Genomic DNA, 56,255 nt, shown 5'->3' with positions numbered 1-56,255 from the left:
AGCGCGTGGCCCTGGCCCGCTCGCTGGTGATGCAGCCGCGAGTGCTGCTCTTCGACGAACCGCTCTCCAACCTCGATGCCAAGCTACGCAAACGGGTGCGCGAGGAAATCCGCGACCTGCAACAAGAGCTGGGCATCACCTCGCTCTACGTGACCCACGACCAGGAAGAGGCCATGGCCATCTCCGACCTGGTGGTACTGATGAACAAGGGCGTCATTGAGCAGCAGGGCGACCCCCGCACCCTCTATACCCGGCCCATTAGCCGCTTTGCCGCCGACTTCATCGGGCGGGCTAACTTCTTCGAGGGGCAGTACCACGGGGGCTATGTGGAGGTGGCCGGCTACCGCCAACCCTACCAGCAACAGGGCATCTCGGGCAAAGTGACCGTCATGGTACGCCCCGAGGCCCTGCGGGTATACCCCAGTGGCGACGGCCTAGACGGCACCATGCACCTGGTCTCCTTTCTGGGTTCCTCCACCGAATTTAGCGTGGATACCCCGGTGGGGCGGCTCGAGGGGGTAGTGGCCGGCGACGCCCCAGAGCTCCCCGGTCGCGGCGAGAGGGTCAAGGTTCAGTTCGCGCCACAGGGAATGTTCTTGCTGCCTGCCTGAAGACATACTCAGAACGGTGACGCGAACGGCACAAAAACCCAGTCAAAAGGGTCATTCCGAGCGCAGCGAGGAATCCGATGCGCTATCATCCCCAGGCATTCACTAGCCTTACACGGTATCAGATTCCTCGTCGGCTAACGCCTCCTCAGAATGACACGGGTATTCGTTGTTGGATTCAATGATTCTTGTGCTGTTGAAGCTGCCGTTCTCATTAGTCCTAATGACGCCCACACATCTCCAGGGTTCACGTCTGTGGTTGCCCCTGGCCTCCGCCCTACAGCCTGGGAAGGGTTGGGGAGGGTATTGAGCAAGCCCGAGATGATGTCCTGTACAGAGGTGCTGCTCAGCGACTCCCGCGCCCCTGGCCTTTGACCTGCGACTTGAGACCTGCGACGGGCGATTGGCCTGTGGAGCAGACGCTTGTGCTCGAGGGTTTCGGGTGCCGGCGAGCCCAACCTTAAGCAACGCTCAACCCCAATCCCAAGATTTCTTTAGATTACCCTCAATCAGGGCCACAGGCCGCCGCCTAGCCTGTAGCCATGATGCTCCGCTTTCTACTCGCCCTGTTATGGCTCATCCCGCTGGCGCCTGTTTCCCTGGCCCAATCGCGCACGGTGGAAGTTATTGTGGAGCTCGAGGGCCCACAGCTACCCCCTGGGCAGGCCCGGGCCGAACTGATGCGATTGCTCAAAGCCCACCTCGGCCAGATGCAGGGACGCCTCAAAATCAAGGCTGCCGGAGGGTTCTGGGCCAGCCAGAGCTTTTTGGTGCGTGTGCCCGAGTCGCAGGTAGAGCGCCTGATGCAGGTGCCGGGGGTGCGGCGGGTCTATGCGAATCGGGCGGTTCGGATGACCCAGCCGGTTGCCTCGGCCCTTTCGGTTCCGGTGAACAGCGGCAGCAACTGGGCTTTGCAGCATATCGGGGCTCCCGGCCTGTGGGCCAGTGGCCTGCGCGGTCAGGGGATTCGCATTGGGCATCTGGATACCGGCGTAGATGCCTCTCACCCCGACCTGCGCGGCAAAATTGCAGCCTTTGCGGTAATCAACCCCGACGGCACGCCCCGCCTCAGCGAGCCTTATGACTCCTCACTGCACGGAACCCATACCGCCGGGCTCCTGGTAGGCAACAATGTCGGGGTAGCCCCCGAGGCCCGCCTGGTATCGGCGCTGGTGCTGCCCGATGGCTATGGCACCCTTGCGCAGGTGTTAGGCGGGCTGGACTGGGTGCTCGAGCAAAACGTGCAGGTGGTCTCGATGTCGCTGGGGATGGAAGGCACCTGGACAGAGTTTGCTGCCGCCATCGAACGCATGAAACAGATGGGGGTGCTGCCGGTTTTTGCCATTGGCAACTCGGGTAGCGGCACTGCCTCACCAGGCAATATGCCTGATGTGCTCGGCATTGGGGCAACCAATGCCTCTAACCAGGTCGCGGGTTTCAGCAGCCGGGGCGAGGTGCGCTGGGGTGCACCTTACAACGTGGTGCTGAGCAAGCCAGACCTGGTAGCCCCAGGAGTGGATGTACTCTCGACCATTCCCGGTGGGCGCTATATGGCGATGAGCGGCACTTCGGTAAGTACCGCCATTGCCGCCGGTAGTGCGGCGCTGCTCATGTCGGGAGGCTTTAAGGCCGAGCAGGTGCGGCAGGCGCTTTTTAGCTCGGCGCAAAGCCTTCAGGTGGCTGGCAGTGGCCGGGGGCTCATTCGCCTGGGAGAAGCCCTGGCCGTACTGCGCCCCAAACAACCCGACAACGCGCAAGGCACTCAACCCAGCCCACCTCCCACCCCACCAGCCCCACAACCCCCCCAGACCAGCCCACCCCAGCCTGGGCAGCCCTCTGGCAACAACCCACTGCCAGGGGAAAAAACCGCCCTTCTGATCATCGAGACCACCGGCGCAGATGGGGCCAAGCGGGCCCTGGATGGCCTGGGCTTTCGCACCGAGGTGATGCAGATCAAACCCGAACAGCGTCCTGGAGCCGACAAGGTAGACGATTTCGCACTGGTTGTCTGGGTTTTGCCCGCTAACTGGAGCGACAACTGGCCCGAGCCCCACCGCAAAATGCTTCGGGCGTATGTAGAGCAGGGTGGGCGGCTGATGCTCATTAGCAACAACCAGGGCCAGCGCCCGGTAGCCGAGTCCAGTGCTTATGGCAAGGGCAAGGCCACCTTTGTAAGTGGTGACCTGGGCAGCCTGAGCGTGGAGCGACAGGCGCAGGTTTTCCAGGGAGTCATCCACCAGTTGATGCGCTAGATTACCTCACAGTGAGCTTGTCAAAGGGCGGTGCTTGTACCATCATTGCCTGAAAGCTTTGCAAAATAGGGCTGCTAAGCAGAGGAGGTTGGTTAGGGGGCAGGTGGTAGAAACCCACTACCTGCCTCCTACCACCCACTTTCACCTTGTGTATCGTTGAAAGTGGGTTGGACGCCTAAAGTTGGTATTGGAGGCGTGAGGGTGGAACTGCTCCGAAATACCCAGGGCCAAGGTCGAACGGGCCTGGCCTTTGGGAGTTTTCTCTGGCCTGAAGAGGTTCGTCCCTGACCCTGGAGATTCCTGATGGACGTACAGCCCTGCTTGAAGGTACAGAGTAGGCTAGCCTCCCAGAATTTCCTGCTCTTTCTTGTGCAGGACTTCGTCTATCTTGTGCACGAACTCGTCGGTAATCTTCTGGATTTCGGCCTCGGCGCGTTTGATGGCGTCCTCGGAGAGGTGCTTTTCCTTCTCCATCTTTTTGGCTTTGTCGAGGGCCTCGCGCCGGGCGTTCCGAACGGCAATTTTGGCTTCCTCGGCGTAATGCTTAACCGACTTGACCAGATCCTTGCGGCGCTCCTCGGTGAGGGGCGGGATGTTGATGTAGAGGGCATCGCCCTTGTTGGTCGGGTTGAGGCCCAGATCGGAGTCGCGGATGGCCTTCTCGATTTCCTTCAGCATACCCGGATCCCACGACTGCACCACCAGGGTTCGGGGGTCGGGTGAAGAGACGGTGCCCACCTGGTTTAGGGGCATGGCAGAGCCGTAGTATTCGACTTTGATGTTGCTTAGAATGGCGGGATTGGCCCTGCCGGTGCGCAAGGTGGCGAGGTGGTGCTCGAGGGCTTCCAACGATTTTTGCATGTGACTCTTGGCTTCGGTGTAGAGGTCTTTGAGCATGATTGCCTCCTTAATCCTGGATAGCTTACCTCTAAATCGCTCAAAGGTTGCAGGGCAACGGGCCTGTTGGCTTTGAACTTGACCTTCATGTAGCCCTAGCTATGCACCAGGGTGCCCACCCGCTCCCCTTTGATAATTTTTTCCAGATTGCCCTCTCTGAACATATCGAACACCACGATGGGCATATTTTGCTCCTGGCACAGGGCCATGGCGGTGGCATCCATCACCTGTAAGCCTTCTACCAGGGCCTGGTGGTAGGTCAGGTCGTCGTACTTGATTGCAGCGGGGTTTTTGCGAGGGTCGTCGCTGTACACCCCGTCTACCTTGTTTTTGGCCATCAAAACTGCATCCACGTTCATTTCCAGGCCGCGCAGCGCCGCAGCGGTGTCGGTGGTCACGTAAGGGTTGCCGGTGCCGCCGCCAAATATCACCACCCGGCCTTTTTCCAGGTGCCGGATGGCCCGGCGGCGAATGTAGGGCTCAGCAACCTGCTGGATGGTCAGGGCCGTCTGGACGCGGGTGGGTACGCCGATGAACTCGAGAGCATCCTGCAGGGCCAGGGCATTCATAATAGTGGCCAGCATACCGATGTAGTCCGCACTAGCCCGATCCATGCCCACGCCCTGGCGGGCCCCCCGCCAGAAGTTGCCGCCGCCCACCACAATGGCCACCTGGACACCGAGCTGATGGGCCTTGGCAACCTCCTGGGCCAGGGCCTTGGTAGCCTCGGGCTGGATCCCGAAGCCATTACCGCTCATGAATTCGCCTGAAAGTTTCAGCAGCACGCGTTTATATTTCATATCGCCCCCACGATTTTGAATGCAGGCCACCCTCTTCCTGATGGGTATCGAGCGGCTGGTTCACTTGCTGGAGCCTCTGGCTAAGGCAGAAGAAAAGGGTCGAAAGCCTTGCGACTCTCGACCCCCGGCAAACATGGCCTATGCCCCCACTTCAAAACGGCTAAAGCGTTTGACCTGAATGTTCTCGCCAATCTTGGCGATGGCGGCCTGGATAAGGTCGCGCACCTTGATCTTTTCATCCTTGACGAAGGGCTGCTCCAGCAGCACCATCTCTTCGTAGAACTTTTTCATGCGGCCTTCGGCGGCTTTCTCGGCGATGTTTTGCGGCTTTCCTTCGTTGAGGAGCTGCTGGATGTAGATGGCTTTTTCCTTCTCGAGGTCTTCTTGCGAGACCTCCTCGATGCTCACGTAGCGGGGGTTGGCCATGGCGATGTGCATGGCAATATCCTTGGCCAGACGCTGGAACTCCTCGTTGCGGGCCACAAAGTCGGTCTCGGAGTTGAGTTCGACCATCACCCCCACCCGCTGGTTGTGGTGGATGTAAGCACCAATAATGCCCTCGCGGGCTTCGCGGTCGGCCTTCTTGGCGGCCTTGAGGGCGCCCCGCTCGCGCAGCAGGGTGGTGGCCTTTTCCATATCCCAGCCTGCGTCTTCCAGGGCCTTCTTGACGTCGGACATGCCAGCGCCGGTCTGTTCACGTAGTTTTTTGATTAGCTCTAGTTGAGACATCGGTTTCACCTCTGGAGGGGATTTAGGGGATGGGGGTTAGGGGTTAGATTCCAAAAATCCCGTTTAGTACTGACCCCTTTTCCCTCACCCCTGGCCCCGCTTATGCTTCTGCTGCTTCGGTTGTGGCGGCTACCTCGGTACTGGCGGGGGGAATTTCGCGCCCACCACCACGGGCCTCGACGATCAGGTCGGTCATGCGGCTCACGATGAGCTGAATCGAGCGAATGGCGTCGTCGTTGCCGGGTATGATGTAGTCGCACACGTCGGGGTCGGAGTCGGTGTCGGCCAGGGCAATCACCGGGATACCCAGCTTACGGGCTTCCTTGACCGCAATGGCCTCCTTGGTGGGGTCTACCACAAAGATGGCATCGGGCAGGCGGCGCAGCTTGCGGAAGCCGCCCAGGTTCTTTTGCAGGCGCTCGAGTTCGTGCTGAAGACGTACTTGCTCGGTTTTGACCCGCTCTTTGATCTCTTCCGAGGCGAAAAGGGCCTCGAGTTCGGCCAGGCGGTTGACCTGCGCGGTGATGGTGCGGAAGTTGGTGAGCATACCGCCCAGCCAGCGCTGGTTGACATAGGGCATTCCGGCGCGGTCGGCTTCCTGCTGCACGATTTCCTGGGCCTGCTTCTTGGTGCCCACATACAGGATGGTGGCCCCCCGCATGGCCAGGTCTTGCACGTACTTGAAAGTACGCTCGAGCTCAACCATACTTTTTTGCAGGTCAATGATAAAAATGCCGTTGCGCTCGGCGTAGATGTAGCGCTTCATCTTGGGATTCCAGCGCTTGGTCTCGTGACCGAAGTGTACGCCGGCCTCGAGCAGTTCCTTGATGCTTACGTTTGCAGCCATGTTTTCTCCTGACGGGACGGTTGGAGCGGGCGTTGATTTGTGCTGGTTGCGCTTTTGCCCTGGGTACCGTTCCCTAACCCCAGGTAGCGCTTGGCACACCCAAAAAAAGAGTATACCCGAGAGACACCCTTTACGGAAGTCCGCACGGTTGCTATACTCCTTGGTGCTGTTTGGCCCCTGGGGGCGTAGCTCAGCGGGAGAGCAGGTCCTTTGCAAGGACAAGGTCGGGGGTTCAAATCCCTTCGCCTCCACCAGGAAAGCTGATAGCCAATAGCGGATAGACGATAGCGAAATAGTTTCGCGATTGTTCGTGCTTTGCATCTTGCGTACTGCCTCGGTAGAGCGCCGGGTCTTTGCAGACTCGAAAGTTCCTATCTGCGCTTGCAATCAGCTATGGGCTATCGGCCATCAGCGCCTTATGCTGGAGGAATGAACACACCCGTTTGGGACGATGGAAGTTGGCCGGGTTTGCCCAGCCTGCAGGGTAAACTCGAGGCCGAAGTATGTGTGATCGGGCTGGGGGGGTCGGGGCTTTCGGCCATCCTCGAGCTGCTGCGGCTGGGTCGAACCGTGGTCGGGCTCGACGCCGGTTCGGTAGCGGGGGGAGCCGCGGGTCGCAATGGGGGGTTCTTGCTGGCCGGCATTGCTAAGTTTTACCACCAGACCGTGTCCGATCACGGGCGCGATCTTGCCAGGCGTCTGTACCAGGCTACCCTCGAGCAGATCGAACACATGAAAACCGAGACCCCCCAGGCCATCCGGCAGGTGGGTTCGCTGAGAATTGCGGCTTCGGCGGAGGAGCTCGAGGATTGTGAGCAGCATCTGCAAGCCCTGCGTGCCGATGGCTTTGCGGCTCTACCCTACGAAGGCCCGGAGGGACAGGGGCTCCTGATTCCAGGCGACGCCGCCTTCAACCCCTTACAGCGTTGCAGGGCGCTGGCGCGGCAGGCGCTGGACAGGGGGGCCCGGCTTTTTGAACACAGCCCGGCTTTGCTCATCAGCGGCCAGGAGGTACAAACCCCCCAGGGGCGGATCCTTTGTGAGCGGGTTCTGGTGGCGGTAGATGGTCGGCTCGAGCAGCTATTACCCGAACTGAAAGGCCGGGTGCGCACGGCCCGCTTGCAGATGCTGGCCACGGCCCCGGTGGAAATGCGCTATACCCGGCCCGTTTACCGGCGCTGGGGATACGACTACTGGCAGCAGTTGCCCGACGGACGCATCGCCCTGGGAGGGATGCGCGACGCGGGAGGTGAAGCCGAGTGGACCACGGAGGCAGCGCCGAGTGAGCCCGTGCAGGCCCGGCTGGAGCAACTGCTTGAACAACTGGGTGTCCAGGCCCCCATCACCCATCGCTGGGCCGCCTCGGTGGCCTATACCCCCACGGGCCTGCCCATTGCCGAGGAGGCACGGCCCGGCGTTTGGGCCATTGGCGCCTACAGCGGAACCGGAAATGCGGTGGGGGCCTTGCTGGGGCGGGAGGCGGCCTGGGTCTTGCACGGGGGCCGGATGCCCGGGGCCGTCTGGCTAACCTGAGCTTTTGTCGGCGGCCTGCCCTTTGGCCTTGTACATCTCGCGGTCGGCATGGCGGTAGAAGTGTCGGGGTCGCTGCCGTAGCGGTTATTTGATTATGGCAAAGGGTTGAGAGATGCTTTTGCTTAAGGCTTCAAGAGCTGGGGTGCACCGATGCCCTTAATTTGGTTCTCCTGGCCTTCATCTGATATACTCTCACCTTGCGTGACCCGAAAGGGTTGCTAGATTGTGTTGTGCCCCAACCCCACTGAAGCAAAACCAGGCCCTGGGGTGCAACCGAACCAGAAAGGAGGTGAGTATGCCACAATACGAGGTTAATTTGATCCTAAACCCCAACCTCGATGGGGCGCAGGCCGCCCAGGAGAAGGACATCATAAAGTCCGTCCTCGAGCGTCACGGCGCCCAGATCAAAAACATTGATGACTGGGGGAACCGTCGCCTGGCCTATCCCATCCAGAAAGATCCCGAAGGCAACGTGGTCTTCTACACCGTGGAAATGGCCGGGGGCAGCAACGCCGCGCTTCAGCGTGAACTGCGCTTGCGCGACCATGTGCGTCGTGTAACCATCCTCCGCGACCGTCCCGAATGGCGAAACAGCAAAAAGAAGAAATGAGCTGTTTGGCCCAACCTGAGTTCTGAGGCCAGAGACCATAACGGAACTCAAGGGCTGCGAAAAGCAGAAAGCCCCAAGCCGAAAGCTAAAGGCAAAATGCGAAACGCCTGAATTAAGATCTAATGAAAAGACCGAAACGAAAAAGGACTGATTGATATGGCTCGAGGCCTCAACCGCGTAACCCTCGTAGGCACCCTGACCCAAGACCCCGAACTGCGCTACACTGCCGGTGGCCTGGCTGTGATGGAACTTAACCTGGCCGGCAACGATGTCGTTACCGACGAGCAGGGTCAGACCCGCGAACCCGCCTGGTATCACCGGGTCAAACTGCTGGGCAAAAGTGCGGAGTTCTGGGGCGACACCCTGAAGGCGGGCATGGCCCTCTTTGTGGATGGCAAGCTCGAGTACCGTGCCTGGGAACAGGATGGTCAGAAAAAAAGCAGCCTGGAAATCCGCGCCGACCGCATGGAGATTGTGAGCCTGGAAGGCAAGCGGGGCCAGGTGACCATCACCGATGCCCGTGGACAGGAGCGTCTTAAGGACGGCCTCAATCAGGTGATGCTGGTGGGCAACCTGACCCGCGACCCCGAGCTGCGCTATACCCCCCAGGGAACCGCCGTGACCCGCCTTTCGCTGGCTGTGAACGAAAAGTTCACCACCCGCCAGGGCGGCGAGCAGGAAAAGGTGCACTATGTAGAGGCTCAGGCCTGGCGCGAGCTGGCCGAGTTTGCGGCAGAACTCAAAAAAGGAGACGGAGCGTTCCTAATCGGACGCTTGGTGAACGACTCCTGGACCGCTCAGGATGGCACAAGGCGCTACACCACCCGTGTAGAGCTTTCCCGCCTCGAGCGACTTGCCCGTGGAACTGGACAAAGTACAGGTGGAAACAGTTCCCAAAGCGCTGCAGCCGCAGCCAAAGGCCGTACGGGCAAGGTAGATATTGATGAAGGCTTGGTAGACGATTTCCCACCTGAGGAGGATTTACCGTTTTGAGCACCAAGAAGATGTCCAACCGTGGCGGCGCCAAAGGCGACCGCCAAGACCGTGAGCGGGGCGAGCGCGCAATGCGCCGTGGCCGTAAGCCCAAAGTGGCTGCGGCTGTGGGAGCCTTCGACCTCAACGATTTCAAGAATGTGGATATCCTCAAGCGCTTCCTGTCCGAAACCGGCAAGATTCTGCCACGTCGCCGTACCGGACTCAACGCTCAGGAGCAGCGCAAACTGGCCCGCACCATCAAGCGGGCGCGTATGATGGGCCTACTGCCCTTCACCGAGAAGCTGGTTCGGAAATAGGGAGAGTGGAAGATGAAAGTGATTCTGCTTGAACCTATGGAAAACCTGGGTGATGTGGGCGCAGTGGTGAACGTCAAGCCGGGGTATGCCCGCAACTACCTGCTGCCCCGGGGGATCGCTACCCTGGCTACCGAGAGCAACCTCAAAACCCTGGAAGCCAAAATTCGCGCTCAGGCCAAGAAAGCCGCCGAGCGCAAGGCCGAGGCCGAGCGCCTGAGGGAGCTGCTGGAGCCCATTACCCTAGTCCTCAAGGTTAAGGCCGGCGACCAGAAAATTTACGGCTCGGTGACCAGCCGGGAAATTGCCGCCGCCCTCGAGGCCCAGCACCAGATCACCATTGACCCTAAGAAACTAGCCCTGGAAAAGCCCATTAAAGACCTGGGCGACTACGCCCTGGCCTACAAGCCCCACCCTGAGGTGCCCATGACCCTCAAGGTCTCAGTGGTGGCCGACAAGGCCTGAGGATACTCAGCCTTTACCCGCCTGCACAAGGCGGGGTTTTTGTTTGCCTCAGAGCGGTTCCCACGAATACCCAGAACAGCGGGTTTTGCTGTTCTGGGTAAAACAGTCCGCATCGCAGGTGGAGTGTTTGTGGGAAACGCGATCAAGGCATGGCCATAAAAAGCTGGACAGTGTATGGCCCAACCCGGATGGTCTGGTTGAGGAACTCGAGCTGAACTGGCAGCGAGATGGCAAACCCGCTTCTGGGGTCGCGAAGATTCACCACCCAGATTCCATCCGGCAGGCCCGACCATAGCACCACCCCCCTGGCATCGGTGACCTGCAGGGCAGGCCGAACGTTGGTTGCGATGGGGCGACCCTCCGGGCCACGGCGACCCAACGTGGCAATCAGGCCCTCGGCAGGCTTGTTTTGTATCTGCACCTGTATTTCGATGGTGATTCCTGCCCCTTTGGGCTCCTCCGGTTGGCGTGGTGGGGGGATTGGGGCGGGTTGGGCCAGGGCCAGACCCGCAACCAGCAAAACAAGCAACCGGCGCATGAGACCAGCATAACCCCAGAGGCTGAGGAGCCCCTGGGGCGAGATTAAGCTTGGAATTAGTAATTCGCCTTCACGTAGTCTACGGCGGCATTTGCGTCCACCAGACCGTAGCCGAACTGCCCAGGTGTGCTGGCCTGGTAGTCGGGCTTGGCGAGCTGCCCGGTCAGGGTTGCATTGGCGGTTTGTTCCAGCGCAACCCGCACCTGCAACGGGGTCAGGCTGGGCTTGGCGCTAAACATCAGGGCCACCACTCCGGTCACGTGGGGCGCGGCCATGGAGGTACCTTGCAGGAAGCCGTAGGGGTCGCCGGGGTTGCCCTGTTCCTGGGGTATGGTGGAGAGAATGGCGTTGCCGGGGGCAATCACGGTTACGTAGGGGCCGGTGCTCGAGAAGGCCGTGCGCAGGTTATTGGCGCTCATGGCCCCCACCCCAATTACGCCCGCGATGGTGGTGCTGTTGCGTACCGGATCGGAGGGGGGGTTGCCGGCGTCGAAAGAGTTGCCGGCTGCAAACACATAAACGTGCCCCTTGGCAGTGCCGTACTTGAGCACATCCTCGAAGGCCTTGCTTTTTTGCGAGCCACCCCAGGAGTTGTTGGAGACCTTGGCCCCACAGTCGGCTACATACTTAAGAGCTCTGGTGAGCATGTAAACGGTTCCCCCAAAGTACGTCAGACCCTTCACGATGAGTAGTCTGGCCTCGGGGGCCACTCCTACCACACCCATGTTGTTGGCGGCAGCCGCCACGGTGCCGGCGGTGTGGGTGCCGTGGCCGTTGGTATCGGTGGGGTCGGTGTCTTCGTTGGCAAAGTCGTAGCCGTGCAGACCAGGGCAAAGCGGGTTTCTAGGGTTGGGGTTGCGCCACAGGTTGGGGGCCAGGTCGGGGTGGGTTAGGTCGGCGCCGTCGTCAATGACCCCCACCAGCACGCCCCGCCCCGTTACGCCACCGGCCCAGGCTGCCGGCGCGTTGATGCGGTGGATACCCCATAGCCAGGGCACGTTGTTATAGGTAAAGACCCCCCGCAGCACGATGGTAAAAGGCAGCGGCCCGGCCAGGGTCGTTGCCAGGGGGGTGCCCAGGGCTGGCCCTGCGGTCACGGTACCAACAAAGTTGAAATTGCGGGTCTGGGTACCGCTGGCGTCCACCAGGCTGGTGTTCTGGCTGATGCCGGTGAGGCTGGCCGTCCAGGTGCCGGTAGAGCAGGTGGCATCGCAGGGGTTGCTGCCCAGGGCGGTGGGCTTAAGGGTGAAGGGGCCGGTGTAGCTGCCGTTGCTTTGCAGGGTGCCCTGCCCCAGCAGGTTCAGGTCGGGGCTCAGGGCTACCGCTACGCTGATGCTGGCCCCGCTCGAGGAGACCTGAGCCGCGACGGGTATGTCGGTAGTACCAACCCGAATACTGGCCCGCACCACCCCGCTCACCCGCAGGCCGGTGGGGTTGTGGGCGCCGGCTGTGGCAAAAGCATCTCCCGGCGGAATCTGGGTCAGGTAGGGATCGGAGGGGCTAAGCTGGGCCGAGGGGCCCGATGCCCGGTGGAGCTGCACCTTCTGGCGCTCGTGGGGAATCCAGAAGTTGGGTTCGGCGTACTCAACCCCAGCCTGGGAGGCATACTGCTCAATAAACCGTTGCTCCTGCCCTTTGGGTACGCTAACCAGGGCCAGGGTGCCCCAGTCGTCGCTGCCGGTGCTGGCCTTGATCTGACTATTCGACAAGGCTGTTATGGAGCTCATGGAGACGCCCCCGCGGTACTTGACCAGAATTTCACCGGCTACCGCCTGGCTACCGCCAATGCTGGTCAGATCGGGTTGCCCCTGAGGAGGCTGGGCATGGCGTGAACCGCCACAGGCGGCGAGAAGGATTGCAGCGATGCTCAACAAAACCATCTTTTTCATCCTTATCACCCCCTTAGTTGCCCGTCTGGAAGGCAAATGTTTCACTGCCGGAGAAGCGGTACCCTTTCTCGAGCAACTGTACCAGGAAGGTAGAACCGGGTGACCAGCCGGTTTGGGGCACATACCCCACCGCATTCAAGAAAGCCTCTGCCACCTGGCCGCGCCAATCGTTCGCCGGGTTGCTCTGGTAACGGGTGTTGCGATAGGAATTCAGGGTGCCCAGATCCACATAGCGGGCCGCCAAGTGTGCGTCGGGGTCTACCGAGATGAGGTCAATCATCTGGGCGTTCTCGTCGGCGGCCACATCCCAGAAGTAGACCTTGTTGGGCTCGAGCTTGATCTGGTAAATGTTCAGAAAGGTTTCGGGGGTGTAGGTGGTCAGGATGGGCGCGCCGGTATCGCCGTCGTAGAGGGTCACCGTATAGATCGCCGGGCGATCCACCGCTTTCCACGACAGGCGGGGATTGCGACTGACATTGGTGGCGCCATTGGCCGGGGTTTGCAGCACCGGCACCGCCATGAAGTCGGCTTTGTTGGCGGTCAGATTGGTACCGTTAAACCAGCGATACACCACCGAGAACGCTGCCAGGTTGCCTGCTGCATCAAACTTGAGGGCCTGGCTTTCGGTAGCGATGGTCTGGCCTTGCTTGCCGGCGGGAATCCTATAGACCCGCAGGTTGCGGGGCCCGGCAGTGAAGTCGAAGTAGGTGCCCAGGGTGATGCTGCCGCCCGTCACCGAGGGTTCAAAGGAAACCTCGGTCAGTGAAAGAGCATTGCCGGTTGGGCTGAAGTCGAAGCCGCCGGGGGTCAGGGCCGAGGTGTCGTGGCTGAAGGGAATCGTCACCACGTTTGGATTGCTGGCCGGGTCGAAGTTCTGTAAGCGGATGGGGTCGGTCAGGTTGGTGATCTGGCCGTTGTTGATGAAGGTCTTGACCTGGGGGAGGTAAGCAAACTTGCTCCAGAAGAACTCGCTGGCGGTGGCCGGATTGCCGGTATCGGTTCCGGTGAAATTGCCCGCCCAGACGAAGCCCTCGGTGGCAAACGAGTTGACGCTGCTAATCACGGGCATCAAAAAGTTCCCACCTGCGCCGCTGATTACGCCCTGGATTCCCCGATAGGTCAGGAGCCCGGTCTCCCCGGGCCGCAAGGGGACTGCCGCCAGACTCAGGCCGGGAGGCCGAGAGCCATTGCAGGCGGCGGGGGAGGTGCGGTTGGGGGCGCTGCTGCCCGAGAGCGGAGTGCCTACCACTGGGGTGGTTCCGTCCGTATCTACCAGTCGCCCAGTGATGCAACCAAAGCGGGGCGGAGCCACGGGGTTGAGAGCTTGGGGGCCACCGGGCAAATAGATGTTGAGCTCACGCGAAGCACCCAGATTGGACACGTAAGCTGAAAGGGGCACGCTATCGTAGCTGAGGGCGCGCAGACCCATGTTGCCGGGGGGTGGAATCACCAAAATATCGAAGCCCCAGGGCTTGCCCTTGACGGGAATTTTGAAGGAGCCGTCTACCCCACTGATGGCGGTGGCCTTGACCTGACCAAAGTTCAAAATAATGGTGGCGCCGGCCAGGGTACTCCCCCCCGAGCGAGCGGTCTGGTAGACCCGGCCCTTGATGTGCGAGATGTTGACCCGCACATTGGTACTGCTACTCCGTACGCTGCCATTGCTCATGGTGGCGCGGGCGCTGAAAGTCATCTCGCCGTTGTGGTCTACGGTGAGCTGAACCTCCTGGACAAAAGGTGCAACGAGGTCTTCGCCAATTTTGCGGCTGCCTTCAAAAAACTCGACTTTGCTGACCTCGCCGCTCACTTGGGCTGAGAGCTGGATGCTGCCTTCTTCGGTCACCTCAGCAAGGCTGCTGTTGAGCTGGAAGGCATTGGAGGGCTGATTGCTACAACCCACCAACACCACACTCCCCAGCAAGCTCACCCACAAAGCCCTGTTTAGCATGGAACCTCCTGGCTTTTCCTCAAAGAAACTTCAGGTTTACCAGACCGAAATGTTGGCTTTTTTGCGAACCACCCCCTCGAGGCGCATATTTGTTGGACAGTGCAAAATATATAACGTTGTTAACAAATAATTAACACCTTAGGTGCGTGACCTCAAAACGTTACGTTAGGTAACGAACTGATTCGGAATAAATGTGTTTTCCTTGTTGATTACAGGAAACGGTAAGTTATGAAAAGGTGCAGTCGGGTATCAGATAAGGGCGGCATTAGCAATGGATTAAGTTGCTTTAGCTTGCAAAGTCTGGCAGTGTCCGAAAATACGGATTTTGTGGTTTACACCACAATGTATGGATGTTCTGGTAGCCGTTCAGGAAGTCTGTGCAGAACCTCAAGTTGTAAGAGCCAGGTCAAAGCACTTCGAGTGATTTCAGGCGCTCGGCGTAAACAGCCCTGGCCCGTTCCGCCAGAGGGGCGCTCAGAACCCAGCGAAGCCGGGCGGCATCGGGGGTTTTGTCGTACCAGAGATCAAAGACCTCGAGCAGTGTTGCGTGGTGGGTTGGGGCTGCTATTTTTTCGATAGATTGACCGCGCTGAACCCGGCCCTCCTCGAGCACCCGGGCATAAAACCCAGGACGACCTGCCTGCCGAAACTTCTTGACGAAATTGGGGTCGCCCATGCGGGCGGCCAGCGTGGCGCAGGGAATGCGGGGAGCGGATACTTCCAGCAAGACCGGGCCCACCCGAAAACGGTCCCCAATACGCACTGTCCCCTCGCCGAAGCTCGAGAAGGTCAGGTTCTCGCCAAAAGTACCGGGCTCGAGCCCCTCGCCGAGCTGCTCCATCCACCAGTCGTAATCCTCCGCGCTATACACATACACGGCCTGGTCGGGGCCGCCGTGGTGCTCCTGGTCATCTACGTGGTCGCCTGATAGTCCTAAAGTGGATATTTGCGCTCTCTCCACAGGGTTTTTGTAGATGCCGGTGACTGTGGGGCGATCGCCTACTTGTAAGGACTGCGGACGGCCAATGTTAATGGATAGAAGCTGCACGGTGATTTACCTCGGGAAGGCTTCTTTGGAGTGAAGCATACGGTGTGCCGCAAACCGCCATAACAAGAGCAGCAAAAGGGTTGTTGCAAGGCTGACCGTCCAGAAGACCAGGTAGCCAGTATCGAAAGATTTTTGCAAAACCATGAAACGCAGCCAGACCCCGGTGCTGACCGCAATGGCCCAGGTGTAGAGCAGGTTTTGCCAGGTGGGCCGGGTGTAGGTACGCAGAAACGGTGCAATAAGCCACCAGACCAACAGTATGGGCAGTGCGTTGCGGACGATACCGGAAAGGCTTACCGGCTCGCCATGGCTTTGCAGGCCGATGATGGCAAAAAGCACGATACAAATTGCATCGCCCCAGGCCAGCAGGCGAGCGGATTTGCGGGTTTTTACGGCGCTGGACATACCTGGGAAGTCAGGCCCGCCTACTCGGCCTTTACAGCCTCAAAAAACACCTTTTCGGCGCGGTAGGAGCTGCGTACCAGGGGGCCGCTGAAGACCTCCATAAAGCCCTCTTCATAACCCCAGTCGCGGTACTTGGCAAACTCCTCCGGCGTCACGTAGCGCTCGACGGGCAGGTGGTGTTTGGTGGGGCGCAGGTACTGCCCGAAGGTTACGATATCCACCCCCACGGCCCGCAGGTCGCGCATGGCCTGGCGAATCTCGTCGTCGGTTTCTCCCAGGCCCAGCATCAGGCTGGACTTGGTGAGCACCTCGGGGCGCACCTTTTTGGCGTGCTCGAGTACCCGCAGGGTCTGGTCGTAGCCGGCCCGGGGGTCGCGGACCCTGGGGGTCAGGCGGCGGACGGTCTCGAGGTTGTTGGCAAACACGTCCTGGCCGCCCCCCAGCACGGTTTCCACGTCGCGCAGGTTGCCCTGGAAGTCCGGGGTGAGGGTTTCGACCTTGACCGAGGCATCGAGCCGCTTAATTTGCCGCACCACTTCGGCAAAGTGCGAGGCCCCGCCGTCGGGCAGGTCGTCGCGGTCTACCGAGGTCAGCACCACGTACTTCAGGCGCATCTCGGCTACCGCCTGGGCCACGTGCAGGGGCTCCTGGGGATCCACCCAGCCCCTGGGGTTGCCGGTATCCACCGCGCAGAACTTGCAGGCCCGTGTACACACGCTCCCCAGCACCATGATGGTCATGGTGCCGTGACCCCAGCACTCGCCGATGTTGGGGCACATGGCCTCCTGGCAGACGGTGCTGAGGCGCAGGCGCTTGGTCAGCTCCTTGAGGTGCTGGTAGTTGGGGCCGGTGGGGACGGTGGCGCGGAGCCAGGCGGGCTTGTGGCGGTCTACGGGTTCCGGGCGTTCCTGGGCAACCCCGTTGGGGATGACCTTGAGTTCGATCAGGCCGCCGTGCTGGAAATCCTCGAGCTGTATGGTTTTGAGTTTGCTCATGCCAGTTCCTTGGTAGCTGTCTGCTGGGGCTCGAACGATGGGAAATGTTGCTCAAAGGCCTGAATGACCCGCTCCATCACCTCGTTCATGCTAACTTCCCGGCCCAGGATTTTCTGGAGCGAGGTTACACCTTTGTCCTTCAGGCCACAGGGCACAATCAGGTTGAAGTCGTCCAGATGGGTGTTCACATTGAGGGCGAAGCCGTGCAGGGCCACATCCTGCTTGACCGCCACCCCAAAGGCGCAGAGTTTTTCTTCGATATCGGGCCAGCCCGCCACGGGCGCAGGTTTGCGAATCCAGACCCCGGCGTAGCCCGGTGTGGCGTAGGTCTCGATGCCGTAAGTGCTGGCCACCTGCATGATGACCTGCTCGAGCTGCCGCAAAAACCCCCGTACCTGTCGCCCCACGGGGAAGATGGGGTAGCCCACCAGCTGGCCGGGGCCGTGGTAGGTGACGTCGCCCCCGCGCTCGATGCTAAAAAGCTCAATGCCCTGGGCCTGGTACTGCGCCTCGCTCAAAAGCAGGTTCTCCGGCTTGGCAGCCCGTCCCAGGGTGATTGTACGGGGGTGCTCCAGTAGCAGCAGGGTGGGTTTGCGCTTCCCGGCCACCACCTCGGCATGAACCTGTTTCTGATATTCCCAGGCCTGGCGATAGGGCAGCAGGCCCAGCCTCTCCACCTCGAAGGCGGCACTCATACCCCTAAAGCATACTCCTGGCCCGTCCATTGCACAGGAACGAAGTCACAGAGGGTTGAATGAGGCGGTACGTGTCCGGTGATTGATTGTCGCTTGGATCTGTACTCGACAATCCTGCCTGGAGCTGGCTTTTTTACAGGTGAATCACCGAACTTGCAGGGCCTGGAAGGCTTCCTCGTACTCGAACTGGTTCAGGCCCCGGCCAATCACCACCAGACGCGAGGGGGCGGTTGCGGGCTCTTTGGATTGCTCGAGGCTGAAGATTTCCCGCACCGACTGGTAGAGCACCTGTTTATCAAAACCCTTCACGCTGAGGAACCCCTTGGCGCGGAAAACCGCATCGGGCCTGGAGATGAGGTACTGGTCAATAAACTCATTTACTTTCTGGCGCTCGAGCAGACGCTCAGCCGTCAGGGTGAAGGTCTGTACGTTGGGCGTGTGGAGGTGTGCGTGGTGGGGCGGTTTCCAGTCCAGGTCAAAAGCCCGCCTGTGCAGGACGTCCTGTGGGCTCACCCTGGACTGGGCCGTGCTGTAAATCTGGGCCAGGGGGTTGATTTTCCGGATGAGGTTTTCGGCCTCGGCCACCTGTTCGGGGGTGGCCAGGTCGGTTTTGTTGAGCACCACTGTGCTGGCGTAGGCGAGCTGAACGGCGCCCTCGGGGCCGTCGCGCAGGGTTTGCTCGAGGTTGCGGGCATCGGCCACCCCAATGATGCCGTCTAGCTCGAATTTCGTGCGAGTAAACGGATCCATTACGGTCTGGGCTACCGGCACCGGGTCGGCCAGGCCCGAGAGCTCAATCAGGATGTAGTCGGGCTTGTCCTTCCTCGAGATAATTTTGAACAGAGCAGAAACCAGATCTTCGCGCCCCACACAGCACAAACAGCCATTGGACAGCTCGGCGATGCCGTCGGTGTCCACATTCTCAATGAGCGAGCCGTCAATGCCGGTTTCGCCAAACTCGTTGACGATAATTCCAAACCTGTGATGGCCACTGCCGACCAGATGATTGACCAGGGTGGTCTTGCCGGCCCCTAAAAAACCGCCAATCACGCTGACCGGGATGCGCTTTTGAAACTGCGTCATGGCCCCTACCATACCTCAGGCAGTTCAATCTGGCGCGACGAGCTTTACATTTGGCCGGCTCTCCATAATGATAACCTGTTCTCGGCAAGGAGCGAGATGTGAAAATCAAGACGCACTGGGTTATTCGCTTTGAATACGTTTTGCGGATCAACGGCGAGGTCGTGGATCGCAGCCCAGCAGGCCATCCCCTTACCGTCCTGACCGGTTTTGCCCCGAGCCTGCCCCTGGGGCTGGAGGCAGCCCTGGTGGGCAAAGCACCCGGTGCGTACCACTGGGTCGTGCCACCGGAACAGGCCTGTGGCCCCTACGACCCGGCCAGGCGGGTCGTGGTGGAGCGTCGGCAGTTGCCCGAAGAACCCCGGTTGGGCGCTGTATTCACGGCTGAAAGCGAGGATGGACAGACTTTGCTGTACCGGGTGGTAGCTGTGGAGGGCGATGTGGTCACGCTTGACGCCAACCACCGATGGGCGGGCCAAACCCTGGAGTATGACGTGACTATCCATGCAGTTCGGCCCGCCGAGCGGGATGAGGTGGCCCACGGCCACGTGCATGGGGAGGGTGGGGTGATTCACGAGCTGTAGTTGGATTGTGGGCTTGCAGAACGCCACCCAGGGTTACAGGTTCAGACCTCGAATCTTTTTCTGGGGAGAGAAGTCCCCTGGGTGTGTGCATAGGATAGAGCTGTATGACACCGGTTTTGGTCACGGGCGCGCTGGGCCAGGTGGGTTCAGAGCTGGTTCCGGCGCTGCGGTCACGCTACGGAGTGGATCAGGTACTGGCCACCGATTTGCTAAGCGGCGCACCCGACCACCCTTCGCTGGGGGGCCCCTTCGAGCAACTGGACTGTACCGACGGGGTAGCGTTGCGAGGGGTGCTCGAGCGCTACCGTATTAAGGCCATCTACCATCTGGCCGCCATTCTTTCAGCCAGGGCTGAAGCCGAGCCCCAGCTAGCCTGGCGGGTCAACATGGAGGGGCTTTACAACGTGTTGGAGGCAGCGCGGCAAGTGGGAGCACAGGTCTTCGTGCCCAGCTCGATTGCAGCTTTTGGTCCCAGTACCCCCCACGACCCCACGCCCCAGGACACCATCCAGCGCCCTAACACCCTCTATGGCGTGACCAAGGTAGCGGGCGAGTTGCTGTGCGACTACTATGCCCAGCGTTTTGGCCTGGACGTGCGGGGCCTGCGCTATCCTGGCCTGGTCTCCTACACCGCACCCCCGGGTGGGGGTACCACCGACTACGCAGTGGAAATTTTTCATCATGCACTTATAAAGGGCCAGTACACCTGCTTCCTGGGACCCGATACCCGGCTACCCCTGATGTACATGCCCGACGCCATTCGGGCGACTTTGGAACTGATGCAGGCCGACCCCGCGAAGCTCCGCCATCGCAACGCCTTCAACATAGCGGCCTTTAGCAGCACGCCCGCCGAACTTGCCGCCGAGATTCAGAAGCACCGACCTGACTTCAAGGTGTTCTACGCGGTAGACCCGGTTCGCCAGGCCATTGCGGAGTCCTGGCCGCATACCCTGGACGATAGCGCCGCACGCGAAGAGTGGGGCTGGCGGCCCCAGTTCGACCTGAGGGGCATGACCCAGGACATGCTGGAAAAGTTATCCGCACGCATTTTGCAAAGGGAGGCTTGATATGCCGCTAAGTCGCTTGACACCGGTGTTGCGCCAGAGTGTGGAGGCCCTCGAGCGAGAAGGCCGCCGCAAGGGGTATGAAGCGGTGGTGGTGGGGGTCTTGCCTCCAGAGGGTGCTCGAGGGCCGCGCTATCTGCTGGAAGGATATGGGGCCAAGCCTTTCCTGCGCATGAACTCCAACAGTTATCTGGGGCTGTCAGGGCACCCCGCCCTCAAGAAGGCCGAAGAAGAAGCCATCGAGCGCTTTGGGGTGGGGCCGGGGGCGGTGCGCTTTATCAGTGGCACCTATAAGACGCATGTGGAGCTCGAGCGGCATCTGGCCGATTTCCACCACCGCGAGGCCGCCATGATTTTCTCTTCGGCCTACGCCACAGTGCTGAGCGTGGTGGTGCCCCTGACCACCGACCAGACCGTGCTCATCAGCGACGAGCTCAACCACAACTGCATCATCAATGCGGTGCGTCTGGCGAGGCCCCTGGAGAAAATGGTCTACCGGCACCTCGATCTGCACGACCTGGAACAAGCCCTGCAAAAGGCCGCTGCACTTCGGGCCCGGCGGGTGCTGGTTCTGACCGATGGGGTTTTCAGTATGCGCGGCTCCCATGCGCCGCTGGCGGAAATATCCGCACTGGTGCAGCAATACGATAGCCAGTTTGCCGAGAATGCCCTGCTGGTGGTGGACGACTCGCACGGGGTGGGCGCTTTTGGCCCCACAGGCCGGGGAACCGAAGAATACACCGCTACCAGGGCCGACATCCTGATCGGGACGCTGGGCAAGGCCTTTGGGGTGAATGGGGGATATGTGGTCGGCCCCAGCGACCTGATCGCCTATTTGCGGGAAACCTCGCCTATGTACATCTACTCTAACCCCATCACCCCAGGTGAGGCTGCTGCCGCCAGGGCCGCGCTGGAACTGCTACAAGCCCTCGAGGGTCAGGAGCGCTTGCGCCACCTGCAAGCCATGACCCAGCGATTTCGCCAGGGGCTTCTTTCCCTGGGCTACGAGTCTTTTCCGGGGGCGCACCCGGTGGTACCGTTGGTGCTGAGGGATAGAGCCCTGACCAACCGTCTGGTTGGCTATTTGCGAGAACATGGCGTTCTCGCCACTGCCATCGTGTATCCAGTCGTACCAAAAGGCGAAGACTCCATCCGTTTCCAGGTTTCTGCCGAACACACCCAGGCCGATATAGATGAAGTGCTAGGTATTTTGCAGGCGTTCAAGCATGATGTCCTGGGCACCTGATAGTCGGTTGGCTTGATTTTTGAACGGCGCTCTCCCTCGAGGTTGGCGTTGTTGATCCCCGTTCACAGACTGAAGAACAAGCCCGCTGAGATTTGCTTCCGGTCTTCAGCTACCGGCTACTGGCCCTAGGGTCTCACCGACTCGTACTCGTTGACAAGGCAAAAAATAGCGCGCACTGAAACACATTCGAAGCCACGTAAACCTCCCAAAATGGCTGGATAATACGGTGTTGGCTCTTTAGGCCCTCTATCATGTTTGCAACTATGGATCGGGTGGCGGTGTTTATTGATGGCAGCAACCTGTATAAAGGTCTGGTTTCCACGCTGGGAACCGACTATAGGCTGGATTTTGTCGCTTTCGTCTCAGCGCTAGCGGCGGGGCGTTCGTTATTGCGGGCGTACTACTACAATGCACCCTTGCCCAGCGAAGACCCAGCGGCCAAGGCTCATCAGAGCTTTTTGAACTACCTGAAGCGGGTGCCCTATGTGATGGTACGGCTGGGTCGGCTGGAGCGCCGGGGCGAGGGTTTTATTGAAAAGGGTGTGGATATCCAGATTGCCATAGATATGCTCAAACTGGCCTACGCCGATGCCTACGATGTGGCGGTACTGGTTTCGGGCGACGGCGATTTCGCCGAGGTGCTTAAGGTCATTCAGGATATGGGTAAGCAGGCCGAGAACACCACTTTCCAGGTGCTCTCATCGTACCGCCTCGCCCAGCAAGCCGATAAATATTTTCCTCTGGACGAACTTCCCTGGGAGCGTCTGCGGGCCAGGAGCTTTGAAGCCGAGGCTTTTCCGTTCCAGGACTAAAAAAACACTTTATCGAAGTTTCCACACCGCGATCACGCAGGGGTCAATGGGGGAGATGAGGTGGGGCTGCTCGAGGTAGGCGGCTTCCCCCTTGCGCAGGTGCAGGTAGCTTTGGTCGGGCAGATCGATTACCACTTCGCCCTCGAGCAAAACATACAAGCGGGCCTCGCTTACCTGCTCGGGCTGGGTTAGCAGGTAGGCACGAAACCCCTCGAGGCCGGGGAATCGGGCTTCTCCCTGCTTTTTGGCTAGCCGCACAAGATGGAGTTTCATGCTCGGGCTTGCTCAGGCCCCGACGGTTTCCTTGCGGGCTTTGCCATACTCCATGCGCAGCTTGAACATGGCCTGGCGGAAGAGTTTGAGGGCTTCCTCCTCCGATTTGCCCATGGCTTTGGCAACCTCGGCCACGGCTTTTTGCTGCCCCTTGCTGCGGCGGGCGATTTCGCTTTGTTCGGCGGTCAGACCGGCCTGGCCGATGAAACGCTCGAGGTCGGCCCAGGTTGCACTGGGTTGGCTAGGTTTGGGTTTTTGGGCCTTACCTTTGGCTCTGGCCTTCACCTTGGGCCCTTCTCCCTCGCGGGCGGCTTTGCTTTTGCCGTACTCCATGCGCAGCTTGAACATGGCCTGGCGGAAGAGCTTGAGGGCGGTTTCTTCGGGGAGGTTGAGCTCTTTAGCCACCGCAGCAACGGCCTTCTGCTGGCCCTGGGTGCGCCGGGCAACCTCGGCCTGGTCGGACGGGAGGCCGAGTTGGGCGATTAGGGGCTCGAGGTCGGCCCAGGTGGCCGAGGGTCTGGTGGTTTTTTCGCCACGCTTGCGCTTGGCCTTGCCCTTCCCTTCACGCTCGGCCCGACGCTCATTCAGGGCTTTCAGATCGGGGCCGCCATAGCGCTCGCAACTGGGGTTGGAGCAGGCTCGCTTACCCGAGCGGCCTTTGGCCATCTCGTTCCAGCCGCAGATGGGGCACTTTTCGGGCACCAGCGGATCAAAAACCAGGAAGTCGCAGCTCTGATTGTTGCAGCGATAATAGGGTTTGCCCCGCTTGCTGGTTTTTTGCACCACTTCGCCTGCATGGCACTTGGGGCACTCAATACCGGTGGAAGGGGCTTCGTCGCGGGTGTATGTGCATTCGGGGTAGCGGTTACAGCTAATGAAAGCGCCATAGCGCCCGTGGCGTCGAACCAGTTGCCCCTGCTGGCAGGACGGACAGGTCTCACCGATAGGCTCGGGTTCCTTCTTGATTTCCAGTCGTTCGGTGTACTTGCACTCAGGATAGCCGGTGCAGCCCAGGAACTGACCGAACCTCGAGACCCGCAGCTCCAGCGGACGCCCGCACTTCGGACAAAGTTTCTGGGGAACCTTGTTGTAATCCTTCAGGAAGGGCTCGTAAAACTCCCGTACCACTTTGGGCCAGGCAGCTTTGCCGGCCTCAATGTCGTCGAGGCGGTTTTCGAGCTGGGCCGTGAAGTCATAGGCCACCACGTCGGGGAAACTCTGCACCAGGTAGCCCGTCACCTCGCGCCCCAGCGGTGTGGGTTTGAGCGATTTGCCGGAACGCTCGAGGTAGTTGCGGCGCTCGAGGGTTTCAATAGTCGGGGCATAGGTCGAAGGCCGCCCGATGCCCATTTCCTCGAGTACCTTGACCAGGCTGGCGTCGGTGAAGCGGGGAGGTGGCTCGGTAAAGTGCTGTTCCGGCTTGACGCTTAGCAGGCTGGCCGCAGCGTTCTCTCGCAAGGGGGGCAGCAGGTTCTCCGCATCGTCGCCTTCCTCGCGCCCGTAAACCCTCAGATAGCCATCAAACTTCAGCACCGACCCCACCGCTCGGAAGACCAGCTCATTGCCGGTCACGTTTACGGTGGTCTGGTCGAAAATTGCAGGGGTCATCTGCGAGGCCACAAAGCGTTGCCAGATGAGCTGGTAGAGCTTGAACTCCTCGTCTTCCAGGTACTTCCGGATAGAATCGGGGGTTCGGGTAACCGAGGTAGGGCGGATGGCCTCGTGGGCATCCTGGGCATTGGCGGCCTTTTTGCCCGCGTAGATGTTGGGTTTGTCGGGTAAGTAGCTGGATCCGAAGTGACTGGGGATGAACTGCCGCACCTCGGTGAGGGCTTCCTGCGAGACCCGCGTCGAATCGGTACGCATGTACGTGATAAGGCCCACCGTGCCCTCGGGCAGATCCACCCCTTCATAGAGCCTCTGGGCAACCCGCATGGTGCGGCTGGCCGTCCAGCCCAGGCGGCTGCTGGCGGCTTGCTGGAGGGTGGAGGTGATAAAGGGTGGGAGGGCGTTGCGGCGGCGTTCACGACGCTCGATGCTGCTAATCCGGTAGTTCTGGATGGCCTGCGCTTGACGGACGATTGCCTGGGCCTGGGCCTCGTTGGTGATGAGGTACTTTTCGCCGCTTTGAACACGCTCCTGGTTCACGCTGTAAAGCATGGCCTTAAAGGGCTGGCCCTCCGATTTGAACTGCCCCTCAATGGTCCAGTACTCTTGCGGCACAAAGGCTTCAATTTCCTGCTCACGCTCCACCAGTAGCCTGAGTGCCACCGACTGCACCCGGCCCGCCGACAGCGCTCTACGCCGAAACTCCATGCTGAGCACCGGCGAAAGCTGATAGCCTACCAACCGATCCAGCACTCGCCGGGCCTGCTGGGCATCCACCAGCCTCTGATCAATGGGCCGAGGTTGTTGTACCGCCGCCCGCACCACCTTGGGGGTAATTTCGTGGAACTCTACCCGTAAGGGGTTTTGGGGGTTCAGCCCCAGCAGCCGGGCCACATGCCAACCAATGGCTTCGCCTTCGCGGTCGGGGTCGGTGGCGATGAGCACCCGCTTACCCCGGGCGGCTTTTTTGAGGTCATCCACCACCGGCTGCTTATCCTTTTTAATTTCGTACTGCGGTGTGAAGTCGGCTTCAATATCCACACCCAGGTCGCGTTCGGGCAGATCGGCTACGTGGCCCTTGCTGGCCCGTACCTCGTAGCCTGCCCCTAGCATCTTTTGAATGCTCTTGGCCTTGGCAGGCGATTCTACAACAATCAGGGTCGAATCCGGCATACGGCTAAGTATATGGATATGGGGCGGGCAGTTTGTCAAGGGCTTGATGCATGGGTCGTATCCATAAACTAGGTTGAAAATTGCCTGCTAGATAGGTTTATCTGAGATTTACAGACTAAATTTTCTCAGCCGGGTCTGTCGGCCTCCTTTTGTAACTCAAGCAACTTTTGCCTTGGGATTGCCTGATGGTTCATACCCGCTTTGCCACTCCAGATAACGCTCGAGTTTACGCCATCTGTGGCATAAATTCTCTTACCATGAGGTATGTCCATTCAAATACGAATCAAAAATTTGTTGGTGCAAATTGAGGCGGAGAGTTTTCGTTTGTGCCGGGTCGAGTCGCACCCCGCCTTCAAGTCCTGGGTTAGCCGAGAACCTAAACTGAGCGAAGGGCTGGCGAGTGTACGGAAATTTTGGCAGATTTTTTGCGAGTATGTGAGCCACGACGACCCTTTGGTGCCGCAGTATATTGACCAGGTCGAGAAAACTACCAACGATATCTCTCGTAGCATTGACCAGATGTACCAGGCGCTGGGCTTTGAGCAACCCTCGAGCACCCGCAAACCGAACTAAGCCGCCCCAAATCTACCCATACAGAAACGGAAAACAAACCTAATCCTAACAAATTACCTGTGCATCGTCATTGAAAACCGCGACCCTTCGGCTTTGCCGAAGGGTCGAAATGAAGGTATGGTGTGGCTATTTACACGGATTTCTTGTGATTCATCTTGTGGATGAAAAACCCGGGTAGTTATGGGGAAGCAGCCCACGCTCGAAAGCGGCTTTGCTGAGTTCTTCGCGGAAGTTGGGGTGGGCAATGCTGATAAGGGCTTGGGCCCGCTCGCGCAGGCTCTTGCCAAAAAGCTCGGCTACCCCATATTCGGTCACAACATAGTGGACATCGGCCCTGGTTGTCACAACCCCTGCACCGGTTTTTAGCAGCGGGACAATGCGACTAAAAGTGTTGTTCTTGCCGCTACTGGGCAGTGCGATGATGGGCTTGCCGCCATTGCTGGCCGCTGCTCCTCGGATGAAGTCGAGCTGTCCGCCGAAGCCGGAGTAGATGCGGGTGCCGATGGAGTCGGCGCAGACCTGACCGGTGAGGTCAACCTCGAGGGCAGAGTTAATGGCAATCATGTTGTCGTTGCGAGCCACTACAAAGGGGTTGTTGACCCAATCGGCGGGTCGCATCTCGAAGAGGGGGTTGTTGTGGACGAAGCGGTAAAGCCGTTCGGAACCGAGCACGAAGGTACCCACCACCTTGCCCGGCAGCAGGCTCTTACGCTGCCCGGTCACGATGCCTTTTTCCAGGGCTTCCATCACGCCATCGGAAACCATCTCGGTGTGGATACCAAGGTCTTGCCGTCCGGTCAGGTTGGCCAGCACGGCATCGGGGATGGCCCCAATACCCATCTGCAAGGTACAGCCATCATCAATCAGGTCGGCCACATACTGGCCAATTCTGGCCTCTACCTCTCCAAAAGTGTCTCGAGGCAACACCGGTAGCGGGAAGTCTACCTCAACAAAGGCTGCAAATTTGGAAACATGCACAAAGGTGTCTCCCAGGGTACGGGGCATTTGTGGGTTCACCAGGGCAATAACCCGCCGGGCATTCTCTACCGCCGCTTTGGTTGCAATAATTTCCACGCCCAGGCTTACAAAGCCAAATTCATCCGGGGGAGAGACCTGCACCAGGGCATAATCGAGCGGCAAAACCCCCCGCTTGAATAGCCACGGAACCTGATGCAGCGAGATGGGCACGTAGTCGGCCCGCCCGCTATTGACGGCTTCCCGATCGGCGGGGCCTACGAACAGGGAACGGCGGCGAAAGTGGCCCTCCATCTCAGGAGCCAGGAAGGGGTCGGAGCCCAGTTGGAGCACGTGAACCAGCTCCACGTTTACCAGTTCATCTTTGCGTTTCGCCAGGGCTTCCAGGAGGGGAGTGGGGGTGGCGGCGTTGCCCGAGACGAAGATCCTCGAGTTGCTCTTGACCAGCCCTGCGGCCAGCTCGAGGTCAACCAGCTTGCTTTGATAAACCTTCTCTACTTCACTCCGCCCGAGGGCTTTACCCGTACGTGAAATCAGTTCCATGAACCCATCCTAACCTGCCCAAACAGGACAGATGACAGGGGGTTGGGGGAAGGGAAGTGGGGAAGAAAAAGACGCTGTACCGATAAAGAAGTTTTGACCCAGACGATACACCATGCGCCGTAGGGCTGTGCGGCCCAACACACCATTTCGCTCCAGGCCGTAACGCGAATATAACGCTCGAGCCGCTACGCTACAGGGCATGAAAGGGGGAGTCATGCGCCCAAAGGCGGTGACACTCATTGTCCGAATGTGGCAAGGGCCCGATGGCACCGTGAAGGCATCTGTCAAACCCGCCGATGGCGGCGAGATCCAACATTTTCCCGATCTGGCGGCCTTGCTACACTACCTCGAGCAGACCCAGCAAGCGTTCGATGCAAAACCGGGGGAACCGCAGGGCTTACGCTAGGGTTGGGACTTGGTTGTAGTTGAGCTGGTGCCGGTCAGTTGTCTGGCTTTTGCGTCTGGCAAAATGAACCCTGCCGAAACCACATACTTCAGCGCATCTTCGATGCTGATGTCTAGCGGAATTACGTCTGCAGTGGGGACAACTATGGCCATCCCCGAGGCCGGTACAGGGCTGGTCGGAACCAGCACCACGGTGTAGCCCTCCGGCAAGGGGGACAGTCTCCTCCCCACCTCCGGGCTGGCGATAAAGCAGAGCACATATAAGCCCTTGCGGGGATACTCGACCAGAGCAGCCCTCTGGAACTGCACCTCTGGTTGCCCTAACAAGGTGTGAGATATTTGTTGAACCGCGTTGTACACCTCGCGTACCAGCGGGATGGATTTGATGCTACGGTCAATGGCCCCGAAAATTAACCGGCCAACATAGTTGCCGGCGAGCGCTCCTACCAGCGCCACCAGTCCAAGGGTTGCCACAATTCCTAAAATCGGCAGGAAGGGCAACAGCCACCGGGAGGGTTCTGCATCTACTGTACGTAAAATGCTTCCAATAATGTTGTTCGACCAGTTGTAGACCCATACCAGTACATAAACGGTCACGGCGATGGGAAGCGTGGAAAGCAGACCGGTCAGGAAGTAGCGACGGAGTCTGGAACCCATATACCTCAAGAGTCTAAGGCCGGAGGGCCCCTTGAATAGGGTTTCCCTCACCGACGGATGCAGCATGGGGGCCTACCGCACCCGCCGGTGTGGCTTGCCAAGTGCTCTCATGATGTGTTTGAGATTGGTACCCATAAAGTCCCCCTTCTTACCTAAGCCTGCTACACTCAGTCCCGTGAATGCCTTTGCCGATTGGCTTTTTGTGGTGGTGTGGATAGTGGCGCTATTTGCCACCTTTATCCCGGTGGCGCCTGCCGGATTCATCATCGTGGGGACGGCCTTGCTGCACGAACTGTTGGTGGGGTTTGGCGAGATTTCCCTTCCGGTCTGGGTTGCTCTGGCAGTTTTGACGGTTTTATCTTCGCTGGTGGACAATATCGCAGGCGCGTTGGGGGCCAAACACTTCGGAGGCAGCCGACAGGGAGTATGGGGTGCATTTATAGGGGGCATTATGGGTATTTTTGTACTGCCCCCGCTGGGGTTGTTTCTGATGCCCTTGGTGGGCGCCTATGTGGGTGAACTGGTGGCGGGCCGTTCTGCCGAGGCTGCCTTGCGCGGAGCCTGGGGGGCTGTACTGGGCTTGCTGGGAGGGCTGGCGGGAAAATTTTTGATTCACCTGCTGATGGGGGTTCTGGTTATCCAGGCCATTTTTTAGGTATCAGTTGGTAAGTCGAGCATTTCTTCGGCCTCGCTTTGGGCTTTCGGCAATCCATCAGATGTTTGCAGGATACCGATCTACCGCCCTCGAGGTTCTTTCAACCGCTTTGGGAGATAAGGGCTATACTTGGACTTCAGATGGGGTATGTTCTCATCAGTCGGAAAGGTTGCCACCTCTGCGAGGAAGCCGAAGCCTTGCTGAAAGCGCAGGGCATCGCGTATACCTTTCAGGACGTAGATGCCGATGAGCACTTGAAAAAGGTCTATACCTTCCGGGTTCCGGTGCTGCTTAAAGAGGGCAAGGTGCTCTTAGAGGGCAAGTTTACACCGGAGCGCCTGGCCAGGAAGGTATCTTGATAGCCGGAGGCTTATGTGGATCCAATCCTGATCGAAATCGGTTCGCTGCAAATACGCTGGTATGGGCTTTTCCTGGTTCTGGCGATATTTGCTTCTTTCGAGATTGCCAAGCGAATTCTGAAGGGCTGGGGCCTTGACCCCGACCGCTTTGAGCAAATTGCCTTCTGGGCCGTTATCTGGGGGGTGATTGGGGCCAGGGTAGGTTATGTGCTAACCAGCCCCGGCGACTTCAGCAGTAACCCCGTTTCGGCCCTTTACATCTGGCAGGGAGGCCTTTCTTTCCACGGGGCCATTATTGGGGGCCTGATTCCCTTCATCTACCATTACTACCGTCATAAAATCCCGGTCTGGGCCTATCTGGATGCGGTAGTGCCGGGCATTGCGATTGGTATTGCGGCAGGGCGGTTGGGCAACATCATGAACGGCTCCGACACCGTGGGACGCCTGACCAACTGGCCCATTGGGTTCACCTGGCCGGCTTCGGCCAGCGGGTTTCCGGGGGTCTGCCCTGGCATCAACGATATCAGCGAGGTGGTTCGGTGTGCTCCAGAGGCCATTGTGCGCGGCCCGGTTCACTTCACCCAGCTTTATGGGGTCTTGATTGGGGTGGTGCTGCTACTCCTGTCTATCTACTGGTTGCGGCAGAACCGGGCCTACGGCTACGTTTTCTGGCAGTTTGTGCTCTGGTATAGCGTGTTGCGCTCGGTGTTCGAGGAGACCTTCCGCCTCAATCCACTGTGGATCAAGGCATATGTGAACGAACAAGCCGGTATCGGTCTTTTTACTGCAACCCAGATTATCTCGGTACCGCTGGTAATTGTGGCTATCGTCTTCCTGATGCGATGGAAGGGGCAGCGCGAGAACCCTCCCAGCCCGGTAGGGCCGGTTACGGTGGGGCCAGCGCCCAAGCCCGGCTCTTCCAGAAAGCACAAAAAACGTTAGAGCCTGCTCTGATTCCAGGTTCCCGTGTTTATAGAACGGGAAAATAGACCCTCGAGCTCCCTTTTTGGCAATACAATCGGTTAGATATGGCACATGCTGTGGTGATTCTTGCAGCGGGCCTGGGAACCCGCATGAAGTCCAAACTACCCAAAGTCCTGCACCCTTTGCTGGGAAAACCCCTGGTGGGCTACTGCATAGATACTGCCTTTGCCAGCGGAGCCGAAAAGGTGGTGGTGGTCATCGGCCACGGGGCCGAGCGGGTGCGTCAAACCTTCGAGGGCTACCCCAACCTGCACTTTGTGGTGCAGGAGCAACAACTGGGTACGGCCCACGCCCTGGCGCAGGCCCAGCCCGTGCTGGCAGGTTTCCAGGGCCCTATTGTGGTAACCCAGGGCGATACCCCCCTCACCCGGGTCGAGACCCTCACAGGCCTGGTGGCTGCCATGCAAGCCGAGGGAGCCGGGATGGCCCTGCTCACCATGCGCCTGGACGACCCCACCGGTTACGGACGCATCCTGCGAGACGAACAGGGCCAGATTCTGGGCAACGTCGAGCAAAAGGATGCCACCCTCGAGCAGCAGGCCATTCGGGAGATCAACCCTGGCGTCTATTGTTTTGACCCCACCCTGTGGGAAAAGCTAAAGCGGGTTGGGAACCAGAACGCTGCGGGCGAATACTACCTGCCCGATCTGATTCGTATTTACCGCGAGGCGGGTCAGAAGGTCGCATCTGTAGAGTCGAAGGACACCGGCGAGCTGCTGGGGGTGAACTCCCGCGCTCAACTGGCCGAAGTGGAAAGGGTGTTGCTCCAGCGCCTGCGGGCCGACTGGATGAACCGCGGGGTGCGGATGATTCAGCCCGAGACCATCTACCTAGAGCCTGGTGTGGAGCTGGCGCCGGACGTAACCCTGTGGCCGGGGGTGATTCTGCGGGGCCAAACCCGACTGGGCGAGGGGGTGGAGGTGGGGGCTTATTCGGTGCTCACCGATACGGTGGTCGAGGCGGGGGGCAAGATCAAGTCTCATACGGTTTGCGACGAGGCCTATGTCTCGAGCGGGGCCGATGCCGGGCCGTTTGCCCGCCTGCGGCCCAAGGCCTACCTGGAAGAGGGCGCCCACGTGGGCAACTTTGTTGAACTCAAGAATGCCCGCCTGGGCAAGCGGGCCAAAGCCGGGCACCTGGCCTACCTGGGCGATGCCGAGGTGGGGGAGGAGTCCAACATTGGCGCCGGGGTGATTACCGCCAACTACGATGGCCAGCGCAAACACAAGACCACCATCGGCAAGCGGGTGTTTGTGGGCTCCAACAGCGTTCTGATTGCACCCGTCACTCTGGCCGACGGCTCCTTTATTGCCGGTGGCAGCGGCATCAACCAGGACGTACCCGAGGACGCGCTGGCCATTGCCCGCGAACGCCAGCGAAACATTGAGGGTTACATGAAACGCAAACGGGGCGAGGGGTCTTAGGCTACCCTATGATCTCCCTGGGCCGAACCCATTTGCCGACCCTTGTGTTTTTTCGCGCTTTTTTGATGCGGGGTGCCTGCGCTTTCAGATGGGCTTCAGCCAACGGAGTAAACTGGGGATAGGAGTGTGCTATGAACCTGGGAATGACGGAAATCCTGATCATCTTGCTGATTGCCTTGCTGCTTTTTGGCCCGCGCAAGTTGCCCGAACTGGGGCGTAGCCTGGGGCAGAGTATCCGCGAGTTCCAGCGGGGCGCCAAAAGCATCCGCGAGGAGTTTGAAAAAGCCGCCGACGTGAAGGAGTTCAAAGAAATCAAGGAAGAAATCAGCAAGCCTCTGGAGGAGATCAAGAAACCCCTCGAGGCCAGGGAAGAATCTAAATCCTGAAGGGGTCAACCATGCGTGAAGCCCCTTTGATGGAACACCTCGAGGAGCTACGTAACCGCCTAATCTGGTCTATTGTGGCCTGGGCGGTTATGACGGCGGTAGCTTTTACCTTTCGAGTACAGATTTTGGAAGCCTTACGGCGCCCGCTGGATGCCTATAACGCGAGCGCCTCACTAAAAGCCGAACTCATTGTTCTGAACATCACCGAGCCTTTTCTTACCGCTTTCAAAGTGGCCGCCTTCGGCGGGCTGGCACTGGCTCTGCCATTCATTGTTTATCAAATCTGGGCCTTTATTGCACCGGGTTTGTACGCTCACGAGCGCAGGCTGGCGGTTCCCTTCATTCTGGGGGCGGGTTTTAGCTTTGCCCTGGGGGCGGTGTTTGCCTACTTTGTGCTGCTGCCCTTCGCTGTGCCCTTTTTGCTGGGTTTTTTGGGCGATGTGGTCACACCGCAAATCTCCATCGGGATGTACATGGGCCAGGTGGTGACGTTCCTGGCCCTGATGGGCATTCTCTTCGAGATGCCGGTGGTGAGCTACCTGTTGGCCCGCCTGGGCTTTCTCACCAGCCGTTTCCTGATGAGCAACTGGCGCATTGCAGTGGTGCTTCTCATCACGCTGGCAGCCCTGATCACACCTACTGTGGATGTGGTCAATCTAAGCCTGGTCTCCATCCCCCTGATGGTGCTCTATGGTTTTTCAATTCTGCTGGTCAAGTGGGCAGAACGCAGCCGCCCCAAAGAAGTTGAGCCCAGTGCTGTCTGACGCATTAAGCCCTACCGTTTCCAGGTACCTGCCATGGCGTGCGAGCTGTGCGGTTGGGGTGCAATACCGTCTTTATCTGAACACTTTGTACAGAGTCGTATAAATGCTTATACAGATTACAGATATAAAGGCAACGCCACGGCTCTAGCTGCGCTGCGTGATGAAAGCCGAATCTGATGGCTGTTGTCCCTCCCCTACGGCGTAGGGGAGGTTAGGTGGGGTTGCTTAGCAGCATCTTTGTGGAGTGGAGCGATTCAGGCCCTCGCCCAATACCCTCCCCAGCCCTCCCTACGCAGTAAGGAGGGGGCTTTAGGTCAATCCCTCTCAAAGACCTGCAAGTGTTATGAACATCTCTACGACGGTGTACTTTGCAGGCCATGGGAATGATGAAGTAGGGAATACGGGGAATATAGGGGATAGGGGACAGGCCTTTGAAAACCGCAACCTTTCTCCTGCCGCTCACCCCCACCCTGCGCGGAGGCGCAGTTCAGGAATTTTGTCTGGTCTCCACTCCTTGGCATGAATCGAGAAACGACTTTAGCCTGGCCTTGCTTGATAAGATGTTTACCAGAAGCCTTGCTTTGAACTGGCAACCTTGGTATACCATTGAGGTCATGGATCAGCGCATTGCAGACCTGCGTAAACAAGTGGATCAGATCAACCGCGAACTGCTCCGGTTGCTTTCCGATCGGGGGAAGCTGGTGAGCGAGATTGGGCGGGTGCAGACCGAGCTGGGGCTGGCCCACTACGACCCCAAGCGCGAAGACGAGATGCTGGCTTATCTCACCAGAGAAAACCCCGGCCCCTACCCTGACGAGACCATCAAGCGGCTGTTCAAGGAAATTTTCAAAGCCTCGCTGGATCTGGAAGAGCAGCAGGACAAGCAAAAATTCCTCTATTCACGGCAGGTCAAGCCCGAGGACACCACCGTGAAGGTGGGGGAGGTGGTTTTTGGGCAGGGTAAGGTGCTGGTGGCCGGGCCTTGCTCCATCGAATCGGAAGAGCAACTGTTGGCAACCGCCAAGTATCTGTCGGGCTATGGCATCAAGGTGTTGCGAGGCGGCGCTTACAAACCCCGTACCTCCCCTTACGGTTTCCAGGGGATGGGGGAACCCGCCCTGAAGCTGGGTCGTCAGGCGGCTGATGCCCATGGCATGGTGTTTGTAACGGAGGTGATGGACACCCGCGATGTGGAGCTTGTAGCCCAGTATGCCGACATTCTGCAGGTGGGCACCCGCAACGCCCAGAATTTCGCCTTGCTGCGCGAAGTGGGCAAGGCCAACAAGCCGGTTTTGCTCAAACGAGGTTTTGCCCAGACCATCGAAGAGTGGTTCTACAGCGCCGAATACATCCTTTCGCAGGGCAACGCCGAGGTGATTTTGTGTGAGCGGGGTATCCGCACCTATGAAAAATGGACGCGCAATACCCTCGATCTCTCGGCGGCCATACTGGCTAAACAACTGACCCACCTGCCGGTGATAGTGGACGTAACCCATGCCGCCGGGCGGCGCGACCTGCTGGCCCCGCTGGCCAGGGCGGCCCTGGCGGCGGGTCTGGATGGGGTTCACGTTGAGGTGCACCCCAACCCCAAAGTGGCCCTTTCCGACAACGAGCAGCAACTCGACTTTGCCCAGTTCGAGCAGTTCATGAAGGCGATCGAAGACCTGATGCCGAAAGAGACCTCGAGGGTCTAGCTCGATTGAGCAAATGTCAGTTTCTTCCCTGACCTCTAACCTCTATACCCTGTACCCTATTAACTGTGGGACTTTTTGACAATTTAGTGGGGGCTTTCCTCAAACTAACCGACCCTACGCCGGAATATACCGGGCCGCGTTGCCTGCTCGAGCGCAACAGCGTGGGGGGGTGCGACAAGTGCCAGCAGGTCTGCCCGCATCAGGCCATTAATTTGCAAGCCTTCACGGTTGAAATAGACGAGGTGAAGTGCACCAGCTGCGGGCTGTGCACCGCAGTTTGCCCAGGTCTGGCGCTGGAGTTCCCGCTTGGCCCCATTCAGGAGAAGCTGCACCGGGGGCGGGGCCAGCTTAGATGCTCCAAAGCGCCTGGGGCAGGCGACGAAATTCATTGTCTGGGACAACTCACACCAGGAGTCTTGGCCGAATCGGGTTCCCGTTATGGCTTGCTTACCCTGGCCCACGGCGACTGTGCAAGCTGCAAAATCGGCGGCCCTTCCATTCCCGAACGGGTGCAGTGGGCGGTGGAGGAGGGGAAAAAGTATTTTCCGGGGCTCGAGGTGCACCTGCAGCAAGATGCGCTACGCGGGGCGGAGGTGGGCCGCCGGGAGTTTTTTGGGGCCATGTTTGGCGGGGCCAAGCGTTCCGCCGCAGAACTGGTACCCAACCTGCCTTTACCCCAGCCGGAAACCTACGAAGATAAACGCGCAGATCATCCCGCCGAGTTGCGTTTGCGCAGGGTGGCGGCTCATCGCGCTAGCGCAGTACGCTGGCCCCGGATTGCCGTGGCTGAGGGGTGTACGTTGTGCCCGGTTTGCACCAATGTGTGTCCTACCAAGGCGGTTGAGCGTGAACGCGACGCCGTGGAGGGGCTGAGCGAAGAGTACGTCTTGAAGCTGAATGTGTCGGCCTGTACAGGCTGTGGGGCCTGTGTGGAGAGCTGCCCTCCGCAGGTCATTTCGATGGTCGAAGCCAGCCGGGAGGAGGTGCTGGGCGAGCCGCTCGAGCTCTACCGGGGTACGCCTCCCTGGTACGACCTCTAGGGGCCGAAAACTACACCAGGTGCCTGCGCCGTTGGAAAGCTCAAAAGTCCAGCGTCACCACTCTAGCTATTTTGTACTTTGGTCAGAATCCGGAACGCCACTGGCTTGGAGAGTACCAGGGCGGTGGTGGTGGTACCATAGACGCCCAGTTTCTGGTTGAGCATTTGTTCTAACTCCTGCACCGAGCGGAACACGGCGCGAATCTGGTAGCCATCGCGCCCGGTCAGATTCCAGAACTCGAGCACGTTGGGCAGTTCTGAGATATAGCGTATGGCTGCATCGTGATTGCTGTGGGACACCTCGGCGCGAATGAAGACCTCGAGCGAATAGCCAAGCTTCCCGGGATCCACTACGGCCTGGTATCCCCGAATAATCCCGGCTTCTTCCATGCGGCGCACCCGCTCGGCCACCGCAGGGGCCGATAAACCCACCTGCCGTCCGATCTCGCTGAAAGGCATCCGGGCATTTTGTTGGAGCAGCTCGAGGATTTTCCAGGAGAGATCATCCATGATTTTCGAATCTATGGTCATGGCCCCATTTTACTTTATTTATACTGGTTATCTAGCTGTATTTGTTTCGTTATGCCATTCTCAAACCCCGAGTCGCCTACTACCATAAAGACATCGGCTTGGATTGAGCTGATCGAGGAGAAGGATATGAAACACGCCATCAACGCCAAAACCTTGGAGCAAAACGCCCTCGCTGCCCATACCCTCTTCGTTCAAAATCGAGACAACCGACTGGACTGGTTGGTAGATCGGCATTTTGTGGTTGAGCATCTGGTTCCAACCTTGCTGTACCGGTTGCAAGCCCACCTTCCAATAAGGGCCGATGAACTGGTCGACCTATGGGCTGATCACCTGGGCTTGTCCGAGACCTTGTTGGAGGCCTGGAGACCTAAACTCGAGCCCCTATTTGCCGAATACCTTCATCTGCTAGCTTCCGAGTTGCAGGTACATGCCCAAAACCCCCATTTGGTACACCGTATGTTGAGTCGGGCGAGCTAAAGTGGTTCTCAGAGGAGCTTGCTCCTAACAGCAGTTTTTGCGGTGCGGGGCACCTTACGCCTCTCACATAGAGGCGCATGGGTGGAAAAATCGAAAAAAATCTACTGATACACTTGGCACAGTCGGTTTGGGCAAGTCCAGACTGGCGTATGCACGCAAAACTAGAGCCAAGGTACAACAGCAGTGCCCAAAGGTTTGACACATTGCAGCCAGACCCCTAAAATACCGTTTGCTGTCCTGCGGGTTTCGCTCCACTATGGGTGAGCAAACCGTTTTGACCGCTCCGCGCTGGGGCATCGTCTAATGGCAGGACAACGGTCTTTGGAACCGTCGGTCGTGGTTCGAGTCCACGTGCCCCAGCCAACCACCCTCCGCATGGTTCGGGGGGTTTTTGCTTTCTGATTGGCCAGTGTGACATATGGGCGTTACCCCGGCCCCTGGTTTGCTACTATCTAGATATATGGCGGAAGCTGTGCAAAGTGACAAAATTTTGGTGGTTACCTCGAGCCTGACCCTGCGTGCCTTGCTCGAGCTGGCCATCGAGGAGCAGGGTGTGGAAGCTCAATTTTTTGAGAAAGCCCAGGAAGGTCTGGATTTTCTCAAAGCCCATACACCCCGCGCGATTGTGCTGGATGATGGAATTGAAATTGACCCCTTTTCCATTGCTTCCCGCCTGAAAATGAGCCGTCGGTTGCGGGAAGTGCCGGTAATACTTTTCATCGGTGATAGCGATGATCGCACCAAGCTTACGGCTGAATTTGCTCGAGTGGAGCATGTAATCTCCAAACCGGTAGACCGGAAAGCCTTTGCCAGCATCCTGCGGAACCTTCCCCAGCAACAGCCCAGCATCTAGCCTAGCCTTACCCAGTTGCCCATAGGATACCCCAAGCCAATAGCGGCTTCCGAAATGACCCATCGAATCTCGTCTGGGCAATATCCCAGGAACGGGCTTGGTTACCTTTGGGCAGAATCGGTATTACAAACAATCTAATCTGCGGCTGCTACACTAACCTGCGTGCGTAGATTGCTCCAGATTGTGCGGGTTGTGTTCATTGCCGGATTTTTGGGAGCTACGGGGGCTGCGGGCTACGTGGCCTGGCTCCTGCTGCGCGACTTGCCCAGCCTCGAGACCCTCGACGACCTGCGATTTACCGCGACCTCGACCTTCTATACCCGCGATGGCATCCCGATTGCCGACCTGGCCTCGGTGGAGGATGGGCGGGCCATTGCCCGGCAACTGGTTCGCCTGAGCGAAGTGTCGCCTGCGGCGGCAGTGGCGGTGGTGGTTTCAGAGGATCAGCGCTTCTTCAAACACTACGGCATAGACTTCATCCGCCTGTTTGGGGGTCTGTACTACTCCTTACGCGGCGACCTGCAAGGGGGCTCGACCATTACTACCCAGGTGGTCAAAAATACCTTGCTGCGCGATCTGGCCTTCGAACGCCGAAGCATCAGTGGCCTCGAGCGCAAACTCAAGGAATTTCCCCTGGCGATCCAGATTGAACGCCGCTACTCCAAGGAGGAAATCCTGGAGATGTACCTCAATGTGGTGCCCTGGGGGGGCAATGCCCAGGGCATCTGGGCAGCCGCTCAGGCCTACTTTGGCAAGGAACCCTCCGAACTCAACCTGGCTGAAGGGGCCTACCTGGCCATTTTGTTGCCAGCCCCCAACCCCCGCTATCTGGACTACGCCTCTACCCGGCGTCGTATGAAGGTGTTGCTCGGCAACATGGTGACCGAAGGATGGGTTAGCCAGGCCGAGGCCGACGCAGCCTGGCGCTACAAGCTGGTGCCCAAGGGCTGGGAAGTGGCCTACGACGACAATGGCAACCTCAAGAGCGCCAAACTGATAGACCCCAGTGTGCGTATTGTGCCGGAACGCAACGTCCGGCTGGCCCCTTATTTTGTTTACGAGGTACAGCGCTACCTGAAGGAAAAAATCGGTTCTGACAAGCTTCGAGAGCAGGGGGGGTTGCGCATCATCACCACCCTTGACCTGAAGATGCAGACCGCTGCCGAGAAGGCCGTAGTGGGTCGCCGCCTGCCCGACCAGGCCCAGTTGGCGCTGGTGGGCCTCGAGCCCAACTCGGGCGAGGTGCTGGCCATGGTAGGAGCACGTCCCGGTACGGAAGGCGAGTTCAATCGGGCTACCCAGGCCTGGCGCAGTCCCGGCTCAGCCATCAAGCCCTTTACCTATGGCGTGGCCCTCGAAGCGGGCTGGACCCAGGCCACCACCGTGCGCGATTCCCCCGTTGAGTACCCCACCCCACGCGGGGTCTGGCGACCCAAAAACTTCGACGGACGGTATCTGGATCGTCCGGTCAGCCTCCGCTACGCCCTGGATCGTTCGTTGAACTTACCGGCCATTCGTACCGCCGAGGCCATTGGGGTACAGCGCCTGGGGGACAAGCTACGGGCTGCCGGGTTTCGCCTGACCGGCAACATGGCCGTGCTGGCTAACTCAATTGGTGGGGGGGCCGATATTACCCCTATCGGACTGGCAGCCGCCTACGCCAGCTTTGTCAACGGGGGTTACTGGGTTGAGCCGCGCCTGGTGTTGCGGGTTGAAGATAGCAATGGCCGGGTGATCTACCAGCCCGAAACCAAAAAGGTACTCCTCTGGACCCCGCAAGTGGCCTACCAGATCTGGGACATGCTCAAGGGCTACGTCTACGATGTTCCCCCCGGTTTTCGCACCAGCCTGGCCTGGGAGGCTCGCATTCCCGGACGCATTGTGGGCGGTAAGACCGGCACCAGCGACAATGCAGTGGATTTGTGGTTTGCCGGAGCTACCCGAGGGCTTGTTGCTACGCTTTGGGTGGGCCGCGATGACCACAAGCCCCAACGCATGGGAGGCGTCGAGCCGAGCAGCTCGATGGTTAATCCTCCTATCTGGCGCGATTTTGTAGAACAGGCCTTGCGGGGCCGCCCTGCCGGCGACTTTCCTCAGCCTTCGGGGCTGGTTCTGGCCAATTTCGACCTGCTAACCGGTAACGACAGCTCGAGTGGGGTTGCTGCGCTCTTTCCAGCCCGCCAGGTGCAGCGCACTCAGGCGGTTGTGCGGGACGCACCCCCTCAGCCTACCTACATCTCGCGGCCTGGTCCGGTGGTTGCCAGCACCAATGCCTATCAAACCATCGCAGTGGATCGGGGTACTAACTGCCTGGCCTCGCCCCAGACCCCTACCGAACGGGTGATATGGCTGCAAGTACCGGATGGCCGCGTCAACGATTATCGGTGCAACTAGCAGGGGGCTCCCGTACCAAACCTATCCGGTTTGACATTTGCTCCAGTTGCATTTATTGTTTCCTCAGATGGTTTGGTATACCACTACCACTACCTGAGGCGGCAACTCCCTCGAGTTGTCGCCCCTGCCTGCCTACCCTGGCGGGTTTTTTGTTTCCCAGAGGAGAGGCCATGAGAATCGGAATTGTTGGAGCTACCGGAGCCGTTGGCAAAGAGCTACTGAGTGTACTAGAAAAGCGCAACTTTCCCGTTTCTGAGCTGCGATTATATGCTTCGGCCCGCTCGGCAGGCAAAAGCCTCAAGTTTCGCGGGAAGGAAGTGAACATCGAAGCCTTACCAGAGACTCCCTTGCCGGTGGATGTGGTGTTGGCAAGTGCGGGGGGCGCTATCTCCAAGCAGTACGCCCCAATCTGGGCTAAACAGTCGGTCGTAATCGACAACTCCTCAGCCTTCCGCTACGACCCCGAGGTGCCTTTGATTGTGCCGGAGATCAACGCTCACGCGATTCGGGGCCACAAAAACATCATCGCCAACCCCAACTGCACCACCGCCATCCTGCTCATGGCGCTTTATCCCCTTCACAAAGCCTTTGGGGCCAAAAGAGTGATTGTCAGTACCTACCAGAGTTCCTCGGGTGCGGGTGCAAGTGGCATGGAGGAGCTCCTGCACGGCACCCGGCAGTACCTGGCAGGGCAGGCCGTAGAGCACAAAACCTTTGCGTATCCGCTACCGTTTAACGTTATTCCGCAAATTGATGCCTTCCAGGAAAATGGCTACACCAAAGAAGAGATGAAGGTGCTGTGGGAAACCCAAAAGATTATGGGGGACACAGAAATTAAGGTTTCCTGTACGGCGGTACGGGTGCCAACCCTGCGCGTGCATTCCGAGGCCGTGACGGTGGAGTTTGCACGCCCGGTGAGCCCGGAAGCGGCGCGGGAAGTGCTCAGAAGCGCCCCCGGGGTAGACCTGGTGGACGACCCCGCCAATAAACGCTACCCCTTACCGCTAACCGCAACCGGCAAGTTCAACGTGGAGGTGGGGCGTATCCGTAAGAATCTGGTGTTCGATAACGGACTGGACTTTTTCGTAGCGGGGGATCAGCTGCTCAAAGGTGCGGCCCTTAACGCGGTGCAGATCGCTGAACTGCTGCAAAAGCCGGTAGCCAGCTAATAACAGGTCGGATGACCCTCTGCGCCGTGCAAAACTGGGTTTGTCAAACCTGCGGAGCACATTGCCCTGGCTGCACGTCACGAGCAGGATCCAGGTACACACTGAATCTGCAACTCGAAAACTGGCCATCCATCACAGCAACCTGCCAGAAACGACCCGTATACTCATCCAGGAGGTTTGGCTATGCGTAAATGGCTTGTTCTAATGGTCTTGTTGCTCACCCCGGCTTTCGCCCAAAGCGTTCAGGTAACCGCTGGTAGCCCTTTTGGGGTCAATGCGGGCATTCGCCTGCCTCTGGTACCTTTCGTGCTGGACGGGCGGGTGTATGCGGGGGCCAACTTCTTCACCGGCGGCCCGGCCTCGCTGGGTGGGGGCGCCGATGTGCTGGTAACGGTGCCCCTGACTGACCTGTACGCAGGTGCGGGGTTGTTTTATGCGACCGGCACCACCGTATCGTTGTTGGCCCAGGGTTCTACCGGTGGGGGTTTGGGGGCCAGAGGGGTGATTGGCACCTATTTGAACGTGGGACTGCCCTTAATCGGTATTTTTGTCGAGGTACACCCGATGTTGTTTTTCTCTGGCTCCAGCACGTTTGGGCTGGGGGGTGCGGTGGGCGTCAACATCGGTTTTTAGTGGCCCAAATAGGCCAAGGGCTGGCACAATGCCAGCCCTTGTTTCTTTCTGGCGGAAATGGCTTCATACCCGTATATTGACCCGTGCTCCACTTTCGAACAGGTGTATGGAGTCAATAAAACGCACCACCTTGGTCTGGTAGCCCATCACGATGGAGTGGGTACGGGCCCCGCCGCCGAAATAGCGCACCCCCTCGAGCAGCTCTCCATGCGTAATGCCGGTGGCCGAGAAAACAATCTGTTTTCCAGGGGCCAGATCGTTGGTGCGATAGATTTTCTTTTCGTCGGCGCCCATGGCCTTGAGGCGCTCGAGCTGCTCTTCGTTTTCCGGCAGGAAGCGCCCCTGAATTTCGCCGCCCATGCACTTGAGGGCTGCGGCGGCCAGCACCCCTTCAGGGGCACCCCCACTGCCCATCATGGCATGCACCCCAGTGCCCCGCACCGCTACCGAGACCGCGGCCACCACGTCGCCATCGGTAATGAGCTTGACCCTGGCGCCGGCTTCGCGTACCTCTCGAATCAGTTTTTCGTGCCGGGGCCGATCCAGGATGACCACCACCAGATCCTCTACCTTGCGCTGCAAAGAGTCGGCGATGATGCGCAGGTTGGCCTCTACCGGAAAATCCAGGCTTACCTTGCCCGCTGCCGGAGGCCCCACCACCAGCTTTTGCATGTACATGTCTGGTGCGCCCACCAGCCCACCCTTTTCGCTGATGGCAATGACCGTGATGGCGTTGGGAAGCCCTTTGGCAGTGATGGTAGTACCCTCGACCGGGTCTACAGCGATGTCCACCTCGGGGCCGCCGCGCCCGAGTACCTCGCCGATGTAGAGCATGGGGGCTTCGTCCATCTCCCCCTCGCCTATCACCACTCGGCCCCTGATGGGCAGTTCCGAGAGCACCTGGCGCATGGCCTCGGTTCCAACCCCGTCCACCTCATCTTTTTTGCCCATTCCGGCCAGCCGGCTGGCGGCCAGGGCGGCTTGCTCGGTGACTCGAGCAATCTCCAGCACCAACAGCCGTTCAATGTCCATCTCGGTCTCGAGTTCCATACTCAGAGCTTACCAGGGTTCGTAGGGGGTATACGCCTGGAAGCACTACCAGACGAGGCTTTACGGCTTGTGTCGGCTCCAGAGCGTGCGGGCGAGGTCGGCGGGGGTAATGCCCCGCTCTGCCAGAACAAACAGCAAATGAAAGAGCAGATCCGAAGCTTCCCACTCGAGCTCCTTGCGGTCGGTGTTTTTGGACGCAATAATTACCTCGCCGGCTTCCTCCCCGATTTTCTTGAGTACCCGATCCAGGCCAGCCTGATGCATTTTGGCCACGTAAGAGCCCTCGGGAAGTGTTTCGATACGGTGCTGAATGGTGCGGTAGACCCTCTCCAGCACCTCGCCCAGGTTAGGGTCAGCGGAGGGGGTTAGGGGGTGGTGGAAGCAACTCTCAGCGCCGGTGTGACAGGCCGGGCCATGTGGGATGACCCTGTACAACACCGCGTCCTGGTCGCAGTCGAGAACCACTTCAATAACCTCTTGGGTGTGCCCAGAGGTGAGGCCCTTGACCCACAACTCGCCCCGACTGCGGCTCCAGAAGGTACTCCGGCGGGTCTGGAGGGTTTGTTCCAGGGCTTCGCGGTTGGCATAGGCCAGGGTGAGTACCTGGCCGGTGCGGGCGTCTTGCACAACCACCGGAACCAGGCCGTTGGCATCGAACTTCACATCCCGGAGGTTCATGGGTACCTTTTCCTTTCGTTGGCGGGGTGATGGGATTATGTCGGCTCATCGGCCAGAGGTGGCTCAATCCGCATGGGTATGCCCTCCTGGGCCAGGTAGGCTTTGAGTTCCGGGATGGGAATCTCGCCAAAGTGAAATACGCTGGCGGCCAGGGCTGCGTCGGCGATGCCGTCTTGCAGAACTTCAGCGAAGTGTTCTTTGCGTCCCGCACCCCCCGAGGCAATGACGGGGATTCCTACCACCTGAGAAACGGCGCGGCAGAGCTCGAGGTCAAAACCTGCTTTGGTGCCGTCGGCGTCCATGCTGGTCAGCAGGATTTCCCCGGCCCCCAGGCGAGCGCCCTTCTCGGCCCACTCCAGCGCATCCAGGCCGGTTGGGGTGCGGCCTCCGGCCACGTACACCTCCCAGGTGTTCCCTTTTCGCCGTGCGTCTATGGCCAGCACCACCGCCTGGTTGCCAAAGTGGTCGGAAAGCTCCTGAATCAGCTCGGGCCGCCGGACCGCCGCCGAGTTCACCGAGACCTTGTCGGCCCCGGCCAGCAACAGGGCCCTGGCATCCTCGAGGCTGCGGATACCCCCACCTACCGTAAAGGGAATGAAGACCTGCTCGGCTACCTGGGTGGCAATCTCGAGCAGGATGCCCCGTTCTTCGTGGGTGGCGGTAATGTCCAGGAACACCAGCTCATCGGCGCCGGCCAGGTTGTAGGCCTTGGCCGACTCGACTGGGTCGCCGGCATCGCGCAGATTCACAAAATTGATGCCCTTGACCACCCGTCCGGCGTGGATATCCAGGCAAGGGATGATGCGCTTGGCTAACACGCAGTTGATTGTCGAAGATTGTGCCATAAAGCGCAAGGGTGGAAGGCTCGGGCCAGGCTTTTATCGTTTTCGCCTTTCCGCTGGTTTGGTGCTTCTTGCCAAATAAAACAACATCTAGCGGTAACTGCTGTCGCCGGATGAGGGGTTGAAACGACGATGCCCAGGCAAATGGTAAGTACCTGGGCTTGGACAAGATTCCTGTCGGGACTGGCCTGGCCTGGTGAGCTCGAGCGCATTTTGACTACCGCGACAACAGGCTCAGGACTTCCACATGATGCGTAAACGGATAAAAGTCATAAGGCCGGACGAAGTGGAGCCGGTAGCCAGCCTGTACCAGCCGGCCAACATCCCTGGCCCAGGTGGCGGGGTCGCAGGCGATGTAGAGAATCTCTTTGGGCCGTCCTTCCAGCAAACCCGCCAGTACTTCGGGGGAAAGGCCGGCCCGGGGCGGGTCAACCATGACCAGATCGGCGGGCAGGTGCTTTGCGAGTACGCGCGCATCGTCTTGTTTGAAAACCAGGTTGTGTGCCCCCAGCCGATCCCGGTCGGCCTCGCCGCGCTTCACTGCGCTGCGGTTGATTTCAATGGCCACCACTTGCTCAAAAAGGGGTGCGAGGTGCAGGCTCAGCACCCCACTGCCCGCGTACAGCTCTACCGCCTTGCGACCCGGAGCAACCAGCCGGGTGGCCTCCCGGAACAGCAGCCCAGCCGCCTTTGGATTGACCTGGGCGAAACTTTGTACATTCACTGTTGAAAGGATGCCTCCAAAGTCCTCCAGAAGGTCGGTGGCCCCCGCCAGGTGTTGGATGCGGCCCCGGAAACGGCCCCTGGGGCTCTCTTCTGCCCAAACCACCCCCGCCATGCCCTCCTGTACCAGCGCCTGGGCGGTTTTCTTGAAAAACCGGGCCTGCCCGCCAATGAAGCCGACCTGAACCTTGTGTTCGTAGATGGAGCCGCGTAGCACGACCTCCTCGAGGCTTGGGAGCGGCCAGCCTGACAGAAGCTCGAAGGCAGGCTGGAGGGGTTCGGCAATGAGCGGGTCGTGGGAGACCCGAGTCAGGTGGCTCGAGCGGGGCTGGCGGTAGGCCAGGCCGCCCAGGGGGTGCAGGGCGTACTGGGCGGTAGTGCGATAGTAAAGGCCCTCTTCGGCTCCGTAGGTGGGGGAGAGCTGGATGGGGGAGACCTCAAAGCTCAGTTTGGCGATGCGTTCAAGGGATTCCTGCACAAACCCCTGCTTGATGGGCAGCTGAGCCGGGTATTCCAGGGGCAGGTCTGCCGAGGGGGGTAACGGCTTAAGGTAACGCGCCGGGTGGGGTTCGAGTACCCGGATAACCTGGCCCTCGAGGTGGTTTTTGCGTTCACGTAGCTCCGCTTCGACCACCTCTCCGGGCAGGGCGCCGCGCACCAGGGCGGTGCCCGATGGGGTTCGGGCCAGCCCCAGCCCTCCGGCGATCAGCTTTTCGATGTGTAACCTGGGCACACCTCACCATACCGCATGACTCGTAAATGTTGGTCTTGGAGGTTGACGCCGCCCTGACGCTGGGGAATAATCAACCCGGTTGGCACAAGGAGGAAACAGGAATGAAAAAGACGTTGTTGCTATTGGCCTCTCTTGCTCTGGCAGGCTCTGCCTTTGCACAAACCTTCATCACCATTGGCTCGGGCGGCACGACCGGGGTCTATTTCCCCGTGGCTACCGGCATTGCCAAGCTGGTCAACGATGCCAACATCGGCGTGCGGGCCAACGCCCGTTCCACCGGTGGCTCGGTCTTTAACATCAACGCCATTGCCTCGGGTGAGCTCCAGATGGGTCTGGCCCAGAACGACATTGCCTTTTACGCCTACAACGGCACCGGAATCGCGGCCTTCGATGGCAAACCCGTCAAGAACATCCGGGCGGTGGGCATTCTCTACCCGGAAGTGGTGCACGTGGTAGCCCGCGCCGGGGCCGGCATCAACACCATTGCCGACCTGCGCGGTAAGCGGGTGGTGATTGGGGATGTGGGTTCGGGCACCGAGCAGAATGCCCGCCAGGTGCTCGAGGCCTATGGCCTCGGCCTGAACGACCTGCGTGAAGCCATCCGTGTGAACCCAAACAACGCGCTAGCCCTCATGCAGGACGGTCGTGCCGATGCCTTCTTCTTCACCGGTGGCCTCGGAGCCTCAGTAATCAGCCAGGCGGCCCAGACCATCCGCGTACAACTGGTGGAAGTGGAGTATGACCGGGTAAAGGAGCTCGCCAAAAAATACCCGTTCTACCGTGCTTTTAACATTGATGGCGGCATCTATCGCGGGGTGGACGTAACCACGCCCTCGGTGGCGGTACTTTCGATGTGGTTGGCCGCCGACAGTGTAAGCGCCGATGTGGTGTACAACATGCTCAAGGCTACCTTCGATAACCCCGAGTTCAAGGCTATTCACCCCAACCTACAACGCTTCTTCAACGTTAACGCTGCGGCTCGTAACCTCCCCATCCCGCTGCATCCTGGCGCTGAGCGCTTCTACCGTGAGAAACGCATTATCCGCTAATCTTTAGCATTTCTGGGGGCGAGTAGCCCTATCATACCGCCCCCTTCCCCGGGGGGGCCGCCCGGATGGGCGGCCACTATTCTGTCCAGGACAACGGATTCGCAATCCCGGATGGCTCTAAATATCTGAAGGGCGCCCTATTCGCCTCATCACGAATCCAGGTAACTCAGTGCTCTGGCAACTTTATTTTCTTGTCATTCCAAACGCAGCGAAGCGAAGTGAGAAATCTGATGCGTCGCAGTCCTCTATATACATTGTACCCATGCAGTACCAGTTTCCTCGTTGCACTGCGTGCACCTCGGAATATCAACAAGAAGTCAAGGGCAGAAGTTGGGCTCATTGAAGCCATCTCAAATACTTTGTTACCAGACCACTCAGAAACAAAATAGACGCAAAGTCGGTTTAGATGTAAAACTATGCAAGCCGGGTCGCTAAAAAGGAGTTGGCGTTTTGCAGGAGGTTGTGAATGAGTAAAGATATGCCGGAAGCCGAAGCCCTGCAACTGGTGGAAGAGACCGAGCTGGGGGGGCGCAAACCCACCAACTGGTCGCGCTGGTTGATTCTGGGCTTGGCGGTGGGGTGGAGCGTTTTCCAGGTCTGGGCCACCTGGGTTGGCTCGCTGGATGCCCTGTTTTTCCGCGCTGCTCACCTAGCGTTTGCTTTTGCGCTGGTATTTCTGGTGTACCCCTTTAACCGCAGGAGCCGCCGGGATCGGATTCCCATCTTTGACTGGATTTTAGGCATTACCGCGACCCTCTCGGCAGCGTATGTGATGTGGCAGTACAAGGAGATGATTGAAGTTCGCGGAGGCCTGGCAAACCAAACTGATTTGATTGTTGGAAGCATTACAATTGTGATGCTGTTGCTGGCCGGGTGGCGCTCGCTAGGGCCAGCTATGCCCATTATTTCGCTCTTGTTCATGCTCTTTGCCCTGACCGGGCCTCAGGGTTTGTTTCAGGGGCAGTTGCCAGGTGCTTTGGGCCAGTTGCATGCGGGGGTGCAGTGGCGTTCGCTGGTGAGCCAGTTGTTCATGAATGCCTCGGATAGCATCTGGGGTACCCCCATCGGGGTTGCAGCGCGCACGGTATTCGTGTTCGTGCTCTTTGGGGCTATCCTCGAGCGGGCCGGGGCCGGGAAGTGGTTCACCGACCTAGCTTTTAGCGTGCTGGGCGGGGTGCGCGGAGGGCCTGCCAAGGCCTCGATTGTCTCCTCGGCGCTCACGGGAGTAGTGTCAGGTTCCTCGATTTCCAACGTGGTGACCAGCGGAACCTTTACCATCCCGGCCATGCGGCGGGCAGGCTACACCGCCGAGAAGGCGGGGGCGGTTGAGGTGGCAGCCAGTTCCAACGGGCAGCTCATGCCCCCGGTGATGGGCGCGGCGGCTTTCATCATGGCCGATTTCCTGGGGGTGCCTTACTCGGCGCTGGTGGTGATGGCAATTGTGCCTGCCCTGCTGGCTTACACCACGCTGTTTATTCTGGTGGATCTGGAAGCGGTCAAGCTGGGTCTGAAGGGTTTGCCCAAGGCCGAACTGCCCAGGTTCTGGCCCACGCTGCGGGCCGGCTTGCACTATGTGTTTCCCCTGGGCTATTTGCTCTATGCGCTGCTCATTATTGAACTCTCGCCCGAACGGGCTGCGCTCAACACCATTTTCTTGATGATTGGGGTGGCCCTGCTGCAAGAACTCTACCGCGCCCAGCGCTCCGGCCAGGGCTTCATGAGCGGGCTTCGTTCCTTTGCCCAGATCCTGATCGAAGGCTTTGCCAACGGGGCCCGCAACATGGTGGGCATTGCCATCGCCACCGGTCTGGCCGGCATCATTATTGCGGTGGTACTCATCACCAACATCGGGTTCGGCCTCACCGACCTGCTGCAAACCATCTCGGGGGGGAATCTGCTGGCGGCCTTGTTCCTGGCCCAGCTCATCAGCCTGGTGCTGGGCATGGGCCTGCCCACCACCGCCAACTACGTGGTGATGGCCAGCCTGGTGGTTCCGGTGGTCACCAAAATTGCCGAGCAAAGTGGCATAGACTATGGCTCCCTGACCTTCTCGGGCATTGAGGTACCTATCCTTAAAATCGTGGCCCATATGTTCGCCTTCTACTTTGGCATCATGGCCGACTCTACCCCGCCGGTGGCGCTGGCGGCCTATGCGGCCTCGGCGATTGCCAGGGGCGACCCCTTCAAGACAGGGGTTCAGGGCTTTATTTACGAGTTGCGAACGGCCCTGCTGGCCTACATGGTTTTCTTCAACCCTGGTCTGCTGATGATTGGGGTGGAGAGCGTGCTCGAGGGCGGTCGCATCATTGTAACGGCACTCCTGGGGCTCACGGCTTTTTCGGCAGCGACGCTTGGATATTTGTTGGGGAATGCCAACTGGTTGCAGCGCCTGCTGTATCTGGCCGCCGCGCTCATGCTGATGCCCAACAACCCCAACACCGAAATCATCGGTATGGGTGTGCTAGGGGTGACACTAGCCTGGCAGTGGTTGGCCCGCCGTGCGGCAGCCTGAGGGAAGGGTTTCCAGGGAACAGTCCTGCTAATGTGCAGGTGTTACGCAGCTAAGTGTCTCCCGCCTATGTTTTGGATAATGACGTGATCGAGAATCATTCGGGTATTGCGCCCAGAGCATGATTTTTTAGCACAGCCTGGATTCATCTCTAAACCTTATGCGGGCGCAACTTAGAGTATGAACCACTTTTCATCGGATGCATTCAGAACCGTCGCCCATGAAGCTTTACCTGGCTGAGCTGACCGACACGAGCTCACCCCTGGCCTTGCGCCGGCGGGGCCTGGTGCAACTCAGCGGGTTGACACTAGCGCTTCAACTGTTGCACCTGACCCTGGCCTGGCTGGCATTGCCTGCCATACCGGGCTTACCGCAGTGGGCAATGTGGACGGTGAGCGGGCTTTTTGCTGCAGTACTGCTCGCTATTGGAGTACTCATAACCCGTCCCTCAACCAGAAGACCCCACCTCGAGCCGCTGCGAGCAATTTTTTTGGCGGCGCTCTGGCTGGGGGTGGCCTTCCTGGCCGCAATTTTTGCGGCGCGGATGGCCCATGGGTTAGGGGTGGTGCTGTTTTTGGCTCTTGGGCTGGTGGGCTACGGGATTACTTTTGGACGCTTGTGGTTTGGGTTGAGCAAAGCGTGACCACCAGGGTTTGCTGCTAGGGACGGGCTTTTTCAGCAGTTGCTCAATTCGGGGCAGGGCCTCCTCGGCCCGCTGGCGGCCCAGTTGGTAAGCCAGGTCGGCCTTGGTGTAGTCGAAGGTTTCGATAGGAGGGTCGGCAGCCAGCGAGATGACCACATCGGCCTGAGACAGCGCCATGCTCAAAAGGCGGCGGCGCGAGGCCTCGCCGGCCTGCAGGGCTGCTTCCAGCGCACTTTTGGGCTCGCTGGGCACGACCCGGTTGGAAACATCCACCGCTACGATGGGCCCGGCCTGCAGGGCTCTGGCTGCCGTGACCGGCACTTTTTCGGCCACATCGCCATCTACCAGAAGCCGTCCGTGCCACTCTACAGGAGGAAAAATGCTGGGTACTGCGCTGCTGGCCGCCAGGGCTTCAGACACTGGCCCGGCCCGAAGCATGACCAGCTCGCCAGTGTTGAAATCGCAGGCCTGGATGACCAGTGGAATCGGACTCTCTTCAATGCGGCGCTGGCCAAACAGGGTGCGGTAGCCCTGGCGAATTTTGCTTCCCTCGGCCAGGTAGGGCCGCCGTACAAAATCCACCAGCCGGGTTACCTGGTACAGGGCGCCGTTTTTTTGCAGGCGCTCGAGTTCGGGATCCTTGAGCCACTCGCTCAGTTCGTTGTGATGTACGTTGATGCCAAAAGCATAGATAGCGGCTGCCAGCGCACCTGCAGAACTACCCGCCAGACCGGCGATGGGAATTCTGGCCTCGGTCAGTACGTCCAGCACCGCCGTGTGTGCACTGCCGCGAACCCCGCCGCCTCCCAGTGCCAGCACAATACCTTCCATATAGTGCATGGTAACAGAAAAATTAGACTGAGTGCAGTGATTTTGATTAAGTTCAGCTAATTGACGCCGAAACGTCCACTGGAAGCCTGATGTTCAAGTCAGGGGGGTTATCAAACGCCAGGGTATTTGAAAGGTGGGGGCTTTGAGTCTGTCGGGGATCTGGACGTGCAAAAACAGAGGTGCCGGTTCAAACGCGTTTTTAAAAGAGGAGGTTCTTGCAGGCATGTTTTGAGCCTCCAAACCCGAGAGTCCCGGTTGGCATCCCGCCTGGATTGGAGATAGGTGAGCGAAGTGGCTGGCGAGAAGTATAAGGAATTTGTCATGTCGGGCTACGCGGCAAAGGGGTAGCATGAAGGATATGGTTCCAGAGCTGTCCAAAGTGCCCGGCATTTTGGGAGAGATATCCAGACGACGCTATAGCGAGGTGGTGGGCCTCGAGGGCCTCGAGTGGGCCGTGCCTGCAGCGGCTCCGCCTTCATTCAGCCAGGCTTTGCGCTTGCCGGGTTTGTCGCTGATTGCCGAGGTGAAACGCAAGAGCCCCTCACAAGGAGAGATAGCGGTGGCGCTCGAGGCTGCCCAGGTGGCCCGCGCCTACAGGGCGGGCGGTGCCAGGGCCATCAGTGTGCTCACCGAACCGCACTATTTTGCCGGTTCAGATCAGGATTTGCTCGAGGTGCGGCAGGCGGTGGACTTGCCCATTCTGCGCAAGGATTTCACCGTACACCCCGTGCAAATTGCCCAGTCGCGGGCGATTGGTGCATCGGCGGTGCTGCTAATTGTGGCGGTGCTGGGTTCTCTGACGGAGGTGTATCTGAAGCTGGCCCATGAGCAAGGTCTGGACGCGCTGGTCGAGGTGCACGACGAGGCCGAGCTCGAAATCGCACTGGCTGCGGGAGCCCCGATTATTGGGGTCAACAACCGCAACCTGGCTGACCTGAGCATTGACCGCTCCACAGCGCCACGGCTGGGCCAGATGGCCCGACGGGCAGGGTTTAGCGGCCTGCTGGTAGCCGAGTCGGGCTACAGCGAACCGGCTCAACTGGTCGAGCTCGAGGGCCTCTTTGATGCGGTGTTGATTGGCACCAGCCTGGCCCGCAGCGCCAACTGGCAGGCGGCAGCAACGCAGATGACCCGTAAGTAGTCGCTCATGAGGACTAGACTGGATATGTAGAGCGTGCTTTTCTGGATGCCGATTCCCTTTGCTCTGACAAGCCCGGCAAAGAGCAGCGCAATTCGAGGCAACGTGCGATTCGCGGTTCGAACGGCAGCGAAGATAAAGGGAGGAATGGATGGCCCTCTATCTTAGCTTGCTAGGCCCGCCCCAACTCTGGCAGGATGGCAAACTCGTCTCGAGCCTGCCCCGCAAAGCGGTGGCGATGGCGGCCTACTTGGCGGTGGAGGGCCAGGCCGTCGAGCGTGCGCGTCTGGCCGATCTGCTGTGGGAAGGAGAGGAAGAGGCGGTGCGGCGGAACCTTCGCCAGGAGCTTTTTCGCCTGAAAAATACCGCCTGGGAACGGGTATTTGAACAAAGCGCTCAGCATATAGGGCTGGGGCCGGTGGAAACCGACCTCGAGGCTTTTCTGACCCAGATGGCGAGGGGGGCCTGGTCGGAGGCGCTGGCCTTGTGGCGGGGGGGATTTCTGGCCGGACTCGACCCCAAGGCCTCGGAGGGCTACTGGGACTGGCTGATTCCCGAGCGCGAGCGGTGGGAGCGCCTCTACCGGGAAGCCATGCTGGGTCTGGCCCGTAGCCAGGAAGCTGCGGGCCACTTGGCCGAAGCCCTCAAGGTCTACCAGAAGCTGCTCGCCGAAGACCCTCTCCAGGAAACCGAACAACAGGCCGTGATGCGCCTCTTCCTGCAAATGGGGGATCGTTCGGCGGCGCTACGGCAGTACGAGCAGTACCGGGTATTGCTGCGGAACCAACTGGGTCTGGAACCCAGCCCGCAGACACAGGTTTTTGGGGTGCAATTGCGGGAAGGGCAGCCCCTGCCCGCACAGCAGCCGGGGGTGGCCCAATTGTTAAGCGAGCCCCCACTGGTAGGCCGCAATGAGGACTGGGCCTGGCTCGAGGCCCATTGGGGGCGGGGCTTGCTGCTTTTGCTGGCCGATGCGGGGGTGGGCAAGAGCCGCCTGGCCCTCGAGTACGCCAAGCATCAGGTAGGGGCCGGCCCTTCCGAGACCCTGCGCATCCGCCAGCGCGAGAGCGGGCAGGGGATTGGTTTTAGCGGTTTACTGGAAGCCCTGCGCCAGGCCCTCGAGGCGCAAAAACTGGGCAACCTCGAGGCTCCCTGGCGGGACGAACTGGCCCAACTGCTGCCCGAACTGGGCCTTCCGCCCAGCAACCCCCACAAGGCGCGGTTCTTTGAAGCCCTGTGCCGGGCTTTGCAGGCCATTGTTCGCCCTGGCGGGGTGGTGCTGTGGGACGATCTGCACTGGCTGGACTGGGCCAGCCTGGAGTTCCTGCCCTACCTGGTACGTCGCGCCAGCAGCCTGGGTTTTTTCCTGCTGGGCACCGCCCGCCCCGAAGCCTTGCAAAAAAACCAGCCCGTGCGCCTCATTTTGCAAGAAATTACCCGAGAAGACCGCCTTTTCCAACGCATGCTTCAGCCCGTGGATGCGCCTGCACTGGTGCAGTTGCTGCGTCAGATGTCGGGCCAGCGCGAAGGGGGTGAGCGCTTTGCAGAACGCCTGTTTCAGGCTACCGAGGGCAACATGTTTTATGTCCTCGAGACTCTACGCTACCTCTTCGACCAGGGGTTGTTGCGGGCCGAAGCCGGGGCCTGGCATACCCCCTTCGACAGCTTCACCTCCGACTACCGCGAGCTGCCCCTGCCCCCCAGTGTGCGCGATGCCTTACTGGAGCGGCTGCAGCGCCTGGGGGAGGGTGCATTGCCCATCCTCCAGGCCCTCGCGCTGGCCGACTTCCCCTTGTCCCCCGACATGGCCGCGGGGCTGTTGCGCCACCTGGGGGCTCCCATCACAGAGCTGGAAAGCCTGACCCAGAGCGGGTTTCTGCGCCTTGACCCCAGCGGCTATACCCTGCGGCACGAGCTGGTACGACAAACGGTGCTGGCCGAGATGAGCGAGTCGCGTCGTCGCTGGCTGCACGCCCGTATTGCCGATGCCCTCCGCGAGGTGGCCGGCCCCCTGCCCCAACTGGCCGCGCACCTCGAGGCCGCCGGGCAGCGCGCCGAAGCCTATGTGGCCCACCTGATGGCCGGGCGCAGCCTGCGCCGGGGGCCGCTGGCCCGGCAAGCCCTGGAGCACTACCATCGTGCCCAGGTGCTGTGCCCCCCCATGGAACCCGACCCCGAGCGCTTTCGAATGCTGATTGAAGCGGCGGAAACCCGGATCACGCTGGGGCAGATACAGATTCCCGAGCGCCAGGAAATGGCCCGGCTGGCCGACAGCTTAGGCGACCATGAGCGTTTTCGGCTGTTCTTGTTGAACGCCGATGCTTCGCTGGCCTCGGGCCGGGTGGCCGAGGGCATCGCGGCGGCGCGGGAGGCCCTGCGTCTGGCCCGAACCCCCTGGCAGCGGGGCCATGCTTTATTTAAGCTGGCCTGGCTCGAGTATCGGGGCGGCGACCCCGATGTGCAGCTCGAGCCCCTCCTGGCCTCCATCCGAGCCTTTCACGATATCGGCGACCAGGCCATGGAAACCCTGGCCCTGCGCAACCTGTCGGGTTACTGGTTCCGGCTGGGCGACCTGGCGCAGTACGACCAGACCTATGCCCAGGCCTTCAAGCTGGCCGCCGAACTGCGCGACGACCTGCTTCTCCGGCGCTTACGGGCCGACAAGGTCATGGTGGACTGGGTCAAGGGGGACTACGCAGCCAGCCTCCAGGTGGCCGAACTTTTGTACCAGGAAGCCCGCGAACGGGGCGACTGGTGGGCGGTGTGGGATGCCCTGCAGGGACTGCTTCTGAACGCAGCCGTACTGGGGCTGGAGCCCGGACTCGAGGCCACCGCCCGGCGGGCCATGGTCGAGGCCGCCGAAGTGGGGGCCTGGCGCGACCTGGCCCTCCTGCGCTCCGACTACGGCAACGCCCTGATGGTGGCAGGCCGCCTGGAGGAAGCCAGAGGCGAGCTAGAGGCGGCCCTTCGCGACCTGCGCGAGATGGGCGAGCGGGCCAGGCTGGGCCATGTGCTCTTCAACCTGGGCTTTACCCTGCTCGAGATGGGCGATCTGGAGCGCAGCCAGGACACCCTGGCCGAATCGGTTGCGCTCTGGCGAGATCGCAAGGAATACCGTCACACGGCCCGCTCCCTGGCCGCCCTGGCCCTGGCCCACCTGAGAGCCAGCGACTGGAAAAAAGCCCAGCAACTCTCGGAAGAAGCCCACGCCCTGCGTGCCGACTGGGCACGGGGCATCTACGACCTGCCCCTGGTGCTGTATGCCAGGGCCCGGGCCCTGGGCGACAGGCGTGGCCAGGCCTACTTGCGCGAAACCCAGCAACTCCTACGCGACCTGGCGCAGGAGTTACCGCCCCATCTTGCACGGCGCCTCCTGGACAACCGCTATGTGGCCTGGGCACTTAAGAAAGCAGTTTAGAAGAACCTGCAATACAGTAACGGCAATATAACGCTGAACTTGTTAGCCTCTGGCTGGCTACAACCCGAAACCCACCAACCGGTTGAGCTTGGAGGTTTTTATGAAACGCCTTTTGTGGCTTTTGAGTATGAGTCTAATTCCTCTGCTGACAGCCTGCCCGGGTGGCGGAGGCGGCACCTCCAGCCTGACGATCTCTCCCAAGCCCACCACCGTAACGGCAGGCACTACCGTCACCTTCAACGCCACCCTCACCAACGCTACAGGCACCATAAACTGGACACTTTCTGGCGCGGGGTCGCTGTCCGCGACCACCGGTACTTCGGTCACCTATACTGCGCCTGCCAGTGTACCCACTCCCGCCACCGTGACTCTGACGGCTACCTCGGGTTCTCTCAGCGACAGTGCCAACTTCACTATTGCCGCGCCTACAACCATTACGGTTGCCGGTACCGTAATTGGTGCCAATCTACAGCCTGTTGCCAGCGCGCCAGTCGTGATTACCTCGGGTAGTACCAATCTAAGCACAACCACCAACGCAAGTGGTGCATTCAGCGTTGCCGGGGTAACGCCTCCATATGACGCAACCGTGGTTACTGGGAACCAATCGCTCATATATAATCACTGGTGCTAGTCACAAAACGATGTCAGCTATACACAGGTCTGGGGAAGCAGCGATGAGGTTCAGGGCGATGATGAGGTAAGCCCACCAAGCGGTAAAGCCAAGTTCAGTACGGTGAT

54 protein-coding genes and 2 tRNA genes (1 of these 56 running past the window's edge) are annotated in these 56,255 nt (G+C 59.7%); 34 read left to right on the top strand and 22 right to left on the bottom strand.

Features of this window, described 5'->3' with window-relative positions:
- On the top strand, positions 1-611 hold the 3' portion of the coding sequence (locus J3L12_RS04860) for an ABC transporter ATP-binding protein (RefSeq protein ID WP_208013912.1). It extends 460 nt beyond the left edge of the window; the window shows 611 of its 1,071 coding nt (coding positions 461-1,071); its start codon lies off the left edge, out of view; the stop codon is at positions 609-611.
- A gap of 539 nt (positions 612-1,150) precedes the next feature.
- Entirely contained in the window at positions 1,151-2,860 is a 1,710-nt protein-coding gene (locus tag J3L12_RS04855; RefSeq protein WP_243454945.1) for a S8 family serine peptidase, read from the top strand.
- 339 nt (positions 2,861-3,199) lie between these two features.
- Here J3L12_RS04855 and frr read toward each other — a convergent pair whose 3' ends face one another.
- The 4 genes from frr to rpsB form a co-directional block, all read right to left on the bottom strand.
- Positions 3,200-3,760 (bottom strand): ribosome recycling factor, encoded by a 561-nt coding sequence (frr, locus tag J3L12_RS04850; RefSeq protein WP_208013979.1) that lies wholly within the window; start codon positions 3,758-3,760, stop codon positions 3,200-3,202.
- 92 nt (positions 3,761-3,852) lie between these two features.
- Positions 3,853-4,557 (bottom strand): UMP kinase, encoded by a 705-nt coding sequence (gene pyrH / locus J3L12_RS04845; protein WP_208013911.1) that lies wholly within the window; start codon positions 4,555-4,557, stop codon positions 3,853-3,855.
- 138 nt (positions 4,558-4,695) lie between these two features.
- On the bottom strand, positions 4,696-5,286 hold the full coding sequence (tsf, locus tag J3L12_RS04840; RefSeq protein WP_208013910.1) for a translation elongation factor Ts: 591 nt from the start codon (positions 5,284-5,286) through the stop codon (positions 4,696-4,698).
- A gap of 100 nt (positions 5,287-5,386) precedes the next feature.
- Positions 5,387-6,133, bottom strand: a complete 747-nt coding sequence (gene rpsB, locus J3L12_RS04835) for a 30S ribosomal protein S2 (RefSeq protein ID WP_208013909.1) — start codon at positions 6,131-6,133, stop codon at positions 5,387-5,389.
- A 179-nt stretch (positions 6,134-6,312) separates the two neighbouring features.
- Between rpsB and J3L12_RS04830 the strand changes: the two genes are divergently transcribed.
- The 6 genes from J3L12_RS04830 to rplI all read left to right on the top strand — a co-directional run bounded on the left by J3L12_RS04830 (position 6,313) and on the right by rplI (position 10,030).
- Positions 6,313-6,387: transfer RNA gene (locus tag J3L12_RS04830), tRNA-Ala, on the top strand.
- A gap of 175 nt (positions 6,388-6,562) precedes the next feature.
- Entirely contained in the window at positions 6,563-7,666 is a 1,104-nt protein-coding gene (locus J3L12_RS04825) for an FAD-binding oxidoreductase (RefSeq protein WP_208013908.1), read from the top strand.
- Between the two features lie 295 nt (positions 7,667-7,961).
- Positions 7,962-8,276 carry a 30S ribosomal protein S6 gene (gene rpsF / locus J3L12_RS04820; RefSeq protein WP_208013907.1) on the top strand — a complete coding sequence of 105 codons (315 nt, stop codon included), beginning with the start codon at positions 7,962-7,964 and terminating at the stop codon, positions 8,274-8,276.
- A 156-nt stretch (positions 8,277-8,432) separates the two neighbouring features.
- A complete protein-coding gene (gene ssb / locus J3L12_RS16900; RefSeq protein WP_208013906.1) occupies positions 8,433-9,269 on the top strand; it encodes a single-stranded DNA-binding protein in 837 nt (278 codons plus the stop codon).
- Between the two features lie 71 nt (positions 9,270-9,340).
- On the top strand, positions 9,341-9,568 hold the full coding sequence (gene rpsR / locus J3L12_RS04810) for a 30S ribosomal protein S18 (protein WP_208013978.1): 228 nt from the start codon (positions 9,341-9,343) through the stop codon (positions 9,566-9,568).
- 12 nt (positions 9,569-9,580) lie between these two features.
- Complete coding sequence (gene rplI, locus J3L12_RS04805; RefSeq protein ID WP_208013905.1) at positions 9,581-10,030, top strand: 50S ribosomal protein L9; 450 nt, start codon at positions 9,581-9,583, stop codon at positions 10,028-10,030.
- 142 nt (positions 10,031-10,172) lie between these two features.
- Here rplI and J3L12_RS04800 read toward each other — a convergent pair whose 3' ends face one another.
- The 8 genes from J3L12_RS04800 to J3L12_RS04765 form a co-directional block, all read right to left on the bottom strand.
- Positions 10,173-10,568 (bottom strand): hypothetical protein, encoded by a 396-nt coding sequence (locus J3L12_RS04800; protein ID WP_208013904.1) that lies wholly within the window; start codon positions 10,566-10,568, stop codon positions 10,173-10,175.
- Positions 10,569-10,624: 56 nt separating this feature from the next.
- Positions 10,625-12,457 carry a S8 family serine peptidase gene (locus tag J3L12_RS04795; protein ID WP_243454943.1) on the bottom strand — a complete coding sequence of 611 codons (1,833 nt, stop codon included), beginning with the start codon at positions 12,455-12,457 and terminating at the stop codon, positions 10,625-10,627.
- A 13-nt stretch (positions 12,458-12,470) separates the two neighbouring features.
- Positions 12,471-14,405 carry a hypothetical protein gene (locus J3L12_RS04790; RefSeq protein WP_208013903.1) on the bottom strand — a complete coding sequence of 645 codons (1,935 nt, stop codon included), beginning with the start codon at positions 14,403-14,405 and terminating at the stop codon, positions 12,471-12,473.
- A gap of 406 nt (positions 14,406-14,811) precedes the next feature.
- A complete protein-coding gene (locus tag J3L12_RS04785) occupies positions 14,812-15,453 on the bottom strand; it encodes an MOSC domain-containing protein (RefSeq protein ID WP_208013902.1) in 642 nt (213 codons plus the stop codon).
- 6 nt (positions 15,454-15,459) lie between these two features.
- Positions 15,460-15,858, bottom strand: a complete 399-nt coding sequence (locus J3L12_RS04780; protein ID WP_208013901.1) for a DUF3054 domain-containing protein — start codon at positions 15,856-15,858, stop codon at positions 15,460-15,462.
- Between the two features lie 20 nt (positions 15,859-15,878).
- Positions 15,879-16,853 carry a lipoyl synthase gene (lipA, locus tag J3L12_RS04775; RefSeq protein WP_208013900.1) on the bottom strand — a complete coding sequence of 325 codons (975 nt, stop codon included), beginning with the start codon at positions 16,851-16,853 and terminating at the stop codon, positions 15,879-15,881.
- Positions 16,850-17,548, bottom strand: a complete 699-nt coding sequence (gene lipB, locus J3L12_RS04770; RefSeq protein WP_208013899.1) for a lipoyl(octanoyl) transferase LipB — start codon at positions 17,546-17,548, stop codon at positions 16,850-16,852. Before lipB ends, lipA begins: the two co-directional genes overlap by 4 nt.
- A gap of 144 nt (positions 17,549-17,692) precedes the next feature.
- Positions 17,693-18,631 (bottom strand): GTP-binding protein, encoded by a 939-nt coding sequence (locus J3L12_RS04765; protein ID WP_208013898.1) that lies wholly within the window; start codon positions 18,629-18,631, stop codon positions 17,693-17,695.
- 98 nt (positions 18,632-18,729) lie between these two features.
- Here J3L12_RS04765 and J3L12_RS04760 point away from each other — a divergent pair, with 98 nt between their 5' ends.
- The 4 genes from J3L12_RS04760 to J3L12_RS04745 all read left to right on the top strand — a co-directional run bounded on the left by J3L12_RS04760 (position 18,730) and on the right by J3L12_RS04745 (position 22,334).
- The gene (locus tag J3L12_RS04760) at positions 18,730-19,212 is read left to right on the top strand and encodes a peptidylprolyl isomerase (protein WP_347708841.1); all 483 of its coding nucleotides are present in this window, start codon (positions 18,730-18,732) and stop codon (positions 19,210-19,212) included.
- A 104-nt stretch (positions 19,213-19,316) separates the two neighbouring features.
- Positions 19,317-20,279 (top strand): L-threonine 3-dehydrogenase, encoded by a 963-nt coding sequence (locus tag J3L12_RS04755; protein WP_208013897.1) that lies wholly within the window; start codon positions 19,317-19,319, stop codon positions 20,277-20,279.
- Between the two features lies 1 nt (position 20,280).
- Entirely contained in the window at positions 20,281-21,522 is a 1,242-nt protein-coding gene (locus tag J3L12_RS04750) for a pyridoxal phosphate-dependent aminotransferase family protein (protein ID WP_208013896.1), read from the top strand.
- 263 nt (positions 21,523-21,785) lie between these two features.
- Entirely contained in the window at positions 21,786-22,334 is a 549-nt protein-coding gene (locus J3L12_RS04745) for an NYN domain-containing protein (RefSeq protein WP_208013895.1), read from the top strand.
- 9 nt (positions 22,335-22,343) lie between these two features.
- On the opposite strand, the gene J3L12_RS04740 is transcribed toward J3L12_RS04745, so the two are convergent.
- Positions 22,344-22,607 carry a hypothetical protein gene (locus tag J3L12_RS04740; protein ID WP_208013894.1) on the bottom strand — a complete coding sequence of 88 codons (264 nt, stop codon included), beginning with the start codon at positions 22,605-22,607 and terminating at the stop codon, positions 22,344-22,346.
- 12 nt (positions 22,608-22,619) lie between these two features.
- Complete coding sequence (gene topA / locus J3L12_RS04735; protein WP_243454942.1) at positions 22,620-25,388, bottom strand: type I DNA topoisomerase; 2,769 nt, start codon at positions 25,386-25,388, stop codon at positions 22,620-22,622.
- 297 nt (positions 25,389-25,685) lie between these two features.
- Between topA and J3L12_RS04730 the strand changes: the two genes are divergently transcribed.
- A complete protein-coding gene (locus J3L12_RS04730) occupies positions 25,686-25,961 on the top strand; it encodes a hypothetical protein (RefSeq protein WP_347708840.1) in 276 nt (91 codons plus the stop codon).
- A 150-nt stretch (positions 25,962-26,111) separates the two neighbouring features.
- Here J3L12_RS04730 and J3L12_RS04725 read toward each other — a convergent pair whose 3' ends face one another.
- On the bottom strand, positions 26,112-27,479 hold the full coding sequence (locus J3L12_RS04725) for an acetyl-CoA hydrolase/transferase family protein (protein WP_208013892.1): 1,368 nt from the start codon (positions 27,477-27,479) through the stop codon (positions 26,112-26,114).
- A 199-nt stretch (positions 27,480-27,678) separates the two neighbouring features.
- Here J3L12_RS04725 and J3L12_RS04720 point away from each other — a divergent pair, with 199 nt between their 5' ends.
- Positions 27,679-27,885, top strand: coding sequence for a hypothetical protein (locus J3L12_RS04720; RefSeq protein WP_243454941.1), 207 nt, complete (start codon positions 27,679-27,681; stop codon positions 27,883-27,885).
- Here the strand turns inward: J3L12_RS04720 and J3L12_RS04715 are convergent.
- Complete coding sequence (locus tag J3L12_RS04715; protein WP_208013891.1) at positions 27,882-28,541, bottom strand: DUF502 domain-containing protein; 660 nt, start codon at positions 28,539-28,541, stop codon at positions 27,882-27,884. The genes J3L12_RS04720 and J3L12_RS04715 overlap by 4 nt on opposite strands.
- A 175-nt stretch (positions 28,542-28,716) precedes the next feature.
- On the opposite strand from J3L12_RS04715, the gene J3L12_RS04710 reads away from it, so the two are divergent.
- The 8 genes from J3L12_RS04710 (at position 28,717) to J3L12_RS04675 (ending at position 35,847) form a co-directional block, all read left to right on the top strand.
- Entirely contained in the window at positions 28,717-29,196 is a 480-nt protein-coding gene (locus J3L12_RS04710; RefSeq protein WP_208013890.1) for a DUF456 family protein, read from the top strand.
- A gap of 140 nt (positions 29,197-29,336) precedes the next feature.
- Complete coding sequence (locus J3L12_RS04705; protein ID WP_208013889.1) at positions 29,337-29,555, top strand: glutaredoxin family protein; 219 nt, start codon at positions 29,337-29,339, stop codon at positions 29,553-29,555.
- Positions 29,556-29,570: 15 nt separating this feature from the next.
- Positions 29,571-30,497 carry a prolipoprotein diacylglyceryl transferase gene (gene lgt, locus J3L12_RS04700; protein ID WP_208013888.1) on the top strand — a complete coding sequence of 309 codons (927 nt, stop codon included), beginning with the start codon at positions 29,571-29,573 and terminating at the stop codon, positions 30,495-30,497.
- Between the two features lie 86 nt (positions 30,498-30,583).
- Entirely contained in the window at positions 30,584-31,963 is a 1,380-nt protein-coding gene (gene glmU / locus J3L12_RS04695) for a bifunctional UDP-N-acetylglucosamine diphosphorylase/glucosamine-1-phosphate N-acetyltransferase GlmU (protein ID WP_208013887.1), read from the top strand.
- A 131-nt stretch (positions 31,964-32,094) separates the two neighbouring features.
- Positions 32,095-32,349 (top strand): twin-arginine translocase TatA/TatE family subunit, encoded by a 255-nt coding sequence (locus J3L12_RS04690; protein WP_208013886.1) that lies wholly within the window; start codon positions 32,095-32,097, stop codon positions 32,347-32,349.
- Positions 32,350-32,360: 11 nt separating this feature from the next.
- Positions 32,361-33,113 (top strand): twin-arginine translocase subunit TatC, encoded by a 753-nt coding sequence (tatC, locus tag J3L12_RS04685; protein WP_208013885.1) that lies wholly within the window; start codon positions 32,361-32,363, stop codon positions 33,111-33,113.
- Between the two features lie 614 nt (positions 33,114-33,727).
- Positions 33,728-34,807 carry a bifunctional 3-deoxy-7-phosphoheptulonate synthase/chorismate mutase gene (locus J3L12_RS04680; protein ID WP_208013974.1) on the top strand — a complete coding sequence of 360 codons (1,080 nt, stop codon included), beginning with the start codon at positions 33,728-33,730 and terminating at the stop codon, positions 34,805-34,807.
- A gap of 65 nt (positions 34,808-34,872) precedes the next feature.
- Positions 34,873-35,847 (top strand): 4Fe-4S dicluster domain-containing protein, encoded by a 975-nt coding sequence (locus J3L12_RS04675; RefSeq protein ID WP_208013884.1) that lies wholly within the window; start codon positions 34,873-34,875, stop codon positions 35,845-35,847.
- Positions 35,848-35,909: 62 nt separating this feature from the next.
- On the opposite strand, the gene J3L12_RS04670 is transcribed toward J3L12_RS04675, so the two are convergent.
- Positions 35,910-36,377, bottom strand: a complete 468-nt coding sequence (locus J3L12_RS04670) for an Lrp/AsnC family transcriptional regulator (RefSeq protein WP_208013883.1) — start codon at positions 36,375-36,377, stop codon at positions 35,910-35,912.
- A 126-nt stretch (positions 36,378-36,503) separates the two neighbouring features.
- On the opposite strand from J3L12_RS04670, the gene J3L12_RS04665 reads away from it, so the two are divergent.
- From J3L12_RS04665 to J3L12_RS04640, 6 genes are all read left to right on the top strand, one after another.
- Positions 36,504-36,854, top strand: a complete 351-nt coding sequence (locus tag J3L12_RS04665) for a hypothetical protein (RefSeq protein WP_208013882.1) — start codon at positions 36,504-36,506, stop codon at positions 36,852-36,854.
- A gap of 289 nt (positions 36,855-37,143) precedes the next feature.
- Positions 37,144-37,217: transfer RNA gene (locus J3L12_RS04660), tRNA-Gln, on the top strand.
- A gap of 109 nt (positions 37,218-37,326) precedes the next feature.
- A complete protein-coding gene (locus tag J3L12_RS04655) occupies positions 37,327-37,707 on the top strand; it encodes a response regulator (RefSeq protein WP_347708839.1) in 381 nt (126 codons plus the stop codon).
- A 162-nt stretch (positions 37,708-37,869) separates the two neighbouring features.
- Positions 37,870-40,101: a transglycosylase domain-containing protein gene (locus tag J3L12_RS04650; protein ID WP_208013880.1), complete on the top strand. Its 2,232-nt coding sequence runs from the start codon at positions 37,870-37,872 to the stop codon at positions 40,099-40,101.
- Positions 40,102-40,271: 170 nt separating this feature from the next.
- Positions 40,272-41,270 carry an aspartate-semialdehyde dehydrogenase gene (locus J3L12_RS04645; RefSeq protein WP_208013879.1) on the top strand — a complete coding sequence of 333 codons (999 nt, stop codon included), beginning with the start codon at positions 40,272-40,274 and terminating at the stop codon, positions 41,268-41,270.
- A gap of 183 nt (positions 41,271-41,453) precedes the next feature.
- Positions 41,454-41,903 carry a hypothetical protein gene (locus J3L12_RS04640; RefSeq protein ID WP_208013878.1) on the top strand — a complete coding sequence of 150 codons (450 nt, stop codon included), beginning with the start codon at positions 41,454-41,456 and terminating at the stop codon, positions 41,901-41,903.
- A gap of 63 nt (positions 41,904-41,966) precedes the next feature.
- On the opposite strand, the gene glpX is transcribed toward J3L12_RS04640, so the two are convergent.
- The 4 genes from glpX to J3L12_RS04620 form a co-directional block, all read right to left on the bottom strand.
- Complete coding sequence (glpX, locus tag J3L12_RS04635) at positions 41,967-42,935, bottom strand: class II fructose-bisphosphatase (RefSeq protein WP_243454950.1); 969 nt, start codon at positions 42,933-42,935, stop codon at positions 41,967-41,969.
- A 78-nt stretch (positions 42,936-43,013) separates the two neighbouring features.
- Positions 43,014-43,667, bottom strand: a complete 654-nt coding sequence (hisIE, locus tag J3L12_RS04630; protein ID WP_347708845.1) for a bifunctional phosphoribosyl-AMP cyclohydrolase/phosphoribosyl-ATP diphosphatase HisIE — start codon at positions 43,665-43,667, stop codon at positions 43,014-43,016.
- On the bottom strand, positions 43,667-44,449 hold the full coding sequence (gene hisF / locus J3L12_RS04625; protein WP_347708838.1) for an imidazole glycerol phosphate synthase subunit HisF: 783 nt from the start codon (positions 44,447-44,449) through the stop codon (positions 43,667-43,669). Before hisF ends, hisIE begins: the two co-directional genes overlap by 1 nt.
- 241 nt (positions 44,450-44,690) lie before the next feature.
- Positions 44,691-45,929 carry an RsmD family RNA methyltransferase gene (locus J3L12_RS04620; protein WP_208013875.1) on the bottom strand — a complete coding sequence of 413 codons (1,239 nt, stop codon included), beginning with the start codon at positions 45,927-45,929 and terminating at the stop codon, positions 44,691-44,693.
- A gap of 101 nt (positions 45,930-46,030) precedes the next feature.
- Between J3L12_RS04620 and J3L12_RS04615 the strand changes: the two genes are divergently transcribed.
- From J3L12_RS04615 to J3L12_RS04605, 3 genes are all read left to right on the top strand, one after another.
- Positions 46,031-46,978 (top strand): TAXI family TRAP transporter solute-binding subunit, encoded by a 948-nt coding sequence (locus J3L12_RS04615; protein ID WP_208013874.1) that lies wholly within the window; start codon positions 46,031-46,033, stop codon positions 46,976-46,978.
- Between the two features lie 466 nt (positions 46,979-47,444).
- Entirely contained in the window at positions 47,445-49,490 is a 2,046-nt protein-coding gene (locus J3L12_RS04610; RefSeq protein ID WP_208013873.1) for a TRAP transporter permease, read from the top strand.
- A 217-nt stretch (positions 49,491-49,707) separates the two neighbouring features.
- Positions 49,708-50,130, top strand: a complete 423-nt coding sequence (locus J3L12_RS04605) for a hypothetical protein (RefSeq protein ID WP_208013872.1) — start codon at positions 49,708-49,710, stop codon at positions 50,128-50,130.
- Here J3L12_RS04605 and J3L12_RS04600 read toward each other — a convergent pair.
- Positions 50,044-50,961, bottom strand: coding sequence for a patatin-like phospholipase family protein (locus tag J3L12_RS04600; protein WP_208013871.1), 918 nt, complete (start codon positions 50,959-50,961; stop codon positions 50,044-50,046). The genes J3L12_RS04605 and J3L12_RS04600 overlap by 87 nt on opposite strands.
- Positions 50,962-51,319: 358 nt before the next feature.
- On the opposite strand from J3L12_RS04600, the gene trpC reads away from it, so the two are divergent.
- The 3 genes from trpC to J3L12_RS04585 all read left to right on the top strand — a co-directional run bounded on the left by trpC (position 51,320) and on the right by J3L12_RS04585 (position 56,148).
- Positions 51,320-52,102 carry an indole-3-glycerol phosphate synthase TrpC gene (gene trpC, locus J3L12_RS04595; protein WP_208013870.1) on the top strand — a complete coding sequence of 261 codons (783 nt, stop codon included), beginning with the start codon at positions 51,320-51,322 and terminating at the stop codon, positions 52,100-52,102.
- A gap of 148 nt (positions 52,103-52,250) precedes the next feature.
- Entirely contained in the window at positions 52,251-55,517 is a 3,267-nt protein-coding gene (locus J3L12_RS04590; RefSeq protein WP_208013869.1) for a BTAD domain-containing putative transcriptional regulator, read from the top strand.
- 100 nt (positions 55,518-55,617) lie between these two features.
- Positions 55,618-56,148 carry a carboxypeptidase-like regulatory domain-containing protein gene (locus J3L12_RS04585; protein WP_243454938.1) on the top strand — a complete coding sequence of 177 codons (531 nt, stop codon included), beginning with the start codon at positions 55,618-55,620 and terminating at the stop codon, positions 56,146-56,148.
- Positions 56,149-56,255: the final 107 nt, after the last annotated feature.

It is taken from the genome of Meiothermus sp. CFH 77666 (assembly GCF_017497985.1).
Classification (GTDB): domain Bacteria; phylum Deinococcota; class Deinococci; order Deinococcales; family Thermaceae; genus Meiothermus.
Note: the sequence above shows the minus strand (reverse complement) of the source record. Positions and strands in the feature narration are given on the sequence as shown.

Bases quoted from the DNA above. Each gene is read 5' to 3' on its own strand.
- J3L12_RS04855 (WP_243454945.1), top strand. From the start codon at position 1,151: ATGATGCTCCGCTTTCTACTCGCCCTGTTATGGCTCATCCCGCTGGCG.
- pyrH (WP_208013911.1), bottom strand. From the start codon at position 4,557: ATGAAATATAAACGCGTGCTGCTGAAACTTTCAGGCGAATTCATGAGC.
- tsf (WP_208013910.1), bottom strand. From the start codon at position 5,286: ATGTCTCAACTAGAGCTAATCAAAAAACTACGTGAACAGACCGGCGCT.
- rpsB (WP_208013909.1), bottom strand. From the start codon at position 6,133: ATGGCTGCAAACGTAAGCATCAAGGAACTGCTCGAGGCCGGCGTACAC.
- J3L12_RS04825 (WP_208013908.1), top strand. From the start codon at position 6,563: ATGAACACACCCGTTTGGGACGATGGAAGTTGGCCGGGTTTGCCCAGC.
- rpsF (WP_208013907.1), top strand. From the start codon at position 7,962: ATGCCACAATACGAGGTTAATTTGATCCTAAACCCCAACCTCGATGGG.
- ssb (WP_208013906.1), top strand. From the start codon at position 8,433: ATGGCTCGAGGCCTCAACCGCGTAACCCTCGTAGGCACCCTGACCCAA.
- rpsR (WP_208013978.1), top strand. From the start codon at position 9,341: ATGCGCCGTGGCCGTAAGCCCAAAGTGGCTGCGGCTGTGGGAGCCTTC.
- rplI (WP_208013905.1), top strand. From the start codon at position 9,581: ATGAAAGTGATTCTGCTTGAACCTATGGAAAACCTGGGTGATGTGGGC.
- J3L12_RS04800 (WP_208013904.1), bottom strand. From the start codon at position 10,568: ATGCGCCGGTTGCTTGTTTTGCTGGTTGCGGGTCTGGCCCTGGCCCAA.
- J3L12_RS04795 (WP_243454943.1), bottom strand. From the start codon at position 12,457: ATGAAAAAGATGGTTTTGTTGAGCATCGCTGCAATCCTTCTCGCCGCC.
- J3L12_RS04790 (WP_208013903.1), bottom strand. From the start codon at position 14,405: ATGCTAAACAGGGCTTTGTGGGTGAGCTTGCTGGGGAGTGTGGTGTTG.
- J3L12_RS04780 (WP_208013901.1), bottom strand. From the start codon at position 15,858: ATGTCCAGCGCCGTAAAAACCCGCAAATCCGCTCGCCTGCTGGCCTGG.
- lipA (WP_208013900.1), bottom strand. From the start codon at position 16,853: ATGAGCAAACTCAAAACCATACAGCTCGAGGATTTCCAGCACGGCGGC.
- lipB (WP_208013899.1), bottom strand. From the start codon at position 17,548: ATGAGTGCCGCCTTCGAGGTGGAGAGGCTGGGCCTGCTGCCCTATCGC.
- J3L12_RS04765 (WP_208013898.1), bottom strand. From the start codon at position 18,631: ATGACGCAGTTTCAAAAGCGCATCCCGGTCAGCGTGATTGGCGGTTTT.
- J3L12_RS04755 (WP_208013897.1), top strand. From the start codon at position 19,317: ATGACACCGGTTTTGGTCACGGGCGCGCTGGGCCAGGTGGGTTCAGAG.
- J3L12_RS04750 (WP_208013896.1), top strand. From the start codon at position 20,281: ATGCCGCTAAGTCGCTTGACACCGGTGTTGCGCCAGAGTGTGGAGGCC.
- J3L12_RS04745 (WP_208013895.1), top strand. From the start codon at position 21,786: ATGGATCGGGTGGCGGTGTTTATTGATGGCAGCAACCTGTATAAAGGT.
- J3L12_RS04740 (WP_208013894.1), bottom strand. From the start codon at position 22,607: ATGAAACTCCATCTTGTGCGGCTAGCCAAAAAGCAGGGAGAAGCCCGA.
- topA (WP_243454942.1), bottom strand. From the start codon at position 25,388: ATGCCGGATTCGACCCTGATTGTTGTAGAATCGCCTGCCAAGGCCAAG.
- J3L12_RS04725 (WP_208013892.1), bottom strand. From the start codon at position 27,479: ATGGAACTGATTTCACGTACGGGTAAAGCCCTCGGGCGGAGTGAAGTA.
- J3L12_RS04720 (WP_243454941.1), top strand. From the start codon at position 27,679: ATGAAAGGGGGAGTCATGCGCCCAAAGGCGGTGACACTCATTGTCCGA.
- J3L12_RS04715 (WP_208013891.1), bottom strand. From the start codon at position 28,541: ATGGGTTCCAGACTCCGTCGCTACTTCCTGACCGGTCTGCTTTCCACG.
- J3L12_RS04705 (WP_208013889.1), top strand. From the start codon at position 29,337: ATGGGGTATGTTCTCATCAGTCGGAAAGGTTGCCACCTCTGCGAGGAA.
- glmU (WP_208013887.1), top strand. From the start codon at position 30,584: ATGGCACATGCTGTGGTGATTCTTGCAGCGGGCCTGGGAACCCGCATG.
- J3L12_RS04690 (WP_208013886.1), top strand. From the start codon at position 32,095: ATGAACCTGGGAATGACGGAAATCCTGATCATCTTGCTGATTGCCTTG.
- tatC (WP_208013885.1), top strand. From the start codon at position 32,361: ATGCGTGAAGCCCCTTTGATGGAACACCTCGAGGAGCTACGTAACCGC.
- J3L12_RS04680 (WP_208013974.1), top strand. From the start codon at position 33,728: ATGGATCAGCGCATTGCAGACCTGCGTAAACAAGTGGATCAGATCAAC.
- J3L12_RS04670 (WP_208013883.1), bottom strand. From the start codon at position 36,377: ATGACCATAGATTCGAAAATCATGGATGATCTCTCCTGGAAAATCCTC.
- J3L12_RS04665 (WP_208013882.1), top strand. From the start codon at position 36,504: ATGAAACACGCCATCAACGCCAAAACCTTGGAGCAAAACGCCCTCGCT.
- J3L12_RS04645 (WP_208013879.1), top strand. From the start codon at position 40,272: ATGAGAATCGGAATTGTTGGAGCTACCGGAGCCGTTGGCAAAGAGCTA.
- J3L12_RS04640 (WP_208013878.1), top strand. From the start codon at position 41,454: ATGCGTAAATGGCTTGTTCTAATGGTCTTGTTGCTCACCCCGGCTTTC.
- glpX (WP_243454950.1), bottom strand. From the start codon at position 42,935: ATGGACATTGAACGGCTGTTGGTGCTGGAGATTGCTCGAGTCACCGAG.
- J3L12_RS04615 (WP_208013874.1), top strand. From the start codon at position 46,031: ATGAAAAAGACGTTGTTGCTATTGGCCTCTCTTGCTCTGGCAGGCTCT.
- J3L12_RS04610 (WP_208013873.1), top strand. From the start codon at position 47,445: ATGAGTAAAGATATGCCGGAAGCCGAAGCCCTGCAACTGGTGGAAGAG.
- J3L12_RS04605 (WP_208013872.1), top strand. From the start codon at position 49,708: ATGAAGCTTTACCTGGCTGAGCTGACCGACACGAGCTCACCCCTGGCC.
- J3L12_RS04600 (WP_208013871.1), bottom strand. From the start codon at position 50,961: ATGGAAGGTATTGTGCTGGCACTGGGAGGCGGCGGGGTTCGCGGCAGT.
- trpC (WP_208013870.1), top strand. From the start codon at position 51,320: ATGGTTCCAGAGCTGTCCAAAGTGCCCGGCATTTTGGGAGAGATATCC.
- J3L12_RS04590 (WP_208013869.1), top strand. From the start codon at position 52,251: ATGGCCCTCTATCTTAGCTTGCTAGGCCCGCCCCAACTCTGGCAGGAT.
- J3L12_RS04585 (WP_243454938.1), top strand. From the start codon at position 55,618: ATGAAACGCCTTTTGTGGCTTTTGAGTATGAGTCTAATTCCTCTGCTG.